The sequence below is a fragment of the bacterium genome, assembly GCA_019912885.1.
Classification (GTDB): Bacteria; Lernaellota; Lernaellaia; order JACKCT01; family JACKCT01; genus JAIOHV01.
The window spans coordinates 1-46,121 of the sequence record JAIOHV010000121.1; the positions used below are offsets into that span (position 1 = coordinate 1).

General features: G+C 63.9%; 40 protein-coding genes. 15 read left to right on the forward strand and 25 right to left on the reverse strand.

All coding sequences use genetic code 11. The features are described from left to right. From K8I61_09800 to hflC, 4 genes are all read left to right on the forward strand, one after another. A partial coding sequence (locus K8I61_09800) for a hypothetical protein (protein ID MBZ0272319.1) occupies positions 1-306 on the forward strand: 306 nt, incomplete at its 5' end. Between the two features lie 20 nt (positions 307-326). Beyond that, positions 327-1,103 carry a hypothetical protein gene (locus K8I61_09805; GenBank protein MBZ0272320.1) on the forward strand — a complete coding sequence of 259 codons (777 nt, stop codon included), beginning with the start codon at positions 327-329 and terminating at the stop codon, positions 1,101-1,103. A 111-nt stretch (positions 1,104-1,214) separates the two neighbouring features. Beyond that, positions 1,215-2,282, forward strand: a complete 1,068-nt coding sequence (gene hflK / locus K8I61_09810; protein ID MBZ0272321.1) for an FtsH protease activity modulator HflK — start codon at positions 1,215-1,217, stop codon at positions 2,280-2,282. Then, complete coding sequence (hflC, locus tag K8I61_09815) at positions 2,279-3,238, forward strand: protease modulator HflC (GenBank protein ID MBZ0272322.1); 960 nt, start codon at positions 2,279-2,281, stop codon at positions 3,236-3,238. Before hflK ends, hflC begins: the two co-directional genes overlap by 4 nt. A gap of 36 nt (positions 3,239-3,274) precedes the next feature. Here hflC and queD read toward each other — a convergent pair whose 3' ends face one another. The 16 genes from queD to K8I61_09895 all read right to left on the reverse strand — a co-directional run bounded on the left by queD (position 3,275) and on the right by K8I61_09895 (position 15,969). After that, entirely contained in the window at positions 3,275-3,649 is a 375-nt protein-coding gene (queD, locus tag K8I61_09820; protein ID MBZ0272323.1) for a 6-carboxytetrahydropterin synthase QueD, read from the reverse strand. Positions 3,650-3,760: 111 nt separating this feature from the next. After that, entirely contained in the window at positions 3,761-4,108 is a 348-nt protein-coding gene (locus K8I61_09825) for a phasin family protein (GenBank protein MBZ0272324.1), read from the reverse strand. A gap of 55 nt (positions 4,109-4,163) precedes the next feature. Next, on the reverse strand, positions 4,164-4,577 hold the full coding sequence (locus K8I61_09830; protein ID MBZ0272325.1) for a phasin family protein: 414 nt from the start codon (positions 4,575-4,577) through the stop codon (positions 4,164-4,166). A gap of 297 nt (positions 4,578-4,874) precedes the next feature. Continuing rightward, positions 4,875-5,708: a 3-deoxy-8-phosphooctulonate synthase gene (kdsA, locus tag K8I61_09835; GenBank protein MBZ0272326.1), complete on the reverse strand. Its 834-nt coding sequence runs from the start codon at positions 5,706-5,708 to the stop codon at positions 4,875-4,877. Continuing rightward, a complete protein-coding gene (locus K8I61_09840) occupies positions 5,705-5,881 on the reverse strand; it encodes a Trm112 family protein (GenBank protein MBZ0272327.1) in 177 nt (58 codons plus the stop codon). The genes kdsA and K8I61_09840 overlap by 4 nt, the downstream gene beginning before the upstream one ends. Further along, on the reverse strand, positions 5,881-6,828 hold the full coding sequence (locus tag K8I61_09845) for a GDP-mannose 4,6-dehydratase (GenBank protein MBZ0272328.1): 948 nt from the start codon (positions 6,826-6,828) through the stop codon (positions 5,881-5,883). Before K8I61_09845 ends, K8I61_09840 begins: the two co-directional genes overlap by 1 nt. After that, positions 6,825-7,310 (reverse strand): adenylyltransferase/cytidyltransferase family protein, encoded by a 486-nt coding sequence (locus K8I61_09850; protein MBZ0272329.1) that lies wholly within the window; start codon positions 7,308-7,310, stop codon positions 6,825-6,827. Before K8I61_09850 ends, K8I61_09845 begins: the two co-directional genes overlap by 4 nt. After that, positions 7,289-8,311 (reverse strand): bifunctional hydroxymethylpyrimidine kinase/phosphomethylpyrimidine kinase, encoded by a 1,023-nt coding sequence (locus tag K8I61_09855; protein ID MBZ0272330.1) that lies wholly within the window; start codon positions 8,309-8,311, stop codon positions 7,289-7,291. The genes K8I61_09850 and K8I61_09855 overlap by 22 nt, the downstream gene beginning before the upstream one ends. Continuing rightward, positions 8,304-8,888, reverse strand: a complete 585-nt coding sequence (locus K8I61_09860) for an HAD family hydrolase (GenBank protein MBZ0272331.1) — start codon at positions 8,886-8,888, stop codon at positions 8,304-8,306. Before K8I61_09860 ends, K8I61_09855 begins: the two co-directional genes overlap by 8 nt. Continuing rightward, positions 8,885-9,976, reverse strand: a complete 1,092-nt coding sequence (gene lpxK, locus K8I61_09865; GenBank protein MBZ0272332.1) for a tetraacyldisaccharide 4'-kinase — start codon at positions 9,974-9,976, stop codon at positions 8,885-8,887. The genes K8I61_09860 and lpxK overlap by 4 nt, the downstream gene beginning before the upstream one ends. A gap of 11 nt (positions 9,977-9,987) precedes the next feature. Beyond that, positions 9,988-11,028 (reverse strand): tRNA preQ1(34) S-adenosylmethionine ribosyltransferase-isomerase QueA, encoded by a 1,041-nt coding sequence (gene queA, locus K8I61_09870; GenBank protein ID MBZ0272333.1) that lies wholly within the window; start codon positions 11,026-11,028, stop codon positions 9,988-9,990. A 27-nt stretch (positions 11,029-11,055) separates the two neighbouring features. Further along, entirely contained in the window at positions 11,056-11,814 is a 759-nt protein-coding gene (locus K8I61_09875) for a slipin family protein (GenBank protein MBZ0272334.1), read from the reverse strand. Between the two features lie 24 nt (positions 11,815-11,838). Further along, positions 11,839-13,236: a nodulation protein NfeD gene (locus tag K8I61_09880; protein MBZ0272335.1), complete on the reverse strand. Its 1,398-nt coding sequence runs from the start codon at positions 13,234-13,236 to the stop codon at positions 11,839-11,841. Then, entirely contained in the window at positions 13,233-14,063 is an 831-nt protein-coding gene (locus tag K8I61_09885; protein MBZ0272336.1) for a uracil-DNA glycosylase, read from the reverse strand. Before K8I61_09885 ends, K8I61_09880 begins: the two co-directional genes overlap by 4 nt. A gap of 68 nt (positions 14,064-14,131) precedes the next feature. After that, complete coding sequence (coaBC, locus tag K8I61_09890) at positions 14,132-15,355, reverse strand: bifunctional phosphopantothenoylcysteine decarboxylase/phosphopantothenate--cysteine ligase CoaBC (protein MBZ0272337.1); 1,224 nt, start codon at positions 15,353-15,355, stop codon at positions 14,132-14,134. Next, on the reverse strand, positions 15,352-15,969 hold the full coding sequence (locus tag K8I61_09895; GenBank protein MBZ0272338.1) for an MBL fold metallo-hydrolase: 618 nt from the start codon (positions 15,967-15,969) through the stop codon (positions 15,352-15,354). The genes coaBC and K8I61_09895 overlap by 4 nt, the downstream gene beginning before the upstream one ends. Before the next feature lie 260 nt (positions 15,970-16,229). Between K8I61_09895 and K8I61_09900 the strand changes: the two genes are divergently transcribed. Next, positions 16,230-18,002, forward strand: coding sequence for a protein kinase (locus tag K8I61_09900; protein MBZ0272339.1), 1,773 nt, complete (start codon positions 16,230-16,232; stop codon positions 18,000-18,002). A gap of 55 nt (positions 18,003-18,057) precedes the next feature. Then, a complete protein-coding gene (locus K8I61_09905; protein MBZ0272340.1) occupies positions 18,058-18,462 on the forward strand; it encodes an NUDIX hydrolase in 405 nt (134 codons plus the stop codon). A 69-nt stretch (positions 18,463-18,531) separates the two neighbouring features. Here K8I61_09905 and K8I61_09910 read toward each other — a convergent pair whose 3' ends face one another. The 9 genes from K8I61_09910 to K8I61_09950 form a co-directional block, all read right to left on the reverse strand. Next, positions 18,532-19,584, reverse strand: coding sequence for a hemolysin family protein (locus K8I61_09910; protein MBZ0272341.1), 1,053 nt, complete (start codon positions 19,582-19,584; stop codon positions 18,532-18,534). Between the two features lie 178 nt (positions 19,585-19,762). Next, entirely contained in the window at positions 19,763-21,244 is a 1,482-nt protein-coding gene (locus K8I61_09915; GenBank protein MBZ0272342.1) for a transglycosylase SLT domain-containing protein, read from the reverse strand. A 53-nt stretch (positions 21,245-21,297) separates the two neighbouring features. Beyond that, on the reverse strand, positions 21,298-23,814 hold the full coding sequence (locus K8I61_09920) for an MMPL family transporter (protein MBZ0272343.1): 2,517 nt from the start codon (positions 23,812-23,814) through the stop codon (positions 21,298-21,300). Positions 23,815-23,818: 4 nt separating this feature from the next. Continuing rightward, positions 23,819-24,793, reverse strand: coding sequence for a hypothetical protein (locus K8I61_09925; protein ID MBZ0272344.1), 975 nt, complete (start codon positions 24,791-24,793; stop codon positions 23,819-23,821). A gap of 64 nt (positions 24,794-24,857) precedes the next feature. After that, a complete protein-coding gene (locus tag K8I61_09930) occupies positions 24,858-26,135 on the reverse strand; it encodes a DUF1329 domain-containing protein (protein ID MBZ0272345.1) in 1,278 nt (425 codons plus the stop codon). 44 nt (positions 26,136-26,179) lie between these two features. Beyond that, positions 26,180-28,006, reverse strand: a complete 1,827-nt coding sequence (locus K8I61_09935) for a hypothetical protein (protein ID MBZ0272346.1) — start codon at positions 28,004-28,006, stop codon at positions 26,180-26,182. A gap of 166 nt (positions 28,007-28,172) precedes the next feature. After that, a complete protein-coding gene (locus tag K8I61_09940; GenBank protein MBZ0272347.1) occupies positions 28,173-29,177 on the reverse strand; it encodes a carboxypeptidase-like regulatory domain-containing protein in 1,005 nt (334 codons plus the stop codon). Positions 29,178-29,277: 100 nt separating this feature from the next. Next, positions 29,278-30,177, reverse strand: a complete 900-nt coding sequence (locus K8I61_09945; GenBank protein ID MBZ0272348.1) for a hypothetical protein — start codon at positions 30,175-30,177, stop codon at positions 29,278-29,280. Positions 30,178-30,406: 229 nt separating this feature from the next. Then, positions 30,407-30,946: a hypothetical protein gene (locus tag K8I61_09950; protein MBZ0272349.1), complete on the reverse strand. Its 540-nt coding sequence runs from the start codon at positions 30,944-30,946 to the stop codon at positions 30,407-30,409. A 264-nt stretch (positions 30,947-31,210) separates the two neighbouring features. Between K8I61_09950 and glyQ the strand changes: the two genes are divergently transcribed. The 9 genes from glyQ to K8I61_09995 form a co-directional block, all read left to right on the forward strand. Further along, positions 31,211-32,101 (forward strand): glycine--tRNA ligase subunit alpha, encoded by an 891-nt coding sequence (glyQ, locus tag K8I61_09955; protein MBZ0272350.1) that lies wholly within the window; start codon positions 31,211-31,213, stop codon positions 32,099-32,101. Continuing rightward, positions 32,091-34,133: a glycine--tRNA ligase subunit beta gene (glyS, locus tag K8I61_09960; protein MBZ0272351.1), complete on the forward strand. Its 2,043-nt coding sequence runs from the start codon at positions 32,091-32,093 to the stop codon at positions 34,131-34,133. The genes glyQ and glyS overlap by 11 nt, the downstream gene beginning before the upstream one ends. Positions 34,134-34,231: 98 nt before the next feature. Further along, a complete protein-coding gene (locus K8I61_09965) occupies positions 34,232-34,417 on the forward strand; it encodes a hypothetical protein (GenBank protein ID MBZ0272352.1) in 186 nt (61 codons plus the stop codon). Next, positions 34,414-35,268, forward strand: a complete 855-nt coding sequence (locus K8I61_09970) for a diguanylate cyclase (GenBank protein ID MBZ0272353.1) — start codon at positions 34,414-34,416, stop codon at positions 35,266-35,268. The genes K8I61_09965 and K8I61_09970 overlap by 4 nt, the downstream gene beginning before the upstream one ends. A gap of 24 nt (positions 35,269-35,292) precedes the next feature. Next, entirely contained in the window at positions 35,293-37,374 is a 2,082-nt protein-coding gene (locus tag K8I61_09975; protein ID MBZ0272354.1) for a polysaccharide deacetylase family protein, read from the forward strand. Continuing rightward, entirely contained in the window at positions 37,375-38,655 is a 1,281-nt protein-coding gene (locus tag K8I61_09980) for a glycosyltransferase (GenBank protein MBZ0272355.1), read from the forward strand. A 54-nt stretch (positions 38,656-38,709) separates the two neighbouring features. Continuing rightward, the gene (locus K8I61_09985) at positions 38,710-39,786 is read left to right on the forward strand and encodes a hypothetical protein (GenBank protein MBZ0272356.1); all 1,077 of its coding nucleotides are present in this window, start codon (positions 38,710-38,712) and stop codon (positions 39,784-39,786) included. Positions 39,787-39,857: 71 nt separating this feature from the next. Then, complete coding sequence (locus tag K8I61_09990; protein MBZ0272357.1) at positions 39,858-45,146, forward strand: tetratricopeptide repeat protein; 5,289 nt, start codon at positions 39,858-39,860, stop codon at positions 45,144-45,146. A gap of 188 nt (positions 45,147-45,334) precedes the next feature. Beyond that, positions 45,335-46,121: hypothetical protein (locus K8I61_09995; GenBank protein ID MBZ0272358.1), on the forward strand; the 787-nt coding region annotated here is incomplete at its 3' end.

A 46,121-nucleotide genomic window follows, 5' to 3' on the forward strand; every position in this document is an offset into this window, starting at 1 on the left:
GCGTTGTGGCGATCGGATCGCGCGACGACGCGCCCGGTCACCGCCGCGACGCTCGCGACCGACGGCGATGGCGCGGTTTCGGTCCTCGCCGCCGCGGAAGACGTCGGCATTATCGCGACGCGCCTTACGGACGGCGCGTCCGAGAGTGTGCGCGAGGGCCTGCCGCTGGTTCGCGTCACGGCGCTCGCGACGCTCGGCGACGCGCTCTACGTGGCCACCGCCGGTCAGGGCGTTTTCCGCCGGCCGCACCCGGCCGCGCGCGCGTTCGAGCCGTTTAACAACGGTCTGCTGTTTCTGGCGCCGTGACCGCGTTGAAGCCGGTTGCGATGGTTGCCGCCGCCCTCTTTCTGGCCGGGGCCGCCGCCGTGATCGCGTACCGGATGACAGGCCTTGGCGTCGATAAAGCCGGTGACGCGCCCGGCCGCGAGTTCGCCGGGCAGTTCGATTCAGGATACGCCTCCCATGCGACGCTTCGCTTTCGGGCGTATATCGGCCCGCACGCGGCCGGCGATACCGCTCCGCTCCTGATCCTGCCGACGCTGACCGAAACGCCGGCAACGCCGGAAATTCCTGATCGCTGGCGGCGTCTCGCGAACGAGCGCCGCCTCGCGATCGCGATGCCCGTCTTTCGCTCCGTGAACGCGCGCCTGTGGGACGATTATCTCGACGGCGATACGGACTGGATGAACCGCATCGCGGATCGGCTCGTTTCCGAACTGGCCCGGCATCCCGAAATCGACGTGCATCGAGTCGGCGTCGCGGGCGTGGAGATGACCGCGGATATCGCGCTGCGCCTCGGCGTCGCGATCGACGGGGCACGCGTCGCCGTCGTGGCGCCGACGATCGGCCCGCCGCCTCGGTTGCCGACGAAACGCGACGCCCGATACCTTGTGTTCGCGCGCGAGGCCGAAGCCGCGCGCGTGACGGCGGCAAGCGACATCTATCACGCGCTCGGCCACGCCGCCGAAATCCGGATTCGCCCGGAATCGCAGCCGATCGACGCGGCGGCGCTCGAACGGATCGGGCTCGCCTTCGTGCTTGGCGACGATCCGGAAAGCGGGCGCTTTGCAATCGGACCGGACGAGGACGCCGCGGCCCGTTGACCGGCCGGACCATAAGGGCAACACTCCCTGAGGGCAGCGTCAAAAAATCGGCCTTCCAGGATTTCAGGCAGAAGCGGCACGCACGGTCGTGAACACGAGAGGAGCATCCGCATGTCATCGCAACGAGGAAACGGAGACCCGGGCGACCCCGCGGGTGGTTGGGACGAGGTCGTTTCCGCGATCGAACCGGTCGTCCGGAAAGTGACGGACCGGTTCCGGAAAATCTCGCCGGATTTCAACCCGGGTCGAGCTGTCGGGATCGTTCTCCTTGTGCTCGTCGGACTTTTCGCGCTCGTGACGGCTTTTTATACCGTTCCGAGCGACTCGGTCGCCGTCGTGCAGCGTTTCGGCAAGTATCTAAAAGACGTTCCGCCTGGGCTGCACTTCAAGATACCGCTTGGCATCGACGCGGCGACGATCGTTCCCGTCAAAAGGCAATTGAAGCAGGAATTCGGGTTCGCGACCCCCGGCGCCACCGATCCGTATCAGAGCCAGAGTCCCGCCGACCAGACGCGGGAGACGCAGATGGTGACGGGCGATCTGAATGCCGCCCTGGTGGAATGGGTGGTTCAGTACCGCATTTCCGAGCCGGCCAAATACCTTTTCGCGGTCCGTGAACCGGCCCAAACCCTTCGCCACGTCTCCGAATCCGTCATGCGGGAAGTCGTCGGCGATCGCACGGTGGACGAGGTGATCACCATCGGCCGGCAGGAGATCGAGGCCGAATCGCTGACCAAGATGCAGGAGCTTTCGAGCAAATACGCCATGGGCATCAGCATCGACCAGGTGCAGTTGAAAAACATCAACCCGCCGGAGCCGGTGCAATCGTCGTTCAACGAAGTCAATCAGGCGCAGCAGGAAAAGGAGAAGTTGATCAACGAGGCCCGGCGCGAATACAACAAGGTGATTCCGCTTGCCGAGGGAGAGAAGGACCAGCGCATCCGCGAGGCCGACGGCTATCGCCTCAAGCGTATCAATGAAGCGGAAGGCGATGTCGCCCGGTTCAACGCGCTGCTGGCGGAATACGTCAAGGCGCCCGAAGTCACCCGCCGGCGTATCTACGTCGAGACCCTGCAAGAGGTTCTGCCGAGCCTGCAATCCAAGATCATCATCGACGACGAGGCGCGCGGCATCCTTCCGCTATTGAATCTCGACTCCAAGATCGGAGGGCAGCCATGAACCGCATCACCCGGATCCTTCTCGGCGCATTCGTGGCCATCGCGGCGTTCGTCCTGATGAACGCGATCTACGTGGTAAGCGAAGTCGAACAGATGATCATCACGCAATTCGGCAAGCCCGTCGGCACGCCGGTGACGACCGCCGGGCTGAAGCTCAAGGTGCCGTTCATCCAGGAGGTCAATCCCATCGACAAGCGGATCCTGGAGTGGGACGGCAGCCCGTCGGACATGCCGACCAAGGACAAGCTCTACATCTCGGTCGATCTTTTCGCCCGGTGGATCATCACGGACCCCCTTCAATATTTCCTGAGACTGCGCGACGAAAGAAGCGCGCAGTCGCGCCTGGACGACATCCTCGGCAGCGAAACCCGCAACGCGGTGGCCAAGCACGAATTGATCGAGATCATCCGCACCACCAAGGATCGCACGCCGCTTCGCGACGCCCTTTTGACCGACGCGGAAAAGGCGCTGGACATGGGATCGCTGGTGCCGATCCACAAGGGGCGTAAACTGGTCGAGCAGGAAATCTTCGCGGCGGCGGCCGAAAAGGTTCGGGTGTTCGGCATCGAATTGCTCGATATCCGTTTCAAGCGGATCAACTACAACGAAAGCGTGCGTCCCAAGATTTACGACCGCATGATCAGCGAACGCCGGCAGATCGCGGAGCGTTTTTTGTCGGAAGGCAACGGCGAGGCCGCCCGTATCCGCGGCAACCGCGTGCGCGACCTGAACAAAATCCAGTCGGAAGCCTACCGGCAGGTGGAGGAGATCCGGGGCGAGGCGGACGCGAAAGCCAGCGAGATCTATGCGCGCTCGTACAACCAGAGCCGGGAAGCGGTCGCGTTCTACGAATTCACGCGGACGATGCAGGCCTACAAGACCATCATCGCCGAGAACACGACGCTCGTGCTCTCGACGGACAGCGATTTATTCAAGTTCCTGAAGGCCTACGAATAGACAGCGATGCCGCCGGACCGGCCGGCGGCCGGCTCCTTATTGGTCACGGAAATACGACGCGCGGTTCGTCGGCGTTTCCCACACATCAACGCGCACGACCTTGACGCGATCGTCGTCAAGGCGCCCGGCGAGCCTTTCAAAAAGCACGCGCGCCATGTTTTCGCTCGACGGATTGACGTCGTCGAACGGCGGCAGCTCGTTGAGGTATTTGTGATCCCAACGCTCGAGTTCCTCGACGAGCGCCTTTTTCATGTCCACGAAATCCAGCGCGATACCGATGTCGTCCAGCTCGCGCGCGCGGCAGGTGAGCTCCACGGTCCAGTTGTGGCCGTGCAGATTCTCGCACTTGCCCTTGTAGTTGCGCAGATTGTGCGCCGCGGCGAATTCCTTGATGACCTTCACTTCGTACATATTCGACCTCCGCCGCAAAGCGTAGCACAAAGGCCGTTGCGACCGTATCGCGCCGGGCCAAAAAAAACGGAGCGCCGGCGAGCGCTCCGATACGCGGAAAAAGGCGTCTTGTTACGCCTGAAGCTCTTTTTTCAATGCGGCCACCTTGCGGGAAAGCGTCTTCACGCGCGCGTCCAGGCGTGTGACCTCGTCGCGCGTCGGGACATTCAGAACCCACAGGGCCTTGCGCGTGCCCTCATCGAACTTCTTGTCGAAGTCCGTTCGTCCCTTGTGCACGGTGGCGACGATCTCGTCGTAGAGGCGCTGCGCCTCCCTGGTCGAAACGCGGCCCTTTTCGACAAGGTAGTTGACGAAACTTTTGACCTCCGCCTCGGCGTGGGCGGCCACGTCGGTCGAATCGTCGATCAGCCGCTTGGCGAAATCGACCACCTGCGTGGAAATGGTTTTGCGGTTCGTCATCGGAATCCCTCCTTGCCCGGGCGGGGCGTCCGCTCACCGCGGACGCGCGCCCGAATTATTTGCGGCGCGCCGCCGTCTTGCGGGCCGGCTTGCGGGTGGCCGCCTTTTTCGGAGCGGCCTTCTTGACCGTGCGCTTGGCCGCGGGCTTTTTCGCCGCGCCGTCCGGGTTGAGCTTGCGAAGCTCGGCCTGCAGATTGTCGACGCGCCGCGCGATCTTCTCGACATCCGTGCGGGTCGGGAGATTCAGGACCGCGAACGCGCGTCCGGCGCCTTCCTGCACGAACTTGCGGGCGTCCTTGCGGACCTTCTCGACGTCCTTGCGCGCCTTGTCCACGTTCTTGCGGAGCTTCGCGAGATCCTTCGTGTAGCGCGTCTTCAGTTCCTTCTCGAACGTCTCGAACGTCGATTTCGCGTCGTTCACGCCGCTCTTGATCACATCGGGAAACGTCTTCATGAAATCCGTGGCCATACCTTGGCTCCTCTTCGTTTCTTGTTCGGGCGACATGGCCCGGAATGGATAATTCTCAGCGACCCGAGGCAAATTTACGCACTGCGTCATAAATTGTCAAGAATTATTTGACGCACCGCGTAAAAATAATCGCGATGACGGAATTCCGTAGGATTATCAGGAAGATACGCCATCCTCCGGCGGGATGGGCTCCGGCGAACGGCGAAGGACGAACGGAAGCGATTGGGCGCGACGCCGGTCTGTCGCGTTACGCCGGTCCATCCCGTCCTATCTGTCCAAACCGTCGCGGGCGCCGCGTCAGGCCACGCCTTGCGCGCGCACGATGCGCGACAACTCGACAAGCTGCGGCAACAGCCCTTCGAGCCGATCAAAACGCAACATCGAAACCGCGTCACACTTCGCGCGCGACAGGTCCGTGTGCGTTTCGATGAACAGCGCGTTCGCCCCCGCCGCGACGCCGACGCGCGAGAGCATCGGCACGTATTGCGGCTCACCGCCGCGCGGGTCGTCCGACGGCACCCCGTAGATGCGCACGATGTGCGTGGGATCGTAAACGACTGGGCAGCCAAGGTCCTTCATGATCGGCACGCAACGCAGATCCGACACCAGGCGGTTGTAGCCGAAGCATGTTCCGCGCTCGGTCAGGAGAACGTTTTTGTTGCCGACGCTGTGAAGCTTTCCGACGACGGAATTCATCGTTTCCGGCGCGAGGAACTGGCCTTTCTTGACGTTGACGCACTTGCCCGCCTCGCCGATCGCCAGCACGAGGCTTGTTTGCTGGCAGAGATACGCGGGGATCTGCAGGACATCGAGTACCTCGGCCGCCGCGTCGATCTGGTCGATCTGATGCACGTCGGAAAGCACGGGCACCTCGAATGCGCGCTTCACCTCCTCAAGAATACGCAGACCGCCCTCCATGCCCGGTCCGCGATAGCCCGAAGCGCTGCCGCGATTGTCCTTCTCGAAGCTCGACTTGAAAATCCACGGCACGTCGTGGCGCGCGGTGAGCTCCTTCAGCTTTTCCGCAATCTCCATGACCGTGTCGCGGTCCTCCACGACGCACGGGCCGGAGATGAGGGCGAGCGGATGCCCGTCGCCGATGACGATATCGCCAACGCGAACGTCGTTCATGATGCCTCCGTGGACCGCGCCTCGCGCGGGTCGAGATTCAGGATGCCGCTATCCTCGATGGGATAGCGAAGGCGGCACGCGGCGCACTCCACCGCGCCTTTGTCGATGCGATCGACAAGCGGGCCGCCGCACAAAGGACAACGCAGCAGGTCGAGGATGTCGGCAAGCGCCATCACGCACCGTACAGACGCCGAATCCAGGCGTATTCCTTTTCAAGCCCGTCCGCCACGGACACGCGGGGTTTGTAATCGAGCAGGCGTTTCGCCCTGGCAACATCGGCGCTCGTGTGGCGAACGTCGCCGCGCTGTTCGCCGTCGTTTTGCCGTTCGACCTTCGTGCCGTGGATCTCCTCGAGTTTCCTGATGACGTCGTTGACGGAGATTTGCTCGCCGCCCCCGACGTTGATCGCCTCGCCGACCGCGTCCTTCGCGGTCATTGCGGCGAAGGTCGCGGCCACCGCGTCCGAGACGTAGGTGAAATCGCGCGTCTGCTTGCCGTCTCCGTAAACGACGATCGGCGCGCCGGTGACCGCCGCCTTGCACCAGCGGTGAAACGCCATGTCGGGCCGCTGGCGCGGGCCAAATACCGTGAAGTACCTCAGGCTGACCGTCGGTACGCCGTGCGCGACGCGGTAGATGCGGCAAAGATGCTCGCTCGCCAACTTGGTCATGCCGTAGGGCGAGATCGGCGCCGGCGCCACGTCCTCCGGCGTGGGGAACGATTCCGCGTCGCCGTAAACCGAACTCGATCCCGCGAACACGAAACGCGACAGGCCGATGTCCTTCACGCGCTCGAGAAGCCGCTGCGTCGCGGTGATGTTGTTGTGCGTGTAGTGGTCGAACTCCGCGCCCCAACTCGCGCGCACGCCCGCCTGCGCCGCGAGGTGAAACACCGCGTCGTCTTTCTCAAGCTGCTTGTCGAACGGAAAGTCGGCAACGTCCACGTCGTAAAACGTGAAGCGCGGGTGATCCCGAAACGCGTCGAGGTTTCGCTCCTTGATCGCGCGCTCGTAGTAGTCCGTGAAGCTGTCGATGCCGATGACGTCGAGCCCCTCCGATAACAGGCGTTCGACGAGCGTACTGCCGATGAATCCCGCGCAGCCGGTGACTAGCGCCTTCACGCGCCGCTCCCGTACGCCGCGCGAACGCGGGCGATGATGTCCGTGGTGTTGTGGTCCTTCGGATCGCCGGCGATGGCGGTGCGTCCGCCGAGCGCGCGCACGGTGGCGACCTCGGGCACGGTGTCCTCGGTGTAATCCGTTCCCTTGGCGTGGATGTCCGGCCGGATGGCGTGCAACACATTCACCACGTCGTCCTCCTCGAAGGGGGTCACGAAATCAACGCCCTCGATCGCCGCGACAAGCGCGAGGCGTTCGTCGAGCGGCAGAATCGGCCGCCCCTCGCCCTTGGCGCGCGCGACCGACGCATCCGAATTGACGGCGACGACAAGCACATCGCCAAGCGCCGCGGCGCCGCGCAGATAACGCACGTGACCCACGTGCAGCAGATCGAACGCGCCGTTGGCCAGCACGATCGAGGCGCCCTGGGCGCGGCGCGCGGCGACGAGCGGCGCGAGCGCTCCTAGTGTGACAATCCGTGCCACGGGTCGCTCCGTTCGATGGCCTCGCGCAGTTCGTCGGCGCTCACCGTCGCGGTGCCGTGTTTCATGACGACAAGCCCGCCCGCGACGTTCGAGAGCACCATCGCCTCCTTCATCGACGCGCCGGACGCGAGCGCCGCCGCGTAGGTCGCGATGACGGTATCCCCGGCGCCGGTGACGTCGGCGATCTCGTCCGATCCGAAAATCGGGATCGGCGTCTCGTCGCCGTCTTGCTCGAAAAGCATCATCCCCTGCCGCCCTCGCGTGACCAGCACGCCGCGCGCGGCGGAGCCGAGCAGGAGTTTGCGTCCCGCCTCGCGCACCGCGTCAACGGAAACCATCGGGATTCCCGTCGCCGCCTCGGCCTCCGGCTCGTTGGGCGTCATCACCGACACGTCGCGAAACAGCGCGAGCTGATAACGCGAATCCACGAGCACCGGCACGATCTCGCTCTTGCCGATCTCGTTGATGGCGTGCACGAGATTTTCGCCGATCATCCCATAACCGTAATCCGAGACGATGAGCGCGTCCACGCGGCGCGCCATGTCATCAAGCGACTGCAAAAGCCGCGCACGGGGCTCGCCGCCGATGTATTCGCGTTCGCCGCGGTCGATGCGAAGGATCTGCTGAAACGTGGTGTGCAGGCTCGCGCCGGCGATGCGCTGCTTGGCCGTGGTGACGCGGTCGGGAACGGTGATGACGCCTGCGTGGTCGATGCCGCGATCGGAAAGCGACTTCACGAGTTCGCGGCCGGGAGGATCGTCGCCCACGGCGCCCACCACGGCCACCTGGGCGCCGAGCGCGCGCGCGTTGCCGGCCGCATTCGCCGCGCCGCCGGGCGACAGGCGCTCCTCGACGTAATCGAGAATCAGCACCGGCGCCTCGCGCGAAACGCGGCGCGTCTGGCCGTAAACAAAGATATCCGCGACGAGGTCGCCGATGACGCCGATCTTCACGCGCGAAAATCCGTCGATGATCTCTCGCAAGCGCGCCTGGTCAGCCATCGATCCCGAGCCTTTCGAAAACGTGGTCAACGACCTCATCCAGATTTTCGGCGACAAGGTCCGGCGGCCGCTTCCAGCCGGAGGAAAACCACTCGACCTCGCCTCGTCCGTATCCCGTCAACACGAGTAGGCCCTCCCCGCCCATCGCAAACCCCAACTCCACGTCCGAATATTTGTCGCCGACCATGAACGACCGTTTCGGATCCAGATTAAGATCGGCCGCCGCGCGCTCGATGAGTCCCGTTCGTGGCTTGCGGCAGCCGCAATCGACATCAAGCTCGGGCAGAACCGCGCCGCGAAGGTGCGGGCAATAATACACGCCGTCGATCCGCGCGCCCTGCCCGGCAAGCTGCGCAACGAGCGCGGCGTTCACCTGCTCGATCAGATCGAGCGGAAAATACCCCCGCGCGGCGCCGGCCTGATTGGTCACCATCACCGCCGGCACGCCCGCGCGATTCAGCCGCGCGATCGCGCCGGCCACGCCGGGGATCGCGCGGATGCGGCTGACGTGATTCACGTAGCCGACCTCCTCGGACAGGCAGCCGTCGCGGTCGAGAAACACCGCCGGCCGCGTCACGAAACGCTCTTGATGAGTTGGTCGATCGTCAATCGATCCTCGTCGGAAAACGCGGGTTGAACGCGCATGACAAGAAAGGGGGATTCGTCCGGCGGCGCCAGACGCCGCAATTTGACGGCGTCCTTTTCGGTCGTCACATGATACATAACGGCCTCCGACGCGGCAATCGAATCGGGCCTTTTCAGGTCCGCGTCGGTCCACGCGTGATGGTCCGGGCGCACGGTGCGGCGCACCACGCGAAGCCCCGCCGCTTCAAGCAGGCGAAAGAATTCTTCGGGAAACGCGGTGGCGGCTAATGCGTGGACGGGCTTGCCGATGACGTAATCGGTGTCGATCTCGAGGCCGTCCTTCAGTAGATAAAACGAAGCGATCTTGTAACGCCAGGAAATGACCGGGCCGGCAAAGCCGTGCGCGCGCGCGATCGCGGCGATATCCTCGATGGCCGTCGCGCCGTCCTTCACCAGGATCATCGCGCCGCGGGCCAGCGCGGACAAAGGTTCGCGCAGCGGGCCGATGGGCACGGTGCGATGATTCCCGAATCCCACATTGCCGTTGACGCACACGATATCGACCGCGCGGGAAAGCCCCAGATGCGAGAAGGCGTCGTCGCACACGGCGACGTCGGCCCCGAGCTTTTTCGCCGCGTGCGCGACGGCGTCCGCGCGCCGCGCGCCGATGACGACGGGGATACGCGGAACGCGCACCGCCATCATGAACGGCTCGTCGCCGGCCTCCGCGGCCGTCAGCTTCAGCGATTTGCCGTCGCCGACCACGGCGACCGCGCCCTCCTTCGCGCCGCGATACCCGCGCGAGACGATCGCGGGGCGGCGGCCCATCTCGCGCAGGCGCTCGGCGACGTAATACGCAAGCGGCGTCTTGCCGGTGCCGCCGACGGTGATGTTGCCGACGCTGATCGCGGGAATCGCCGGACGCACGCCGGCGAGAATTCCCGCGCGGTACGCCGCCGCACGCACGCGCATCGCCAGGGCGTACACGAACGACGCGGCGCGAAGAGGCCACAGCGCCGGCTGCCGCTCGATCTCGGCGGGGCGCTTGTAGAACAGTCGTTCGAAATCGCTTTGCTTCATCGCCCGCGCCGTCAGGAAATCAGCATGGCGTCGCCATAGCTGTAAAATCGATAGCCTTCGCGAATCGCCTCGTCGTACAGCGACAACACGGCCTCGCGCCCCATGAAGGCGGCGACGAGCATCAGCAGCGTCGAGCGTGGCAGATGGAAGTTCGTCATCAACTTATCGACGACGCGAAACTCGCTCCCCGGTTTCAGGAAGATCGACGTGCGGGCGTCGCCGACGGCGAGCGTCTCGCCGTCCCATGCCGCTTCGAGCGCGCGGCAGACGGTCGTGCCGACGGCGAGCACCGGCCGCCTCTCGCGGCGCGCCGCCGCGACGAGCGCGGCAAGCTCCTCGCTGATACAAAACGCCTCCTCGTGGATGCGGTGTTCGTCGATCGTCTCCGTGCGCACCGGCAGAAAGGTTCCCAGGCCGACGTGCAGCGTAAGGTAGCCGATCTGGGCGCCCTTATCGCGAAGCGCGTCGATCAACTCCGGCGTGAAATGCAGGCCCGCCGTGGGCGCCGCCGCCGCGCCGATTCGCCGCGCGTACACCGTCTGGTAACGCTCGCGGTCGTGCGCGTTGTCCGGGTTGTCGTCCGCGTCGCGCCTGATGTACGGCGGAAGCGGCATCACGCCGATCTCGTCGATACGCGCCTCCACGTCCCCGGGCGCATCGATGCGCACCACAAACTCGGCCCCGCCCCGATCGACGACCGTCGCGGTCACGTCCGGCGCGAGACGAAGGATCTCGCCAAGGCGAAATCCCCGGCGCGCCCGCCCGATGGCGCGAAACGTCGCCGGAGATTCGCCGACGCGCTCGGTGAGGAGCAGCTCGACATGACCGCCGGTCGGTCTTTTTCCGAAAAGTCGCGCGGCGCGCACGCGGGTGTCGTTGAAAACCACGAGCGTGCCCGGCGCGACAAACGAAGGCAGATCGCGCACGTGCGCGTGCGTCGTCCGGTTTTGCGCCCGGTCAAAAACCAATAGACGCGCGGCGTCGCGCGGCTCGGCGGGCTGCTGCGCGATGCGTTCCGGCGGCAGCTCGTAATCGAAATCGGCGGTGTTCATGCGATCGGACAGGACCGCCTGGCGCCGTTAGCGCGCGCCGTCCTTGATGAATCCCCGAAAGATGTCGATGGGAATCGGAAAGAGCGTCGTCGAATTGTTCTCGGTCGCGATCTCGACGAGCGTCTGCAAATAGCGAAGCTGCAACGCCGCCGGCTGCTCCCCGATGATCTTCGCCGCGTCCGCGAGGCGCTGCGAAGCCTGGAACTCGCCTTCCGCGGCGATGATCTTCGCCCGCCTCTCGCGTTCGGCCTCCGCCTGGCGGGCCATGGCGCGCTGCATCTCGGTCGGCAGGTCGATGTGCTTAACCTCAACCGCCGTGACCTTCACGCCCCACGGGTCCGTGCGTTCGTCGATGATGTGTTGCAGGCGTTGGTTGATCTTTTCGCGATCCGACAGCAGGTCGTCAAGCTCCACCTCGCCGAGCACGCTGCGGAGCGTCGTCTGCGCGAGCTGGCTCGATGCGTAGATGTAGTTCTCCACCTCGAGCACGGCCTTTAGCGGATCCATCACGCGAAAATAGAAGACCGCGTTGACCTTCACCGTCACGTTGTCGCGCGTGATGACGTCCTGGGGAGGAATGTCGACGACCACGACGCGCGTGCTGACCTTCAACATCTTGTCGATGCCGGGAATGATCCACTTGAATCCCGCGCCCTTCAGCGGCGTGACGCGGCCGAGGCGAAAGACCACGCCGCGCTCGTATTCGTTGATGATGCGAATGCCCGAAAAGAAATAGACGAGCGCGAACATGAAAAACAGGCCGACGCCCCCAAACATCTCCAGCATGACAACCCCCTTTTGCCGGCGCGATTACGCCGGCGTAACTTCGATATGAGCGCCCTTCACCGCGACCACGCGAACGATGGCGCCGGCCTCGACGGGGACGGCGCTTTTCGCGTGCCAGAATTCGCCGGCAAGCTTCACCTGTCCGCCCGCCAACGGGTCGATCGCCGTCGTCACGACACCCGTCGTCCCGACGATCGACTCCGCGCCCGTTTGCGGACGCCGCCGATGCACGCGCACGACCATCCACGTGATGAGCCCGACCGCCAGCGCAAACCCGACGGTGACCGGAAGGACAATGGCCGGCGATACGGAAAACGAATAATCGGGATCCACGACTTTCTCCGGGACATCAAACAGGAAAAGCGAACCCAGGGCCAGCGAAATCGCGCCGCCGAGCGTCAGCAATCCGTAACTCGTGACCTGCACCTCTGCGATGAAAAGCGCAAGCCCGACGACAATGAGGATGACGCCGACGACGTTGATCGGCAAGATCTGCGTGCTCATGAGGAAAAGCAGGAAACACACCGCGCCGATCACGCCCGGAAAAATCAGCCCCGGGTGTGAAAATTCGGCGTAGATCCCCAGGAATCCGATCATCATGAAGATGTAGGCCAGGTTTGGATCCGCAAGGCGCATGATGAGCCGATGTTTGAGCCCGGGCGGGCGCCGCATAACGAGTGCGCCTTTTGTCGCGAGCGTCTTTTCGATACCGCCGCCGAGCGTCACCGTGCGGCCGTCGGCCTTTGCCAGAACGTCGTCGAGATTCGTGGCGACAAAGTCGATGACCTTCTTTTCGAGCGCGTCGGTGGCGGTCACGGACACGCTGTCGCGCACGGCCTTGACCGCCCATTCGCGATTCCGTCCGCGTTGCTCGGCGATGCCCTCGACCCACGCGACCGTGTCATTTGTGATCTTCTTGTTCATCTCCTCGCCGATTTCCTGGCCGCCGCCGGCGACCGGATGCGCGGCGCCGATATTCGTCCCCGGCGCCATTGCGGCGATATGCGAGGCAAGCGTGATCATCACACCCGCGCTGCCCGCGCGAGCCCCCGGCGGCGTGACATAAACGATGACCGGCACGGGCGAGGCGAGGAATTCCTTGACGATGTCGCGCGTCGAATCGACAAGTCCGCCCGGCGTGTCGAGTTCGATGACAAGCGCCTCGCTGCGCCTGGCTTCGGCCTCGATGATCGCGGCGCGCAGATAATCCGAGCTGCCCGGGTTGATCGTCATGTTCTCGATCGAAACCACAAGAACGCTGCGCTCGCCCGCGGCAACGGGAGCTTCGGCGTTTTCGGAAGGTTGCGCCGCCGCGGGCGAAAGCATCGCACCGGTAAGTGCGGCCGCAAGAACGAACGCCGTCGCGAACGCGAGCGGCGCAAGCGCGCGCGACACGCGGCCCCGGCGCGTCGCCCGTTTCATGGTTGAGCCTTTTTTTCGGGCCGCTTCCAGCCGAGATGATCCATGATGATCTGAAGGTCTTCCCATGCCTGCCCCTTGTACTGCGGACTGCGCAGCAGATACGAGGGATGAAAGGTCGGCATCACGGGAATGCCGTCGAGGTCATGAAACCGGCCGCGCATCTTCGAGATGCCCTGCATCGTGTCGAGCAAAAGCCGCGTCGCGGGATTGCCGAGCGTACAGATGACCTTGGGCCGGATCGCGCGAATCTGCGCGCGCAGAAACGGCGAGCAGGCCGCGATCTCGTCCGGCTCGGGCTCGCGATTTTTCGGCGGGCGGCATTTGACGACATTCGCGATGTAAACGTCCTTTCGCGTCACGCCCATCGCTTCAATCATCTTTGTCAGAAGCTGCCCCGCGCGGCCGACGAAGGGCTCGCCCTGTTCGTCCTCGTCCGCGCCCGGGCCCTCGCCGACGAACATCAAATCCGCGTTCGGGTTGCCGACGCCGAACACGATGTTCTTGCGCGTCGGCGCCAATTTGCAACGCACGCATTCGCCGAGCACTGCGCGCACGTCGTCGAGCGTGCGCGCCGCGCCAAGCGCCCGGCCTGTGTCATCCGGCGAAAGGCCGCTCATGTCGGTTCCGTACTCCTTCGCGATTTCCGCGAAACTACCGTCGCCCGCCGCGCGTTCGGCTTGCGTCGCCCCGATGACGATTTCCTCCCGCGCCCGCGGCATGTTCACGGCCGGCGCCGCCTTGGCCTCGTTGGATTCGGCATCGATGTCCTCGCCCGGAGGCGGACGGCGGCCGTGCGCGATCTCGATCGCTTCTTCGGAACACGCCATCGTGCGCCGCTGCCGGCGAAGGAACGCAAGCGTGCGGTCGATCTCGCTCAGGATGTCGGCCGCGTCGCTCATGCGCCGCCCGGCGTTCCCAAAAGACGCGTTTTGAATACGTGTTCAAGAATTTGCCGCGCGACGTCGCGCTTTGGCGCGCGCGCGATCGATCGGTCATCGCCGTCACGGCCGAGGATCATCACCTCATTTTGCCCGGAATCGAATCCGATCGCCGCGTCGCCGACATCGTTGACGACGATGAAATCGAGCCCCTTGTCGGCGAGTTTCTTGCGCGCGCGCCCGGCCGCGCCCTTGCCCGCTTCCGCCGCGAACCCGACCACGAGGCGATCGCCCTTTTCGCGCGCGAGCGTGGCGACGATGTCGTCGTTCGGCGCAAGCGCGATCGCGTCGCCCAGTTCCGCCTTGGCGATCTTGCCGGCGGCGGGATTCGCCGGGCGCACATCCGCGACCGCCGCGCACATGATGAGCGCATTCGCGGCGGCGAAAGCCTCGCGCGTCGCGGTCATCATTTCGGCGGCGGTACGCACGCGCACCGTGGCGACACCGGGCGGATCGGCAAGCGCGGTCGGCCCGGAGACAAGCGTAACGGCGGCGCCCATATCGCGCGCGGCCTCGGCAAGCGCGTAGCCCATCTTGCCGCTCGATCGATTCGTAATCATGCGCGCCGCGTCGATGGGCTCGTGCGTCGGCCCGGCGGTCACCACGACGGCCATCCCCGAAAGCGGCCCGCCGGCAAGGCGACGCTCGATCGCGGCGACGATGTCCGCGGGCTCGGCGAGCCGCCCGATGCCCTCGGTGCGGCAGGCCAGATCGCCCGCACGCGGATCGACGAATTCCACGCCGCGCGCCGCGAGCGTCTGGATGTTGGCCTGCGTCGCGGGGTGCGCCCACATCCGGTCGTTCATCGCGGGACAGACGAGGATGGGCGCGCTCGTCGCCAGCAGCACGGTTGTCAGCGGATCGTCGGCGAGACCCGCGGCCATCTTCGCGATGACGTTCGCCGTCGCGGGCGCGATGACGGCGATGTCCGCGCGGCGCGCGACGGCGATGTGGCCGATCTCGGATTCCTCGATGAGGCTGAACATGTCCGTCAGCACGGGGCGCTGCGACAGGGTTTGCATGGTCAGCGGCGTGATGAATTCGCGCGCGGATCGGGTCATGACGACGTCGACTCGCGCGCCCGCGCGAACCAGCAGGCGCACAATCTCCGCGGACTTGTAAGCGGCGATTCCGCCGGTGACGCCGAGAAGGATGGTCTTGCCGGTAAGCACGTCGGTCAGAAAAACGGGTTGAACCGTTTTTCGCGCCCGATGGTGGTGGCGGGGCCGTGTCCGGGCAGCACGACGGTATCGTCCGGAAGGACGAACAGCTTGGTGCGCACATCCTCGAGAAGGTGTTCCACGTTGCCTCCGTCAAGGTCGGTGCGCCCGATGGAGCCCGCGAAAAGGATGTCGCCGACGATGGCGACCTTCTGCTTGTCGAAGATGATGCCAAGCGCGCACGGGCTGTGCCCGCGAAGCTCCACGCACCGCCCGGTCAGCCCGCCGATCGCGATGGTATCGCCCTCCTTCAGCAGTTTGTCGGGCATGGGGGGCGGCGCGATGCCGCCCGCCGCCGCCTGGGAGGCGTAGCTGGCCAGGCCCGGCACCTCTTTTTCGTGCACGACGAAGGGCGCGCCGGTCGCGGCCTTCATGTCCGCATTGCCGCCGATGTGGTCCCAGTGCGTGTGCGTATTGACGATGAGGCGGCAGGTCAGGCCGTTTACCGCCAGCAGCGCGAGAATATCCTCGGCGTCGCCGCCCGGGTCAAAGACGGCCGCGTCGCCGGTCGATTCATCGCCGACGATATAGCAGTTCACGCCCAGAGGACCGGTTGGAAGGCTCTTCAAAATCATGCAAATCCCCGCGCCCGACGGCGCCCCCATTCCCTGTCGAATGTTTATCGGATGGGGGGTACCCGGTCAAGGAGCGATCGAAAAAGCTCCGGAAAATCGAAGGCTTTTCTTGACAGGTGGGGGTGGGGGACCATACTTGTTCGTTGGTCATGAACGAGCCTCAGAACCCACGGAATCCTCAAACTCCGGCGGGGGAAGCCGGAAACGGCAGCCCTCCCGCGTCGGGCTCCACCAAAATTTGCCCTTTCTGCGCCGAAGAGGTGAAGGCCGAGGCGCTCAAATGCCGCTATTGCGGCTCCGACCTGACGCAAACCCCCGGTTCGGCGCCGAGGGAGGAGCAGATTGTCGCGGCGGGCGCCGACGTCGATATCGCGCCGGGCACCGTGCTCGCCGGCAAATACAAGATCCTCCGCCTTGTCGGACAAGGCGGCATGGGGCACGTGTTCGAGGCACGAGAGATCGACTTTGACCTGGGGCGAACGGTCGCGATCAAGGTGCTGCCGCGCGCGCTGATGACCAACGAGCGCCTGCTGCGCCGCTTCGAGGAAGAGGTGCGCATCTCCGCGCGGATGGACCATCCGAACATCGTGCCGATCTACCTGATCGGCAAGCACGGCGCGTGCCTGTTTTTCGTCATGAAGTACATCCACGGCAAGACCGTCAAGGAGCTTTTGCACGAGACGGGGCCGCTCCCCGAACCGACGCTGATGGATATCGCCCGGCAGATCGCGCGCGCGGTCGCGCACATCCACCGGGAAGGGACGATCCACCGCGATATCAAGTCGAACAACATCATGATCGATAGTGGCGGCCACGCGATCCTGATGGATTTCGGCATCGCGAAATCGAATGCGCAGGCGATGCTGACGACCTCGGGCGAGATCCTCGGCACCGCGCCGTACATGAGCCCGGAACAATGGGATGGGCAGATCGACCACCGCTCGGACATCTACAGCCTGGGCGTCGTCATGTTCGAGTTGGCGACCGGCTCGCTGCCCTTTCAGGCCGACCGCATCCCTGAACTGATGCACGCCGTTCTCTCGGACCCGGTGCCTCGCGTTCGCGAAAGGCGCGGCGACCTGTCCGAAAACATGGCCGGCATCATCGAGCGTTGCCTGCAAAAACGCGCGGACGACCGCTTCGCGTCGATGGACGAGATGCGCCGCGCGCTCGGGGACGCGCCCGCGCCGTTGACGACGCCGATCCGCCCGCCGGAGCCGCTCGCGGACACGGTTCCGCTTGCCGCGACGCACCCGACGATTTCCGCGGGCGACCTGACCGCTCGCGCCAGGCAGGAGGCCGACGCGGGGCATCTGACAAACGCGCTTCGCATCCTGGATCAGGCGCTGGCGCGAACGCCCGCCGACGAGACCGCCGCCGAATTGCGCGCAAGGATCCTCGAGGCGAAAAATGACACCGAAAAGGCCATCGTGCACGCCCACGAACGGCTAGCCAAGGGCGATCACGACGAGGCGCGCGCCATTCTCGACAGCGCGCTATCGCGGATGCCGTCGAAGAAGGCGCGCGAGATGCTTGACCGAATCGACGAAGCGCAAGCGCGCGAACAGGCGGGACGTGCCGCTCCGCCGCGACCCAACACAACAGCGCCGGGCGCGCCCGCGCCGTCTCGCGCACCCCGCGCGCGCGTGTTGTATATCGCCGCCGGGGCCGCCGCGGGGCTCCTGCTTCTCGCGTTCGTCGTTTTTCCGCTGGCGGCGCCGTACGCGGCAAGCCGCACGTTGGAGGAAGCGGGCGATCTGTCGTTTCGCGCCGGCATGCTCGCCACGCGCGGCGTCGGCTCGTTCGCCTGGTACGAGCGCGCCAAGCGCCTGCGTTCGAACGATGGCCCGCTTATGGGCAAGCAGGAGCGCGTCGTGCTGACGTTGAAAGACCAGGCGCGCCGGGCCATGAACGCGGGCGACTACGACCGCGCGTACAAAATCTACGGCACGCTGTATCGCCTGCGGCCGAACGATTGGGACGTGGCCGTCAACTACAATCGCGCACTCGAGCGCCGCAACAAATCAAAATGACGTCGCCGAGAAAAACCGGCGGCGCGCCCGCGCCGTGCATGCCTCGGAGCCGCGCGTGAGCGGGCCACCCAAAACACCATCGCTGACCGTGGACATCATCATCCGCCTGCCGGACGACGGCATCGTGCTGATCGAACGCCTGAACCCGCCGAAGGGCTACGCGCTTCCGGGCGGCTTTGTCGATATCGGCGAAACCGTGGAGCAGGCCGCTGTGCGCGAGGCGAAGGAAGAGGTCGGGCTTTCCGTGACGCTCGTTCGCCAGTTTCACGTGTATTCGGACCCGGCGCGCGATACGCGCATGCATACCGCGTCGGTCGTGTTTCTCGCGACCGCCACGGGCACGCCCGTCGCGGCATCGGACGCCAAAAGCGCTCTCGTCGCTTACCGCGATCGCCTTCCGGCGCCGCTTTGCTTCGATCACGCCCAAATCCTGGATGACTATTTCAACGGGCGTTATTGACCGGGACCGCCGAACCCCAGTTCGGCATGCAATTTTTTTCATGCCGAACTGGGGTTCGGCGGTCCCAGGTCACGGTGCCTTTTTCAATTGCCGCATGAAAGCCTGGGCGCGTTGTTTGGCGACCTCGCGCAGGTTCGTGTAGCGGTCGGTCTCATCGACGATCTGCGTTCCGATCATCACCTCGATCACATCCTCGAGCGTCACGACCCCTTCGGTGCCGCCGTATTCGTCGACCACAAGGAACATGTGCGTCTTGCGGGTAACGAATTCTTTCAGCAACACGTGCGCGCGCATCGATTCGGGCACGAAATCGACATCCTGCATCAGGTCGCCGACGCGCTTGTCGAAATGGTCCTGCGCGATCTCCTCGAGGATCTTGCGCGTCATCACGACGCCGACCGCGTGATCCAGGTCGTTTTCGCGCGCGACCGGGATGCGGCTGTAATTCCACTGCGGCACGCGCTTCATCACCTCACGCAGGGTGATGTCCTCTTCCACATAAAAGACAACCGGCCTCGGCGTCATGATTTCCTTCACGGTCAGGTCGTTGAGTTTCAGCATGTTCGCCATCCACTCGACTTCCTCGTGCAGGATCGCGCCGCTGCCCGCAGCCAGACGCGCTTCGGAAAGGATGTCCTCCTCGGAGTGCGTGAACGCCGATCGCGCGGACGGACGCACGAAACGCACGGTGAGCTCGCAAATCTTTACGAGCGGCCAGAGCACCACGATGAGCACCCAGATCGGACGCGCGATAAGCGGCGAGATGAGATTGGCGTGAACAACGCCGATGGTCTTCGGCAACACCTCGGAGAGCAGCAGGATGGCCAGCGTGAAGACCGCGGAAAAAAGGGCGACGCCCGTGCTGTTGGCGACGCTTTGCACGAGTGCGCCGGCGACGGTGGCGCCCACGGTATGCGAGAGCGTGTTAAGAATAAGAATCGCGGAGATCGGCCGATCCGGATCGAGCTTCATGCGCATTAACAGTGCGCCCACGGGCTTGCCCGCACGGCGGAGGCTCTCGATGCGCCCCATCGGCGTCGAAAGAAGCGCCGCCTCCGCCAACGAACAGAAGAAGCTCGTAATAAGCGTCACGGCGACGACGATTCCGATGACGGAAATCAAGGCGCGGCTCGGCGCGCGAGACGATTGGCGCGGCGGATGGGAACAGAATCAGGTTTTGAAGGTGATGCTTTGTCCATGAACTCGTCGGCCTATGGTTACGGGCAAAGCGTGGTGCGTGTCAATGAGGAGAAGGCTGGAAGGTCTCGCAACGCCGGGTTCGAGAATCACGTTCGATTCGTTACGGCGTTAACGCCGATGAAACGAGTCCCCGTTCGTGGCGTTGTTTCCACCAATTCACGTTTTCGAGCGACGCGCGCGCCGCGTCGCCGTTGCGCGTCGAGGTCGGGATGTGGATGACAAGGCCCTCCTCGGCGCGCGCGCCCGGCGTCAGATGGTTTTTCGTCGCGATACGCGCGGGCGAGACGCCGTATTCCGACGCGATCGCGTTCAGCGACTGGTAGTTCGTCACCTTGTGGCGGTAGATGTACGACACGCGGTAACGCCGCGTCTCGCGAAGGCGCGTGAGGTATTCGTCCACCGGCGCATGCGGCAAACGCACCGTTACGGGCACGCCCTCGTCCGCGCGGGTCGTCATGATCGAAGGATTCATCGCGCCGACGACGTCCGGATCGAGATCGAGATCGAGCGCCAGCGCGGAAAGGTCGATCTCGCCCTGCACGTCCACGACGACCGACGGCGCGTCCTTGCTGGGCGGTTCCTCGAAACCGAAGTGCGCGAGGTTCTGATACACGATCGCCGCCGCGAAAAAACGTGCGACGTAATCGTAGGTCTCGCGCGGGATCGTCATCCCCTGCGCGGATGAGCCGTGCGGCGACAGATCCCAGAACGAACGGACCGAATCGTCGGATGCGAGCGCCGACTCGATGAACATCTCGCCGGCGTTGTATCCGGCAAGCGCGGCCTCGATGTCACCGTCGAACATTTCGAGCAGATCGCGCAGATACGCGGCGGCGGCGTAGGTTTCGAGCGCCGCGTCGAAGCGCTGATCGACCGCGTCCGTGACGACGAGGTTGTAGCGCCGCGCGGTTGACGGGATGAACTGCCACAGGCCCGCGGCGTTCGCGTGGGAGACGCGCGTGGGATCGACCGCGCTTTCAATCATCGCGACGCACACCAATTCGCGCGGCAGGCCGTATGCGTCAAGGACGGACTCGATGTGCCGGCGATACCTGGCGAGCCGCGCGAGATAGATTTCGTACTGGCGGCGGCCGTCGCCGTGCGCGTACCACGCGACGATGCGATCGACGTCGGCGCGGCGATGCGGCGGCGCGCGATCGAGCCGCGCGGCCAGATCGCCGAACGCGAAATAACGCGCGGGCTTTTCCTCGGCGAGCGGATCGTAGCCCCGATGCACGATGACGCGCGGCATGTCTTTGGCCGCAAGCTTGGCGAGGATGATGCGCCCGGCCGCGTCGACCAGGCGCGCGTGGTAGTGCTCCACCATCGGGCGCTTGTAGAGATTCGCGGTCAGATCGCGCAGGCGCTCGCCCGCTTCGGTGTAGGCGGCGTCGGCCTCTTCGATTTCGAGATCGGCGAGCGCCTCGTCGATTGTCTGGATGTACGCCTCCAGGTCGCGGTCTTCGCGCAGCGCGAAAACGTCGGTGCCGGGCACGGCGGACGCGCGCGCGCACGCGACCGAAAGGACGAGTGCGCCGGCAAAAACGACGCCGCGCGGAATCTGGTGGGCGTTAATCAACATGGCGCAAGAAAGCCGCGTGATTTTAGCACAACCGCGCGAAACGTCGAATCGCGTCAGGCGGCGGCGCGCTTGCGGTGCGTGATGAATTTCGGCTTGAAGGTGACGACCATCGTGGGCAGCAGAATCAGGCCGCCGAGCATCGAGACGGTCATCCAGAACGCCAGCAGGATGCCCATCTCCGCCTGAAAGCGCAGGAAGCTGAACGCCCAGAACACGATGCCCGCCACCATCGTCGCGGCTGTGAAAAACACCGCGCGCCCGGCGGTGAGCATGGCGTGCTGCGTCGCGGCCCGGAGGTCTCCCGTCTGGTCGTAGTATTCCTCCACGCGCCCCAGGACGTAGAGGCCGTAATCGACGCCAAGCCCCACGCCGAGGGCCACGACCGGCAGCGCGTTGACGTCAAGGCCGATGCCGAGCGCGCCCATGAGCGCGTAGGTGAGGTAGTTCGAGATCGCAATAGGCACCAGGAAATAGACGCCGGCGAAAAACGAACGGTACGCAATCACGCAGCAGAGGAACACAAAGCTAAAGGCGAGGATCGTGACCTTCGCCTCGGAGACGACGATGGTCTCGTTGACGGCGGCGAGCAAGCCGCCGAGGTTGCCGGCGAGCTTGAATTCGGCGCCCGGCAGCGGATGCGCGTCGATAAATTCCCGGGCCTTGGCGATGACCGCGCGCAGGGTTTCGCCCTTGTGATCGCGCAGGTACACCGCGATGTTCGCGTCCTGCATGCGGCGGTCAATGAAGCGGTCCAGATCGCCGGGCTCCGCGCCCTGATAGAGCATGCCGAGATAGAATCCGGAGTCGCGCAGGTTTTCGGGCAGCAGCTCCCACTTGGGGTGGCTTGAGTGCATGATCTTGACGAGCTCGGGCACGAGGTCCGCGATCGAGCTTGTGAACGATACCTCCGGCATCGCCTCGAGCTCGCGCTGGAACGCCTCGATCGTGCGAAGGATCTCCGGACTTTTCATGCGGTCGCGCTCGTCGCCCGCGACGACGATCGAAAGGATCTCCGTCTTGCCGAAGCGGTCGAAGATCGCTCGCGTGTCCTTGTTGTATTCCGATTCCGGCCAGAGCATGGGCGTGCCGGGATGCACGTCGCCGATCACGAGATTGCGCGCGAAAATGATCCCGATGACGAAAACGACGATCGTTACGGCGAGAATGGTCTTCTGATGGCGTTCGGTGCTGGCGTGCGACATCGCGCGCAAGATGCGGTCGAGGATGCCCGTTCGCGCGTGGCTCTTTTTCGGCGGCGGCAGGAACGAGAGCAGCACCGGATTCAGGATCATATCCGTGACGGCGATCGACATGATCCAGAAGCCGCCCATGATCGCGAGCTTTTGCATCAGCGGAATCGGCGTTACGGCGACGATGAACACGCCCGCGGCGTCGGTGATGATCGAGACCAGGCCCGGCTTGGACAAGCCGCCCAGCGTGGCGATCGCCGACTCGCGCCGGTCGTGGTGTTTGTCGAATTCCTCCGTGTAGCGCTCGATGAGCTGAACGGAGTGCGACAGCGCGCGCGCGCTGATGATGAACGGCACGACGATGACAAGCGGGTTGAAATGGTAGCTGCCGACGTTGAACAGGTCGATCGCGCGCGTGTCCGCCAGCCAATCGAGGAAGCCAAGGAATCCGAGACCCCAGATCGCGGAGAGGAAGGCGGTCACAAGCGGAATGACGACGCCCACGACGTTGCGGAAATACAGGATGAGCGCGATAACGATCGCGGCCACCGTCAGGAAAAAGATCCAGACGAGTTGGGGATACTGGCGCGCGATCCAGCCGAGCATGATCGGCCGCCCGATCATGCGAACGGTGTGATTCGCGTCTTCCTCCGCGGCGGTGATCTTGTCGATCGCGTCAAATAGCGTGTCACCCGGCTCCCAGACCTCGTCCTTCGAAAATTCCCGGAGTGTCCTTAGCGCCTCCTCCACGTCGCGCCCTTCCGCCTGGGCCAGGTCGCGGACGACCGTTTCGATGGAATCGCTCGCGCTTTGCAGGCCCTTTTCGAAAAAGCCCGCGATGATCATGAGCGCCTTGTCGTCCGCGGACACGAGCGTGCCGTGATAGCGGCCGCTCGCGTAGATCTTCCGGCGCAGTTCGTCGAGTTCCTCTTGCGTCTCGGGGACATCCGGCCACATGACCGGATCGGACTTGAAGCCCGCGATTTCATCGACGGTCGTGATCTTCGTCTTGCGCTGCGCCAGCGAGAGCACGGAGTAGTTGTTCACCGCGGGCAGCAGTTCGAGCCCCTTGGTGATGCGCTTGAGCTTGGCAAGCGTCTCGGTATTGAAGACGTCGCCCTCATTCACCTCGAGCGAAAGCACGATGACGTTCGCGCCGCCGAAGATTTCCTCGTACGCCACGTACGTTTGCACGTAGGGATGGTTTTTCGGGAAGAGCTCGATCGTCGGCGTCTTCAATTCGACGCGCATCATGAAGTACGAAAACACCACCGACAGCGCGGCGATGACGGCCAGCACCGGAACGCGGCGGTGGATGATGAACCGCCCGATGGGGTGCGTCTGCGAGGGAAGACGCGGGGCTTTCGGATCGGCGCTCATCGCGTCACTCCAGGGGCCGCCAGGATTTGCCGGCATCGTCGGATAGCAGGATCATGCCGTGATCGCCGACGGCGACACCGCGGCCTTTCGCGTTGAAGTCCGCCGCGCCGATCCAGTAAAACTGGTTCGTGGCGACCGTCGAGATCGCGCCTGCCTCGAATCGGGCCGCGGAGCCGGCGTTGCCCACGGCGACCGCCGCGCCGCCGGCCAGCGCCGCCACGTCGAGAAGGTGAAACTCGATCTCGCCCGGAATGCGCGCCCAGGTCGCGCCGCCGTCGCGCGTTTCGAGAAACGTCCCCTTGGTCCCGACCGCGTAACCGATCTCGTTGGTCGCAAACGCGAGCCCGAAGAGGTGCGACGTATCGGGCATCGCGACGCGCTCCCACGTCAGCCCGCCGTCCGCGGTCCGGAAGATCGAAGAGAGCGTCTCGGCCTCGACGTCCTCCTCGAGCTGCGCTTCCCAGATGGGGTACTCGCCGGCCAGAAGCGCGTTGTCCGCGTCGAACATGTGCACCGCGAAGATCGGCGCGGAAACCATGGCCTCGAGCACGGTCGTTTGCCAGGAAGCGCCGCCGTCTTTCGTTGACAGGATGCGCCCGAAGTTGCCGACGACGATGCCGTGCGCATCGTCGGCGAAGTGCACCGCGAAAAGGTGTTCTTCGACGCCTGTTGAAAGAAGCGTCCACGTTTCGCCCGCGTCGGCCGTCTTCCAGACCTGTCCCTTGCGCGCGGCGATGTATCCGACCGACGGCGAGGGAAAGTCGATTCCGAACAGCGGCTCGTCGGTGCCGATGGCGACCGGCGCAAATGTGTTGCCCGCGTCCGTCGAGCGAAAGACCTTGCCGGGATATCCGACGGCCACGACCACGTCATCCGACGCGAACGCGACGTCGTAGAGCCGGTCGCGGAACGCGGTCGGCGACGCGCCCGCCGCCGCGTCCTTCGCGAAGGCGGGCGCGGCGCATGTAAGCAACAGCACAACGGCGCTCGAAACGGAAAGCCGCCGTGCATTGCGCGCGAACCGATGCGTCATATCGCGGGCGTCAGTCGCCGAGTTTGCGAAGTTTGGTGAGTGTGAACTGATCGGGTTTCAGGCCGACGTTGATCTTGGCCGAGTGCCAGCCGAACGCCGTGGCATGTTCGGACTGCAAGTCCACAACGAGCGACGTTCCGATGGCGGCCGGCTGCGTGGCGGGATTCTCCGACTTGTTCCACGCGTTGATCAGCACCTTCCAGAGCTGGCCCTTTTTGTCGTACGCATCCTTCACCGCGATGAACGAGGACTCCGCGTCCACATAAAACACCATGCGGCTGTACGGATAATCCTTGAACTTGGCGGTTGCCTCGACGACGTACACCGGACGCGGCTCCCATTTGGAATTGAAATTCCAGTGCGGCGCCGTATCGAAATCGTAAACGCTCCTGGCGGCGTCCTTGCCCCAGGGGATCTCGGAGTTCATCGGAAGCAGCATCGTTTTCTTCTCGACGATCTTCCAGTTCATCCACTCGGGATAACCGAGATATCCGCGCACGTCCTCGTAGAGCAGATCCGTGTTGTTCCAGGCGTCGCCGCGCGTGCCGAACGCGAATCGCGTCGATTTTTTCTGCGCGGGGATATAAATGAAGCCCTGCTGATCCTGCGGCTCGATCATGCGGTAGTACAGCGCCGCGAAGCCCTTCTTGTCCTGCGGGTACTGCGTGATCGTCACGGAGTAATACTGCTTTCCATCCTTGGCGGCTTCGTCGAACGCGGGGATCGGCGCGATGTCCGTGCGGTTCACGGCGCGGTTGATATACATCCACCGCCAGATCTCCGATCGCTCGACGCCGGATTTCGCGTCGATCCAGAAAACGGAGAAATAGTTGTCGGCGTCGTCGCCCTGATAGGAGTAGGTGTAGTTCCAGGCGACCTCGAGCCCGTTTTGCGGCTTCGGGAACGGCAAGCCCGCCGTGTAGCCGGTGAGCCCGAGCTTTCGCGGATTGCCGCCGTTGTCGACGATTTTGGCCTGGCCGCGGTATTTGTTGGTGGCCTCGATATAGGTATTCGCGGGGGCGATCGGCTCGTAGTCCTTCACGGTGAACTTGTAGCCGTATTTGGTCATGAGAACCTTGACGCCCTCCGGAATCATCGCCGACCACTCGCCCATGTTGGCGGAATTGACGACCGTTCCGGCCTTGGGCGCGTTGGACAGGTCCGGCGCGAAACCGACCTCCTTGCCCCAGTTCTCCCGCGTCAGTTTCGACTGCCCGGTCGCGATGGCCGCCAGGGCAAAGAGCGCCACCGTCAGCGTGGCGACAAGGATGATCGTGCGTCGTTTCATGACAATTACCCCCGTACAAGCCGGCGTCATCCGGCGAAAACGAATCAGAACTGGAGCTGAACCTTGCCGTACACCTCGTCGCGATCGCGGAAGAAGCCGAGATCGTAATACGGATCGGCTCCGAAGATGTAGTTGTATCCCACTTCCACGCGCCAGTAGTCGCCGATCGCCCATTTTGTGTACGTGCTGATAAAACCGGAGCCCTTTTCAAAGGCTTCCCAGTCGAACAGGTCGCCCGTGCCCTCGATCTCCGTGCCCGGATCGTTGATGACGACGCCGGTTTTTGTGGGCTGCGTGATGCTGTCGCTGTCCGTGGGCGGATTGTAGCGCGGGAGGAACACGGCGACGACGCCGGGCGTCAGCAGGCCGTGGAAATACGTCGTGAACGCCGCAAAGACGAGCGTCGTGCGGATCGGCGGCGCGATCGTCGTGTCGTAACCCGGCGCGTACACGATGTACTGGTTCTCGTTTCGAACGGTCGAGCCGTCGGACCGCGTGTTGAGAACGTAGGGATTGCCGAGCTTGTATTCGCCGTCCTCGATGTCCTCCGGATTGAAATAAAAATTCTGCATCACGCGCAGGACGGTGATCGTGGACGACGTTTTGTTGAGGAAGCGCCACTGATTGGCGCGAAAGAGCTCGAGCGCGTAGTTCAACTCGTGTCGCTTTTCGCTGTGCAGGTCGGCGATCAACGGTGACGTCCCCGGTGTCGCGGAGGGGTCAACCACCTCCCAGGTCGTGCCCTCGCGCTCGTCCGGCGAGAAACCCGCCGACAGGTACGAGTTCACCGGGTACTCAACGTCCGGCGAAAAGGCGGCCTCGAGCTTGACCACGGCGCCGATCGGCGACTCGAACGCGTAGTCCAGCGAGAGGCCGTAGGTGTCCTGGCGCGGGATGCGCAGATAGACCTGCGCGCGCGAAAAGCCGTCGGCGTCCGGCGTGCCGCTTTTGATGACGTGGTCCGGAATCGGCGGCGAGAGCTGATGGCCGCGATAATAAACGAACGTATAGGTCATGTTGCCGAGGATGCCCTTCCAGCGCGCGCCGTAGCGGGCCTCGGACAGGTCGTTGCGCGGGTACACGATGATCTTGTCGTCGATGCGCAGGTCGGAGACGTAGAGGTTTTGCGAGGCCAGCGGCACGCCCCACGCGCCGTAAAACGTGGCCGGCGTGTTGATCGTATCCTCCGGCTCGTCGACGAGCGGCACGTAAACAAGTTCGAGAGATCCGTCGAGTTCGGGCACGTCGATGAGGAGTTTGACGAGATACAGCGGGATTCGCGTGTCCTCGTAGCTCTCGAACGGCGGCAGATGCCAGCTTCCGTCGACCGGATTGATGACGTCGAGCGACCGGACGTTTCCCATCTCACCCCAACTCACCTGCTGGCGGCCGGCGCGGATGTTGAAGCGTTCGCCCATGTCGGCGTCGACGAAGATCTCGCGCAGTTCGTCCTCGGTGTAGAACTCGTCGTGCACCCGCGAGATTTTTTCTTCCTGCACGTCGCCGTCGCGGTTGTATTTGGTGTCCGCGACCATGTCGGGCACCTGCGCGAAACGGTCCGCGCGCAGAGCGCCGGAACGCACGGCGCGAAACACCGCGTGGACGCGGACCATTTCCGCTGGACGCCAATCGGCCTCGAGCAGAAGCGTGTGCCGCGCGGCGGAAAGCTGGCCGGCAAAATCGCCGTGGTCCTTCGGGAATCCGCGCGAGTCGTTTTCGGTGTGGTAGGCCGTGTTGGTGAACAGGCCGTAGTGCGCCATGAAATAGCCGTTGAGCGAAAACGTGTCGTCCTGGGCCATGGCGCTCGTCGCGGCGGCAAGAACCGACAGGAGCGAAAGACCGAACGCCACACCCGCGATGCCCCGACGCATCAAACACCTCCATCCGAATAGCGGCGCCCGAAAGCCGCCCATCACGAAACGCTGGAGAAATCGAGCGAAAGACTAACCAAATCCGAAAATAAAAGAAAACCCGGCGCGGGATCCGGGACAAGAAAAAAGCGGCGGGATTTCTCCCGCCGCCTTTGTCGTCACGAGATCAGTTCGTGCAGAAGCCGGCGGTCGGATTTTCCGTCCAGCCGTCATCCTCGCGATATTCGACGCGCGTGATCGCGACCGAGTCCGCGAACAGGGCTGGGATCGTCGCGGTTTCCTGTTCGCCGTCGATATCGGCCGTGATCGTGTAGGCGCCCGGATCGGCGTTGACGCCGACAAAGAAGCTCATCGGGTCGCCTTCGCCGTCGAGCGCGGGGTTCGTGCCCTTGCCGTTTTCGTCGCCGACGCCGTTGCCGTCCGTGTCGCGCTCATCGGTCGGCAGCACGCCAAGGACGCTCTCCTTGAAGTAGTGCACTTCGGACACGGCCGGGCTGAACGTCACCTCGGCGCAACCGACCGGCTCGGTGTCTCCGGTTTCCGGAATGTAATAGACCGCGCCGGAGGCAAAACCCTTCGACGGATCGGGCGTGATGCCGAGAAGGCCGGACACAAGCGTCACGACCGTGTTCGACACGCCGAGGAACGTATTGTCCGCGACGCCCGTCTGGAAGTGGTACTGATAGGTGTCCTTGTAGCCGTTCAGCGAAACCTTGATCGCCACGGCGCCCTTGGACTGCGGGATGCCCTCGAGAAGGACATAACCGTCGGAACCGGCCGTCGCGGAGATCGCCGGGTCGAAGGAAAGGCCGGTCGTGTCATCGACGGCCTCGACGGTCGCGCCGGCCAGCGGCGTGCCTTCCTTGAAGTCGGTCGCGAATCCGCTGATGGCGTCGGCGGCGATGTCGTCATCGCCCGTGTCGTCATCGGCGTCGTCATCGTCCGCGTCATCGTCGTCCGCGTCGTCGTCATCCGCGTCGTCATCATCCGCGTCGTCATCGTCCGCGTCGTCGTCGTCCGCGTCGTCGTCGCCCGCATCGTCGTCGGCCGCGTCGTCGTCGTCATCGTCGTCGTCATCGCCGCAGCTGCACGCCGGGGCGAGCGCACCCGCGGCAACCAGCGCAAGCGCCAGCATCACCATCCACAAAACTCGGGGAAGTTTCTGATTCATTACGAGATCCTCCTGATTCCTTTCTTGATCGTCGCGCATGGCGCGAACATGTCACTTGGAATAAACGGCCGCGCCTCGGGGCGCGGCCGGCAAACACGGGTTATTGCGTGCACCAGGGGCGCGTCGGATTGCTGTCGTAGTCGTCGCGAGAGTAATAGACGTTCGCGATCGACGCGGTGTTCGGGTAGAGCCGCGGCATCAAGCCCGTCTCCTCGACGGAATTTTCCACGGTGCCCGTTCCTTCGTCGTCGTAAACGCGGCCGGTCAGCGTGATGTTCGAGTCGATCTCCTTGTTCAGGCTGACGTAATAGCTGATCGCCTGCCCCTTGCCGTCGTAACCGGGATTGGTTCCCTGGCCGTTCGCGGGCGTATCGCCGGTGACGTTGCGCGCCGCCGTCGGCAACGCGTCGGGGCCAAAGTAAAAGACGTTTTGTCCGTCGTCCGGATCGAAGCTTACCTCGGCGCAACCGATCGCGTCTTCGTCGATCGGGTCGCCGTAATAGACGCCGCCCGCCATGACCGCCTTGGTCAGGTCGAGTTCGATTCCGAGCGAAAGCGCCACGAGCTCGCGCGTCGCGTTGGCGATCAACAGGAACTCCTCGTTCGCGAGGCCCACGTCGAAGTGGAACTGCACGGTGTCGGTCGCACCTTCCTTGGAAACGCGGATACCGACCTGGTCGTGACCCTCGGGAATATCGAACGACACCTTGGCGTCACCCGACGGCGAGGTCGCCTCGATGGGCGGATCGAAGGGCTCGCCCGTCTCGTCGTTTAAAACCTCGACCAGCGCGCCGGCCACCGGCTGCTTGGTCTGGAAATCGTGTACAAAACCGGAAAGCGTCCCCGGCTCGCCGGTGCCGACGTCGTCATCGTCATCGTCATCGTCGTCGCCGCCGTCGTCATCGTCGTCATCGTCGTCCCCGCAGGCGACAAGCAATGCGGACATCGTGAAAAGCGCCGCGATCATCGCGACAAGGCTCAACCACCAGAGCTTTTTCATCGTATCAATTCCTTTCCGTCACCCGGATTTTTTTGTACCCCTGATCGCATACACAAACACCAAGGCGTCCCCTTCCGGGCACGCACCCGCAGCGTTTGAGATTCGTCTTCGTATCAGGAGTTCCGCGGAAATGTCAAGGGATTTCGGCGCGGCACCCCCCGGCGCGGGAGGGCTAACTGGCGTTTTTCTTGAATGTTTTCGCTAATTCGACGCGCGCGGGCCGCGGGGATCACGCCACCTGCGCAATGCCCGGGATTTCGTGCAGAAATCGGCGCAGGTCGCCCATCGCGGCATCCGGCGCGGCGGGCGCGTAGATTCCGAAGTGCATCGTCATCACCCCCGGGCGGATGCGCCACGGCCAGATCGCGGCAAACAGGCGCGACCCCGAAACCAGATCGCGCGCGTACACCGTCTGCTCGGCCATCGCCCCGCCGAGCATGCGAATCAGCGGATCCTCCGCCAGCCTAAACGTCAACGAGACGCCGGCGGGCTTGAGAGGCGGGCCAAAAAATCCGGTCAGCAGATCGATGTCGTGGTTCTCGATGCCGTCGAAGATCTCGATCTCCACCGCGGAACGGCAGGCGTCGATCTCCCGGACCTCGAAGCCGCGCTGCGACGAAAAATATTCGACGAGCCGGACAAATTCGGGTAACGCGTCGCGAACGTCCCGCGAAAAGTGCCCGAGCCGGGTTTCCACCTGTTTTTTGATCGAAAACGCCGCCGAATCGACGACATGAAGCGCGCGATACGTTGACGCGTAACTTTCCATGTATTCCCCCTTCTCTTCCCTGAATTCTCTTACTTCTCATCGGAAACCTTGGAGAACCCCTTAACCAAAACTCGTGCACGCCGGGAAACGGCTCGCGGCATTTTCCACCGCCTTTGAACTCCGGCAGGGCGTCTCCCGCGACCCGGCGCGCCCGGATACCATATGCTGTAGGGCTTTTTCAGTTGACAACAACCGGTGGGAAAGGTAGTAATCAGCGCGACCTTTTTTTCCAAATAATCGAAGGATTACGAAACGGTAGCTAAAGTGACGTTTCAAGAATTGATCCTGACGCTCCAGGCATTCTGGGCCAGACAGGGGTGCGTCATTGTGCAGCCGTACGACCTGGAAGTCGGCGCCGGCACGTTCAATCCCAGCACTTTTCTGCGCGCCCTTGGCCCGGAGCCGTGGAATTGCGCCTATGTGGAGCCGTCCCGCCGCCCGACCGACGGGCGCTACGGCGAAAATCCGAACCGCCTTCAGCACTACTATCAGTTCCAGGTCATCATGAAGCCGAGCCCGAAGAACATTCAGGAGCTTTATCTGGCGAGTCTCGCGCGGCTTGGAATCGACCCGCTCGCGCACGACATCCGGTTTGTCGAGGACGACTGGGAGTCGCCCACGCTCGGCGCGTGGGGCCTCGGCTGGGAGGTCTGGCTGGACGGCATGGAGATCACGCAGTTCACCTACTTCCAGCAGTGCGGCGGCATCGACCTGGATCCGGTGTCCGTCGAGATTACCTACGGCGTCGAGCGGATCGCCATGTACCTGCAAGGCGTCAACAACGTCTATGACCTCGCCTGGACGGGCGGCGTGACCTACGGCGACGTGTACCACCGCAACGAGGTCGAATTCTCGACGTACAATTTCGAGATCGCGGACGTTTCCATGCTGCGCGAATTGTTCGGCATGTTCGAGGCCGAGTGCGGCCGCGTGTCCGGTGCCGGGCTGCCGCTTCCCGCGTACGATTACTGCCTCAAGTGCTCGCACGTGTTCAATCTGCTCGATGCGCGCGGGGCGATCAGCGTGACCGAGCGCGTTTCGTATATCGGCCGCGTGCGCGCGCTCGCGAAAATGTGCGCCGAGGGCTATCTCGAGTCGCGCCGCCGGATGGGTTTCCCGCTCGTCAAAAACGTAGAGGCCGGCCGTGCCGTCTGACCTCTTCCTCGAAATCGGCACGGAGGAAATCCCGGCCCGCTTCCTGCCGCCCGCGATGGACGACATCGCGCGCATCCTTGCCGCGCGCCTTTCCGAAGCGCGCCTCGATCACGGCGAGGTGCGCGCCACCGCGACGCCAAGGCGCCTTGCGGTCGTCGTGCGCGAGGTTGCGGGAAAGCAGCGTAACGAGAAGGTCGAGCGCCTCGGTCCGCCGTGGGCGAACGCGTTCGACGCGGGCGGCAACCCCACGCCGGCCGCCGCCGGATTCGCCAAGGGCCAGGGCATCGATCCAAAAAAGCTCATCCGCATCGACACCGACAAAGGCCCGCGCGCGGGCGTGCGCCGCGTGGAAAAAGGCCAGGCGGCCAAAAAGGTGTTGCCCGAACTTCTGACCGGCGTGCTCGGCCAGCTTCCATGGCCCAAGTCGATGCGCTGGGGATTCGAGCCGACGCGCTTCGTGCGCCCGATTCACTGGATCGTCGCGTTGTACGGGACGTCGGTCGTGCCGTTTACGTTCGCGGGCATGACGGCCGGCAAAAAGACGCAGGGTCATCGCTTTCACGCACCCAAGCCATTTGCGGTGAAGGACTTCGACGACTGGCTCGCAAGGTTGCGCGACGCGCACGTCGTCGCGGATTTCGACGAACGCCGCGAGGCGATCGAACGCCGCCTGCGGGAGATCGCCATCGACCGCGGCGGGCGGCTCGTCCCGGCCGACGACCTGTTGACGCACGTCGCGGGCCTTGTCGAATACCCGGTGCTGAACGTCGGCGCGATCCCCGCGGTGTACATGGACCTGCCGCGCGACGTTCTGATCACGCCGATGCGCGCGCATCAGAAATATTTCTGTTTCGAAAATCATGAGGGCGATCTGCTGCCGAATTTCGTCGCGGTCGGCAACACCGACGTGAAGGACGCAGCCGTCGTGCGCGCGGGGTACGAACGCGTGTTGAACGCCAGACTCGCGGACGCGCGGTTCTTTTTCGAGGAAGACCTGAAAACGCCGCTCGCGTCGTTCGCCGATCGCCTGTCAGGCATCACGTTTCATCAGAAGATCGGCGACTACAAGGCCAAGGTGCTGCGCGCGCAGGCGCTCGCGGAATGGCTGGCGGAGCGCGTCGAGCCGGAATTTGCCGACAAGGCGCGGCGTGCGATGTGGTTGGCGAAGGCCGACCTGTTGACGCAGATGGTCGGCGAGTTCCCGGAATTGCAGGGGACGATGGGGCGCGAATACGCCCTGCGTCAGGGCGAGGACAAAGACGTGGCCGCCGCGATTTTCGAGCACTACCAGCCGCGAAACGCCGCGGATACCCTGCCCGCGTCGCCGCTTGGCGCGATTTGCGCCGTGGCCGACAAGATGGAAACGCTCGCCTCGTGCCTTGGCGCGGGGCTGGCCCCCACCGGCGCGGGCGATCCCTACGGGTTGCGCCGTCAGGCGCTCGGTGTCGCGCAGATCCTGCTCGAACGCGGGTGGGATCTTGATGTCGGCGAAATTTGCGCGGAAGCCACGCGCGACCGGGGGCGAGAGACGCTTGCCGGCGAGGTGTTCGATTTCCTGCGGGGGCGCGTCGTCTATTTGCTTGGCCAGCGGGATGTAGCGACGGAGATCGCGGAGGCCGCGCTGGCGGCGCGTTTTTCGAGCGTCGCCGACGCCGCGCGCCGGGCCCAGGCGATCGCGTGGTTCGCGAAATCCTCCGAATACGAGGCTTTCGCCACGGCGTTCAAGCGCGTGGCGAACATCGCGCCCAGGCAGGCGCCCGGGCCGGTCGATCCGGCCGTTTTTGAGGACGAAGCCGAACAGGAATTGTGGGGGGCGTTTCAGTCCGTGCGCGAGAGCGTCGATAAGGCGATCGAGACGGCGGACTTTCCGGCGGCGCTCGTTCAGATCGCCCGGATACGCCCGCAGGTGGATCGGTTCTTCGACAAGGTCCTGGTGATGCACAAGGACGAACGGCTGAAAACGAACCGGCTGTCGATGCTGGCGTCGATCAGCCGGATGTTTGCGGAAATCGCGGATTTTCGTCGCCTCTGACCCGACAGGGGGCCGGGGTGACGCGGCGCGGCGTGGTTTACAGGCCCGGTGAGGGCGCGTTAATGTTTCGCCGCCCATAAGAAAGGAAACGGTCCGGCGTGGAATCGCACTACTGCATCGTGTCCATCGCGATCGCCGTCGTGGTGACGATCGTCGTGATCTCGCTGCTCATCCTTGTCCGCGACATCGCACGATTCGCCAACAAGAGGATCCGGGGCGAGTCGCGCACGAGCCGGTTGCCCGAGGCGGGACGCCCGGCGGAACGTGAGGAGGAGTCCCGATGAATCAGGAAGCGGTCGTGGAGCGCTCCACCGAGTATCGAGACAGCGTCGTCCTTTGCGCTCTCGGCCTCGTGTTCGGCGCCGCCTTCACCATGTATTTCAAGGTCCGCGGCCTGGACGCGTTCACGTTCATCATCTGCATGCCGATCGCGTTCCTGTCGATCGCGCGCGGGCTGAAATACGGCGCGCTGACCTCGATCGTCGGGGCGGCGCTCTACGGCTCGTTCGTCCTGTTCAACATCATCCAGGGCGCGGCGGCGGCGGGATTCATCCGCGAGAGCATCGTCAACATCGCGATCATCGTGTCCGTCGGCTTCATCCTCGGCACGATCTCCGAGACGATGCGCTTCCGCGACGCGAACGTCTTTCAAAACATCACGACCGTGGAAACCTTCGTTCCCGACGAGGACACGGGCCTTTACAACTTCAAGAGCTTCCGCTGGATGCTCGCCGGCGAAATGCGCCGCGTGCGCCGCTACAACACGCCGCTGTCGCTCGTGTTCCTGCGCGTGGAAAACCTCGACGAGTTCCAGGCGCGTTACGACTACACCGAAGAAGTCAATCTGTTCCGCGAACTGGGGCGCTTTTTCCGCGGCCTGATCCGCGACGCGGACTACATCGGCAAATATTCCGACAACGAGATCGGCATCATCCTGTCCGAAACGAATGCGAACGGCGTCAACATCGTGTTGCACCGCGTGGGGGAGAACCGCGACCGCGTCGTCGGGCACATCGGCGAATCCTGGGACAAGGTTTCGCTTCGGATGTCGGTGGCGTCGGCCAATTACCCCAAGGACGCGAGTAATCTCGAGGAACTCGTGGACGTTCTCGACGCACGGTACCGGACGTTCTGACCCATGGACGGAGCCTGACCCCTCATGCGCGGCGTGGTGATTCCGCTGGTGCTCCTCGCCCTGATCCTCGGCGTGCTTTACGCCGCATGGATGCAGTTCGGCCGCCACACCACGGGCGTTGGACCCGGCGGCGAACGCGTGCTCATCGTGTACGACGTGCCGTCGGGCCCCGACGACGCGCCGGCGGAGACCGTCAGCGCCCGGTCACTGGCGCAGCTCCTTTGCCATTTCGATGTCGCGATCACACTCGTCTCGACGAAGGACTACGAAAAGGGCATGGCAAACGACGCGAGCTACGTTCTCTACGTCGGAACGAAAACGGGCCAGCCCCTGCCGAGCGATTTCATCGACGACGTGTTCGGCGCGACCGTTCCCGTGATGTGGATCGGCGCCAACCTCGAGCGCCTCGAGGCGCGTCACAGCATGGAAAACTTCGGCTACAAGCTGGCCGACACCGAGGACCGCTTTCTCACAAACGATGTCGAATACAAGAATCATCGCTTCGCGAAGATCGACCTTTCGACGTTCTCCGTCCGCGTGACGCGCCCCTCGACCGTGCGTGTCCTCGCCAAGGCGCGTTATGTCGACAATCCGCTCAAGCCCGCGCAAGCGGGATTCGAGCCCACGCCGGGCACTCCCGGCGAGGCCGGCTCGGGCGGATACGGCGGCATGGCGCCGGGCGCAAGCGATGTCGCGCCGACCCCGACCGCGACCCCCGATCCCGAACCCGACCTGATGGCCGCCGCGTCCACGCTGGCGCCCGTCGGGACACCGGCCGGCCTGCCGCCCGGCGCGCCTGCGCCGCCGAAGATCGAGGTGCCGTGGATCCTGCAGGGGAACAATCTGTGGTACGTCGCCAGCGATCCGCTGGCCTTCACCGTCGAGGGCGGCGCGTACGTGGCGTTCGCCGACGTGCTCTACGATTTCCTCGGCCAGCCGGCCGCGGGCGAACATCCCGCCTTCGTGCGCCTGGAAGACATTCACGCCAAGCGCGACGCGGCGACACTGCGCAAGGCGGCGGACCTGCTCTATGAGCGCGGCGTGCCGTTTACGTTCACGATGACGCCCGTCTACAAGAACCCGGCGACCGACGAAACGATTTTCCTGACCGAAGCGCCTCAATTCATCGAGACGATCCGCTATCTCATCGCCAGGGGCGGCGCCCCGATCCTCCACGGGTACACGCACCAGTTCAGCGGCGAGACGGCCGTCGATTTTGAGTTCTGGAATCCGTATTCCGGCGAGCCGATCGAAAGCGCGGACGAAACCTACGCCTCCGAGCGCGTCGAAAAGGCGCTCAACGAATGCTTCCTCGCGCGCATCTTTCCGCTGGCCTGGACGACGCCCCACTACGCCGCGGGGCAAACACACTACCGGGCGTTCGCCAACTACTTCACCACGGTGGTCGAGCGCCGCATGCCGGTGGAGCTTTTCGGTTCCGACCAGTTTTTCCCTTACCTCATCAAGCGCGACATGCACGGCCAGATCGTGATCCCCGAGACGCTTGGCTACGTGAATCCCGCCGCCGGGCGCGCGCCGGCGGATCTGTTGCGCGACGCCGACGCGATGAAGGTCGTGCGCGACGGTTGGGCGAGCTTTTTCTTTCACACGTTCCTCGACCTTGACCTGCTGGCCGAGATGGTCGACGGCCTGCGCGATCGCGGATTCAAATTCGTATCGCTCACCGAATTCAACAACAAGGTCACCACCGCCTCGCGCGTCGTCGCCTCCGGCGTCACGGAAGTGCGCCTGACGCTCGACGCGCAGTACAAGCACGAAATGACGCTCGCGGCGGACGGCGAGATGGTCGAGGAAAATTATTCGGTCGGAACGATTACTGGCGACGTCGAAAAATACGTGTCGCTTCGTCCCGGGCAGATTCAGGTGGTCGAGGGGGTTTATCGCCGGCCCGCCTTTTCGCTCGCGAACCTCGGCATGTTCCGCCCGACGCTCTCGGGCGTGACGAGTCCCGTCGCGCTCGCGCTTCTTTTCATCGGACTGATGACGCTTGTCGTCTTCCTCGCGATCTGGGTTTTTCTCGTCACGCGCAAGACCATGCAGGACGTGCGCGGGTCGGTGACCGGCCCCACGCGGGAGGGGTTCTAGATGCCGTATTCGAATGTCTACATCGACCTGGCCTTTCTCTCGGCCGCGATCGGCATCTGGCTGTTCCTGCTTTTCAACGTCGTGCTGACGTTTTACGCCTTCCTGAACGGCCTTTCCGCGGAAAAGGAACGCAAGCGGATCAAGGACGAGCCTTTCCCGTTCCCGTTCGTGTCGATCCTCATCCCGGCGCATAACGAAGAGGTCGTCATCGACCGCACGGTGCAGGCGATGCTCGCGCTCAACTATCCGCGCGAGCGCCTGGAGATCATTGTCGTCAACGACGGAAGCTCCGACGCGACCGGCGAGATCGTGCAACGGCTGGCCGCGCGCCATCGCATCATCAAATACGTGGAAATCCCGCCGGGCGAAGGCGGCAAGGGCAAAAGCCACACGCTGAACGTCGGCCTGCAACACGCGGTCGGCGATATCATCGCCGTTTACGACGCCGACAACCGCCCCGAGCCGGACGCGCTGTTCTACCTCGTCGCGAATCTCGTCGAGGACCAGAAGCTCGCCGCGGTGCTCGGCAAGGTGCGCACGATCAATCGCGACCGCGGCTACCTGCCGCCGTTCATCAATCTGGAATTCATCGCGTTCCAGTGGCTGATGCAGGGCGGGCGCTACAAGCTGTTCAACCTCGCGACGCTGCCTGGCACGAACTACGTCATCTGGCGCAAGATTCTCGACAAGGCCGGGCGCTTCGACGAGGAGGCGATCGCCGAGGACGCCGAGCTTTCGATCCGCATCTACGAATTCGGCTACCGCATCAAGTTCATTCCCTACTCCGTCACCTGGGAGCAGGAGCCGGAGGACATGCGCACCTTCATTCGCCAGCGGACGCGCTGGGCGCAGGGGATGAAATACATCGTCCGCAAGTTCCTTCGCGTCGCGTTTCAGATGCGCAACCGGCGGATCATGTTCGACCTGTTTTACATGTTCAGCCTGTATTACGTCTTTTTCTTCGCCCTCATCCTGTCGGACATCATCGCGATCCTCGGTCTGCTCGGTGTGGTCAAGCTCGGCCTGATCGGGCCGTTCACCTTCATCTGGTTCCTGGCGGCGATGCTGTTTTTCATGCAACAGCTCATCGCGATCAGCCTCGAGGAGGAGGAGTCGTTCAAGAACATCGTCCTCTCGATGCTGATGTACGTCACGTATTGCCAGGTCTGGATCGTCGTGATCGTCCGCGCCTTCTGGATGGACATGCTCGCGGGACGAAAGAAAACGAAATGGGACAAGACCGTGCGTTACCGCATTCGCGAAAAGGAAGCGGGCTCGTGAGCCCGGCGCATCGACGTGCGTTCACGATCCCGGACACGACACGCGGCGCTTTGCGTGGCGCTGGCCCTTCTTGCCCTCGGCGGGGCCTGCGCGAGCACCGCGGGCGACACGGAAAAGGCGGAGCGGATCGCCCGCCGGTTTCTGGAGACGCGATTCATGACCGATGAGGGCGGCGTGTTCACATCCTCGACCGTGAGGCGATGGTTGTTCGTTCGCTACCACAATCTCGAGCAGATGCGCCTGTCCGGCATCCTTTCGGAGTCCGCCGGCCTGTTGATGCGCTACGCCGTGCTCGCGGGCGACCGCGCGATGTTCGATCGCCAGCTCGCGTTCGTGAAGCGCCGCCTCACCGGGCAGTTCGGCCTGTACTTCTGGAAAATCGGGCACGACGGCGAATTGACCGCCGATTCCTCGGCGAGCGTGGACGATCTGCGCATCATCGGCGCCTGCCTGGACGCGGCCGAACGATTCGGCGAACCCGCCTATCGGGCGTACGCGCTCGAAATCGCCGCCGCGCTGCGCGAGCACGAGGTGATCGACGATCACCTGCGCGATTTCGTGAACTGGCGCGACTGGGGCGAGCCCTCCGTCGCGCGTTCGGTGCAGCTTTCGTATCTCGACCTGCCGACGATCGCGCGCGTCGCGGATCTGGCTCCGGCGTTTCGCCCGGTCGCCGAGTCGGCCGCGCGCCTTCTGGCCGGCGGGCGCCTGGCGACGGGGCTGTATTACGAGCAATACGACTTCGCGCGCGCCCGGTACACGGGCACGAAATCCAACACGATCAATCAGCTCTACTGCGGGCTTTTCGATCGCGGCCACGAGGCGTTCGCGGACTTCCTCGCGGGCAAGCTCGCCGAGGACGGCGTGATCTACGCGGAGTACGACGCCGCGAGCGGCGAGGCGACGAAGTTCTACGAATCGACGAGCGTGTACGCGCTCGCGACGCGATTTTTTCTGGCCGCCGGCCGCGAGGACGAGGCCGAAACGACCCTGCGGCGGATGCTCGACTTCCAGGGGCGGGCGCCGCTTTCGCCGATGTACGGCGCGTTCGCCGATGACGAGGTTTATTCGTTCGACAACCTGGAGGCGCTGTTGACGCTGCGCGCGTGGAACGCGCGGGCGGCGAATTGAGTCGGAGGTTGGCGCGGCGTTTTCGGACGCCGCGCATGCAGGCGCAAGCCGATTTTGAGGAGTGGATCGCCATGAGGTGCAAGACGACCGGCATCCTTGTCGCGATCCTGCTGTCGCTTGGCGCGGGGCCCGTTTTCGCGGGTTCTTACGAGGACGGCCTTGCCTTTTTCGGCAAGGACCAGTTCGGCCATGCGATCGAGGCCTTTCAAAAGGCGCTCGAGCAGGATCCCGAGAATCTCGACGCCAAACGCAAGCTTGGCGAGAGCTACTACGCTCTCGGCAAGAATTCGGAGGCGGCGAAAATCTTCCGCGAGGTCCTGGAGCAGGACCCGAACGACGGCGTCACGCGCCTGCATCTGGCGCAGGTGTATCAGTGGCAGAACAACGTCGACGAAGCCGTCGCCGAATACCGGAAACTCCTCGAACGCGAGCCCGAAAACCTCACCGCCCTGCGCGAGCTCGCCGAGGTCTATTCCTGGAACGCTTCCACCTACGATCAGGCAATCGAAACCGCCCGCCGGCTCCTTGCGATCGAGCCGCAGGACAAGAAAGGGCTTCTCATCCTGGCCCGCGCGCTCTCCTGGAAAGGCGCGCACGACGAATCCGCCCAGAACTACGAAAAGCTTCTTGCGATCGATACGAACAACGACACCGCGCGCATGGAGTATGCGTACGCGCTCATGTACGCCAAGCGCTACGACTCCGCGGTCGAGCAGTTCAATCTGTTGACCCTGAAGCCCAAGCATCGCGACAAGGCGCTATCGGGCCTCGCCGAGGCTTACACTTACAGCCAGCGCTACGCCGACGCCGTGCTCACCTACCGCATGCTTATCGATCGCCACGGCGATCACCCGGCCACGTGGCGCGGTCTCGGCGACGCGCTTGCCGCGCAAAAACGCACGCGCGAGGCGATCGAGGCCTACAAGAAGGCGCTCGAGCTTGAGCCCGACAATCTGGAGACGAAATTCATCCTCGCGAACGTGTACGCTTGGGAAGAAGCCACCTACCCCGAGGCGATCAGCGCGCTGAAGGAGATCCTCGAAAAGGACGCGAATCACATCGAGGCGCGCAAGCTCCTGTCGCACATTTACACGATGTCCAATAATTTCCGCGAGGCGGAGGACCAGTTCCGCGCGATCCTCGCCGCCCAGCCCGAAAACCTGGAAGCTCGCATGGACTACGCGCGCACGCTGCGCGAGGCCGGGCGCTACGACACCGCGCTCGCGCAAGTGACCGAGGTGCTCGAGCGCGACGCGCAAAATATCGAGGCCAAACTCCTTCGAGCCGACCTTCTCGCGCTTTCGGGCGATTTCGACGCGGCCATCGAAAACTTTGATGCGATCCTGTCGGCCGAACCCAAGAACCTCGACGCGCAGATCGGCCTTGCCGGCGTTTACAACCTGCGGGCGCTCGCCGAGAAAAAGCGTGGCGAGGAACTCGAAGCCGCCATCCAGACGCAGTGGATCGGCCTGTTCGACCGCATTCGCTGGCTTTGGAGCCGCTACCAGTTGAACGTCGCCTACAACAAGGCGATCGGCACGCTCGAGCAGGCGGCGCTGGACCACCCCGGCAGTTCGCGCCCGCATGTTCGCCGCGCGGAGATCTACGCCGACCACGGCGAAACGGAGTCCGCGATCCGCGCGTACAACGACGCGATCCAGGCGGACCCGAACGACGTGACGCCGTATCTCGGCCTGTCGGTCATGTACGGAAAAATGGGCAACCACGAAAAGAGCCTGGACGCCATCCGGCGCGCCGCCGCGATCAACCCGGAAAGCATGGAGGTTCTCGGCACGCTGTCGGACGTGTACGCGTATCAGCAGGACACGGTCAAGGCGATCGAGACGCTCGAAAAGGCGCTGCAGCTTCGCTTCTCCGACCTGGACCTGCACCGCAAGCTGGCGAACGTCTACGCGCAGAACAATCGCTATTACGAAAAGGGCATCCAGGAGGCGCGCTTCATCCTCTCGCAGGATCCGGAAGACGACGAGACGCGCCTTCTGCTCGCGCGCCTTCTGACCTGGACCGACCAATACGGCCGCGCCGTCGACGAATACCGCACGCTCGTCGCCAAGCGTCCCGACGACGAGGATCTCTACGTCGAGTTGACCAAAACGCGCATCTACGCCGGCGAGGGACCACAGGTCATCACCGAGCTGAACCAGAAGCTCGACGCCGACCCGAGCCGCACGGAGCTGCGTCTGGCGCTCGCGCAGGCGTATTACATGGAACAGCAGTACGATCGCGCCGAGGCCATCTACAAGGACATCATCAAGAACGATCCCAAACACGCCAACGCACACCTGGGGCTTGGCACCGTCTATCGCCTCACGGGGCAATACGACAAGGCGAAGCTCGAATACCGCGAGGTGCTCGCGCTCAATCCCGAATCGGGCGAGGCGTATTACGGCCTTGGCGTCATCGACCGCAAGAACGGCGATTACCAGCGCGCGGTCGTGATGCAGAAAAAGGTGCTCGAAAACGACCCGACGAACATCAACGCGTTCACCGAGCTGTCCTACGACCACTACCTGCTCTCCCGACGCTACATCGCGGTGACCGGCGAATATCATCGCGCCTGGTGGCTGCTGACGAACTCGTGGGGGGATCTCTACGGCGTGTACGGCGAATATCCGGCGAACATCGAGCAGATGCGCCGCATCCTCGAGGAAGACCCCTGCAATACGCAGGTCCGCTTCCTGCTCGCGGAGGAATTCGCCGCTCACAACCGCAACAAGGAAGCGGTCATCGAATATCGCAAGGTGCTCGAGTGCGACCCGAACCACATCGGCGCCCGCCTCGCGCTCGCCGACATCTTCAGCTACGACGCGCACACCTACGGCGACGCGATTGCCGAGGCCATCGCCATCCTGCGCGTCGAGCCGGAAAACTACGACGTGCGCCTGCGCCTGGCGAGGCTCTATTCGTGGACCGGCCGATTCGGCGCCGCGTTGCAGCAATATCAATGGCTGCTCGAACGCCGGCCGAGCAACGTCGATCTGCGTTTCGAGTACGCGCAAACGCTGTCGTACGCCAAGCAATACGACGCCGCGATCCAGCAGCTCGAAGTCATCCTGCAGCAGGATCCGGCGCGCGACGAGGCGCGCATGCTGCTGGCGCGGCTGTTCTCCTATAACAACCGCATCGAGGATGCGATCCGCGAATACGAAGTCGTCCTGCAGCGCGATCCCTACAACTACGAGGCCTCGTTCGCGCTCGCCTCGCTTTACTCCTGGGATCGGCGCTACTACGGGCGCGCGATCGATCTGTATCGCAAGCTCTATACGCGCGATCCGCAAAACACCGAGGCGCGCCTGGAGATGGGGCGCCTGCTGCTGGAACGCGGCGAATTCGCCGAGGCGGAAAAAGCGTATCGCGACGCGATCGAGCTTGAGCCGGACAACGTCGATGCCCACATCGCGCTTGGCCGCGTTTACATGGGAATGAAGAAAAACGGCGAGGCCGAGGCCGAGTTCCTGACCGCGCTCGAATACGAGCCGAAGAACGTCGACGCGCACTTCTATCTGGCGAGCCTGCTTTCGATGAACCCCGACCGCTACGCGGACGCGATCGAGCACGCGGAGTTCGTCGTCGAGGCCGAACCGGACAACGAGGACGTGCGTCTGTTGTTGGCGCGGCTTTATTCCTACGAGACGCAATACGCCAAGGCCGCGGAGCAGCTGCAATACCTGGTCGAGAAGAATCCCGGCGACGCCGAGCTCAAACTCGAACTCGCGCGCGCCTACAACTACGGCGAAGATTACGATTCCGCGATCGCGGTGTATCAGGAGCTCGCCGAGGCCGATCCGGAAAACACGACCGTGCGCCTGGAACTCGGTCAGGTGTTCCTCGCGATCGGTCAATACGAGGACGCGATCGTGAACCTCGAGTTCGTCGTCGAGAACGATCCCTGGAATATCGAGGGCCGGCGCGCGCTGGCCCGGTCGTACAAAAACTCGGGCCGCACCGAGGACGCGATCGATCAGTACAAGCGCATCATGGTCGTCGATCCGAAGGATCAGGAGGCCAAGGAATTCCTCGCGCTTTACTCCATCGAATACGTCAACGGCGCGTTCCTCGACAGCTATTTCTCAAGCGGGGCCAAGGGGGTGCCCGGCGGTCCACCCCTTGCGGCCTCGCTCGAAATGAGCGAGGCGGAACAGAAGTATCGGGCGCAGCTTGCGACGGAGCTTTACAACCGCCAGCTCTACCAAAGGGCGCGGCGCGAGTTCGAAAAGCTCGTCGAGGCCGATCCGGACAACGTCTACTACCGCATCGTGCTCGGCAACATCTATCGCGCGTCCGGCATGTGGCGATCCGCCGCGACGCAATACAACATCGCCCTCGCGCTCGATCCTAACAACGCCGAAGCCAAGGAAGGTCTTCTCCTTGTGTCCTACGAAAGCGCCCCGACGCTGGACGTTTTCGCAGGCTACTCGGAGGCCATCCGCTTCAATGACCGCTTCGTGTACGCGATGGGCGGCACGGCGTTCACGTATCGCTTCTGGGACGGCTGGTCCGCGTTCGCCAAGATCCAGGCGGGCCGTTTCTTCCAGGACGGCGAAACATCCCAAAGCCACGTGTCGCCGAGCGTCGGCATCACCGCCGGGCTGTTCGGCGATCTCGCCGCGCGCGCGTCGTACACCTACACGATTTACGACAAGACCGTCCCCGCGACGCACAACTGGGAATTCGGCCTCGGCTACAACCTGCTCGACTTCGCGCTGATCGATGTCTTCTACCATCGCCGCGACATGCGGCAGACGATCCTGTCGATGCGCGAGGAGATCGACACCGACACGCTCGGCGTCGCGCTCACGCTCGTGTCCATCACCGGCGAGGACTGGGACCGCTTCCGCATCCTCGGCGAATACAACTGGCGCGAAAACAGCGAGTCCGCCGGCGAGCGCGTGGATATCGATTCGCAGACGAGCAACCTCGTTCGCGCGGGCCTCGGATACACCTTCCCGGGCGCGTTTGCCGTGCCCGACGCCTCGCTGCTCGTGTCGTACATGTTCACGTACATCGACCACGAAACGCGCGCGCCGTACGAACAGGAAGTCTACTGGTCGCCGCTCGACTTCCAGAGCCACGCGATTCCGATCGGCTGGTTCCACCAGCTCACGCCGGCGTTCGCCTACAACCTCGGCCTCGCGCCGTCGCTGAATATCGAAGAAGGCGATGAGGGCTTCGGCCAGAGCTACTTCGGCGGCTTCGACTGGCGCATCAACTACAACAACCGCCTCACCTTCGACGCGGACCTCGGCCTCGGCCAGGCGCAGGGCGATCAGTATTACTCCTATCGCCTCTTCCTGAATTACCGCTACACGTTCGGGGATTTTTCCGGGCTCGAGGAATAACCGGGCGAACGGAGCCGCGCGCTGCCGCGGCGTGTGGCGGACCGCTCGCTGCCGCTCGCGGCACGGACATCGCGTCCCGCCGTGTCCTCCGTGTCTTCTCCTTGCGCTCGGTGTACCGCCGGATGCGATTCCATTCCGCAATCAACATTCCCAATTCCCAATTCCCAATTCCTCCCTAATATGCCGGCATGCGCCGTCTGATCCCGCGTCTTGCGCGACTCGTTCCGCTCGCCATGCTCGCCGCGATCGGCCTGACGCTTTTCCTTGGACGCCAACCCGTCGGATCGCCGCTTGCGGTTGTCGCGAAGGACACCGGCATCGGCGTGCGCGGCGGCCGACTGCACCTGCGAGACGGCGCGCATTTCGCCGTCGCGCTTGATCCCGCGTGGGCACGCCCGATCGAAATTGAGCTTTCGATCAAGCCCGAGTGGGTCGGCCAGGTTTTCTTTGAGCTTACGACCGACGATGGCGCCGCGTCGCTGTTTTTGACAGCGGAATCGTTTGACCGCGAGTTTCGCGAGTCGCGCACGTTTCGTATCGCCCTTGACGACCGGGCGTTCGCGCTGCGCGACTGGGGCGGCGATACGATCCGCGAGGTACCCGCGCCCGGCGGCGCACCGCGTTCGGTCACCCTGCGTCTTGTGAGCACCGGAATCGTCGCGACACGCGTCGAGGTCCGCTCCGCGGGAAACACGGTTTTTCAGACGAACTTCGGTCCCGCACTATCCGATACCGGCGTCGTGTTCGCGCTGTTTCTCGCGGTGCTTTTCGTCCTGTATGGCATGAGCCGGATCGACGCGGCCCTCCTGTCGCGCGCGCCGTTTCTTGACCAACAAGCCGTGCGCGACACGTTCGCCTCCGGCCTCGCGCCGTTTGTCACCGGTCTTGGATTTTTCGATTCCGCGTCGCGCCCCGCAGGCATTGCGTTTCTTCTTCTCGCGACGCTGCCGTGGCGGCTCGCGCTCGCGTCCGGCC

Bases quoted from the DNA above. Each gene is read 5' to 3' on its own strand.
- K8I61_09950 (MBZ0272349.1), bottom strand. From the start codon at position 30,946: ATGGAAAGTTACGCGTCAACGTATCGCGCGCTTCATGTCGTCGATTCG.
- K8I61_09990 (MBZ0272357.1), top strand. From the start codon at position 39,858: ATGAGGTGCAAGACGACCGGCATCCTTGTCGCGATCCTGCTGTCGCTT.
- hflC (MBZ0272322.1), top strand. From the start codon at position 2,279: ATGAACCGCATCACCCGGATCCTTCTCGGCGCATTCGTGGCCATCGCG.
- kdsA (MBZ0272326.1), bottom strand. From the start codon at position 5,708: ATGAACGACGTTCGCGTTGGCGATATCGTCATCGGCGACGGGCATCCG.
- queD (MBZ0272323.1), bottom strand. From the start codon at position 3,649: ATGTACGAAGTGAAGGTCATCAAGGAATTCGCCGCGGCGCACAATCTG.
- K8I61_09895 (MBZ0272338.1), bottom strand. From the start codon at position 15,969: ATGATTTTGAAGAGCCTTCCAACCGGTCCTCTGGGCGTGAACTGCTAT.
- K8I61_09930 (MBZ0272345.1), bottom strand. From the start codon at position 26,135: ATGAAACGACGCACGATCATCCTTGTCGCCACGCTGACGGTGGCGCTC.
- K8I61_09915 (MBZ0272342.1), bottom strand. From the start codon at position 21,244: ATGTTGATTAACGCCCACCAGATTCCGCGCGGCGTCGTTTTTGCCGGC.
- K8I61_09935 (MBZ0272346.1), bottom strand. From the start codon at position 28,006: ATGCGTCGGGGCATCGCGGGTGTGGCGTTCGGTCTTTCGCTCCTGTCG.
- K8I61_09855 (MBZ0272330.1), bottom strand. From the start codon at position 8,311: ATGGCTGACCAGGCGCGCTTGCGAGAGATCATCGACGGATTTTCGCGC.
- K8I61_09830 (MBZ0272325.1), bottom strand. From the start codon at position 4,577: ATGGCCACGGATTTCATGAAGACGTTTCCCGATGTGATCAAGAGCGGC.
- K8I61_09940 (MBZ0272347.1), bottom strand. From the start codon at position 29,177: ATGAATCAGAAACTTCCCCGAGTTTTGTGGATGGTGATGCTGGCGCTT.
- K8I61_09840 (MBZ0272327.1), bottom strand. From the start codon at position 5,881: ATGGCGCTTGCCGACATCCTCGACCTGCTGCGTTGTCCTTTGTGCGGC.
- K8I61_09885 (MBZ0272336.1), bottom strand. From the start codon at position 14,063: ATGGCGTGTTCCGAAGAAGCGATCGAGATCGCGCACGGCCGCCGTCCG.
- K8I61_09875 (MBZ0272334.1), bottom strand. From the start codon at position 11,814: ATGCTGGAGATGTTTGGGGGCGTCGGCCTGTTTTTCATGTTCGCGCTC.
- queA (MBZ0272333.1), bottom strand. From the start codon at position 11,028: ATGAACACCGCCGATTTCGATTACGAGCTGCCGCCGGAACGCATCGCG.
- K8I61_09825 (MBZ0272324.1), bottom strand. From the start codon at position 4,108: ATGACGAACCGCAAAACCATTTCCACGCAGGTGGTCGATTTCGCCAAG.
- K8I61_09880 (MBZ0272335.1), bottom strand. From the start codon at position 13,236: ATGAAACGGGCGACGCGCCGGGGCCGCGTGTCGCGCGCGCTTGCGCCG.
- K8I61_09975 (MBZ0272354.1), top strand. From the start codon at position 35,293: ATGCGCGGCGTGGTGATTCCGCTGGTGCTCCTCGCCCTGATCCTCGGC.
- K8I61_09980 (MBZ0272355.1), top strand. From the start codon at position 37,375: ATGCCGTATTCGAATGTCTACATCGACCTGGCCTTTCTCTCGGCCGCG.
- K8I61_09805 (MBZ0272320.1), top strand. From the start codon at position 327: ATGGTTGCCGCCGCCCTCTTTCTGGCCGGGGCCGCCGCCGTGATCGCG.
- K8I61_09920 (MBZ0272343.1), bottom strand. From the start codon at position 23,814: ATGAGCGCCGATCCGAAAGCCCCGCGTCTTCCCTCGCAGACGCACCCC.
- K8I61_09970 (MBZ0272353.1), top strand. From the start codon at position 34,414: ATGAATCAGGAAGCGGTCGTGGAGCGCTCCACCGAGTATCGAGACAGC.
- lpxK (MBZ0272332.1), bottom strand. From the start codon at position 9,976: ATGAAGCAAAGCGATTTCGAACGACTGTTCTACAAGCGCCCCGCCGAG.
- hflK (MBZ0272321.1), top strand. From the start codon at position 1,215: ATGTCATCGCAACGAGGAAACGGAGACCCGGGCGACCCCGCGGGTGGT.
- K8I61_09945 (MBZ0272348.1), bottom strand. From the start codon at position 30,177: ATGAAAAAGCTCTGGTGGTTGAGCCTTGTCGCGATGATCGCGGCGCTT.